Here is a 54,917-nt window from a genome sequence, read left to right as displayed (position 1 = left end):
AGGTCGAGCTCCTCGATCTGGACCTCGCGAGTTACGTCTTGGAATGGCATGCCCGCGTGCCGGATTGGCGAGACTATTACCTCGCGCTCGACCAAACCCGGCATTACGCATATCTGAAGAAGGTCCTGCAGGCGCTGACGTTTCTGCGCGGCCCGCAGACCTGGATCCTCAAGAGCCCGCAGCATTGCGAGCAGCTGGGCCCGCTGATGGCGACCTTTCCCGATGCGACGGTCGCGTTCACGCATCGCGATCCGGTCGCGGTCGTGCAGTCCGCGATCACGATGATGGCCTACTCGGATCGGCTGCGCCGCAGGAGTATCGATCCGGGCTGGCTTCTCGAGTACTGGACGGATCGGGTGCATCGACTGCTGAGCGCGTGTGTCCGCGACCGCGACCTGGTGCCGTCCGACCGCAGCATCGACGTCAACTTCCACCAGCTCAACGGCAATGAAATGCCGGTGCTCGACGAGCTTTACCGCCGTGGTGGCGTCGAACTGACACCGAAGGTGCGCAACCGATTCCGGCAGTATCTCGACGGCAATCCGCGCGGCAAGCACGGGCGAATCCGTTACGACCTACCACGACACTTCGGCGTCTCGGCCGACGAGCTGCGTGGGCGGTTCGACTTCTACTTCGACCGGTTCGACGTCCGTCCCGAATGAGGAGCATCGATGAGCGCCCCGGACTTTGAACCGGTCTACCGCAGCAGGCCCGGTGCCGACGGCCTGCGGCCCGCGTCCGCCGAACAGGCCGAGCAGATCGCCGAGGGACTGTGGTGCTCGCCCGGACTGTCGAACGCGTACCTACTGACCACCGGCGACGGTCGGGTGATCGTCAACACCGGCATGGGCTTCGAGGGGCCGGTGCATCGGGCCAACTTCGACGCTGTCGACTCCTCACCGGTGCGCTACATCATCTTCACCCAGGGCCACGTGGACCACGTCGGCGGCCTGGACAGCGTTCGTGATCCCGACACAACCGTTGTTGCTCAGGCGAACTGGACCCAATGGCGAGACGACAACGAGCGCCTCATCCCGTATCGTGCCAGCCGCAGCGCGTTCGCCTTCTCCGATACGCTGGCGACGGGAATCCAGGACATCCAGCGCCGTCTCGGTACCACGCGGCTACCCACCCAGAGCATCCCCTGCGTCGACCTCGACTTCGAAGACGCGCTCACCCTCGACGTCGGCGGACGCCGACTGGAGCTTATCTCCGTCCCCGGCGGCGAGACCACCGACTCTTTGGTCATCTGGCTGCCCGATGAGCGAATATGTCTGTGCGGAAACACTTTCGGCCCGATATTCGGCCACATTCCCAATCTGGTCACGATCCGTGGCGATCGCTACCGTGACGCCCTGGCCGCGATCGCGTCGGTCGAGCGGGTGCGCGACCTGCAGCCAGAACTTCTGGTGACCGGCCACTTCGAACCGATCGCCGGAGCGGACCGCATCCACCAGGAGCTTACTCGGCTGCGCAATGCCATCGAATACGTCCACGACCAGACGGTGGCCGGAATGAACGCCGGAAAAGATGTCCTGACCCTGATGCGCGAGATCACGTTGCCCGCGGAATGCGAAGTGGGCCAAGGCTATGGGAAAGTCTCCTGGGATGTGCGGGCGGTGTGGGAGAACTACTCCGGGTGGTTCCATCACCGGTCGACCACCGAGCTGTATCCCGTCGGTTTCGACGCCGTCGGCACCGACGTGGTGGAACTCGCCGGCGCCGATGCTCTTGTCAACCGAGCACGAGCACACCTCGCCGAAAACCGTCCCGTGCACGCCGTCCACCTCGCCGAGCTCGTCACCACCGCGGAGCCCGACCACGCGGGGGCGCGCGAAGTGCTGCGGGATGCACATGAAAGTCTGCTGAGCAGCACAACGAATTTCTGGGAACGGGCCTGGCTCTCGCGACAAATAGCGAGCTACTCGTGACGGCACGGGAAGGGACATCACGATGACATTTGTGCTGCAGCCCAAGGACTTCTATCACACCGGTATCGTGGTGCCCGACCTCAACACCGCCATGGCCCGCCTCACCGCCCTGGCCGGCTACCGGTGGATCACCGCACTGCGCTATACGCTGCCGTTTCGCACCGCGGCCGGAGTGCGCGAGCTGACCTCGACGATCGTCTACTCCGTGCAGAGTCCGCACATCGAACTGGTCCAGGAGGTTCCGGGAACTCCGTGGACCGCCGCAGCGGGCAACTCGGTGCACCACATCGGCTATTTCACCGACAACCTCACCGAGAGCGCACGCGCGTTGGAGCGCAACGGCTTCACCTTCGAAATGACCGGAGCACTACCGGACGCCGAGTTCGGGATGTTCGCCTACTACCTCGATGCGTTCGGCACCCGCATCGAGATCGTCGACCGCGCGCTGTTCCCCGACTTCGCCGCGTTCGTGGAGTCCATCGCCGCGCCGGCCGCAGACGGAGCCTGACATGGTCTTGACGGTGTTGCGCTTCAATTTCGCTTCACCACAAGGAGATCCGCGCACCCAGAGTAAACTCTTGTCCGCCGCGCTCGAATTGGCGCAATGGGGTGAGTCCCACGGCATCACGTCGGTCAGCGTCGACGAGCACCACGCCACCGGTCACGGCTGGAGCTGCAATCCGATTATGGCCGCCGCCATGTTTCTGGCGCGCACCTCGACGGTGATTGCCAGCGTGGACTGCGCGCTGGGGCCGTTGTGGAACCCGGTCCGGCTCGCCGAAGACATCGCGCTTGTCGACAACATGAGCCGTGGCCGGCTGCACACCACGGTGGGCCTGGGCTACCGTACCATCGAATACCACTCACTCGGAATGGATTTCAGCCGGCGGGGCGCGCTGATGGACAGCCTGGTCGAACGGATGCTGGAGGTCTGGTCGGGTGCCGGGGCAGACACGGGGATTTGCACCGGCACCTGGAGTCGGCCGCATCCGCCGCTGTACGTCGGCGGCGGTGCCCGCGCCACCGCGCGGCGGGCCGCGCGATTCGGGCTTCCGCTCAGCCTGGCCGACCATCTGCCCGACATCGCCACCTACTACCGCGAACTGTGCGCCGCAGCGGGCATCAAGCCGGTGATCCTGATGCCCGGGCCGATCAATCGCGGAATGATCTACCTGCACGAGGATCCCGAACGGGCGTGGGCCGAGCTCGGCGAACACATCCTGTGGGAAGCAGTCACTTACGGGGAGTGGTCCACTGACCAACGATCCCTGATGCACCTGCCCGGCGTCCGGACCTTGGACGAGGTCCGGGCCTCCGGCCGATACCGCTTCCTGACACCCGACCAGCTGATCGCCGAAATCCGCGACAGCGACGATTACGGGCCGCTGGTGTTGCATCCACTGGTCGGCGGCATGCCCGTCGACGAGGCGTGGAAGTCGGTTCAGTTACTGACCGACACCGTGCTGCCCGCGCTCGGCTGACCCATGATTGGGCCCGCCGATGATCGGGTATCGCAGCTGAATCAGATAGCAGACACATCGGGTACCTCTGCTACGCAGACGGCAGGATAGAAGGGGTCGATGATGAAATCTGCTGCGGTTAAAAGGGTCTGTGCGCTTACCGGTGGTGCGGCATTGACCGCTCTCGCGGTCACCTGCGGGAGCGGTGTCGACACGTCGATCGGCGCGCCGCCCACGCCTCCACCAGGTCCCAACACTTCGTCCGGCCAGGTCGCACCAACTGCGGCGCCACCCGGTCCGGGGATGCCCGGGTGGGCTCAAAGCGCGCCCGGTGGAGCCGCGGGCGGAGCAGCCGGTGGATCAGCTGGCGCCGGGGGAGCCGGCGGAGCAGCCGGGGGAGTCGGCGGAGCAGCAGGCGGCGCGGGAGGCGTCATCGCCGGGGTCGGTTAGTGGGAACGATTGAGTTCGCCGCCAACGGGTATCGCCGCACAATGACCAATATTCGTGCGCTGAAAAAGGGGCTAGCCCTGCTCGGTGGTATGGGCTTGCTCGTGCTGGCGGTTGCCTGCGGGGGTGGCACCGCGGGCCGGGTGGGCGCGCCGCCGACGACGTCACCACCGACGTCCTCCGAGACGGTGGGGCCGACGGTGCTTCCATCGACATCTGTACCCGCGCGACCCAACGGTGGCTAGAAATTGGGTGAAATCGTGGTTGCGCTCGATATCAACGGGTACCGCCACCTAGGCATGACACGAGATCCGACAATTGAGTGGAGGGTGACATGACATCTCATGTAGTGAAAAAAGGGTTGGCGCTTCTTGGTGGTGCCGCCGCGATCGGCTTGGGGATCGCCTGCGGTGGCGGCGTGACTCAGTCGGTCGCCGCGCCGGCAGCGCCGACACCGTCGCCGACGTCGTCAAGCCAGCCCGCACCGGCGCCGATGCAGCCGGGGACGGGCTCCGGCGGCCAGAATATGCCCGGTAGCGGGGGAACCGGTAGCGGACAAGCCGGTGGCACGGGTGGCGGCGGCGCGGCCGGCGGCGGAGGCTAATCCTCGCGCTTAGATCGTCACGGCACTGCCGTCGAATACAGCCACGCCTCCCACAGCGGCCGCAGCGACTCGTCCGAGTAGTTGGCGGCCAGGCCGGTGAAATCGTCGGTGGCGGCAGTGCCGTGGCGATGCCGCGATGTCCAATCCTGAAGCAGCGCAAAGAATTTATCGCTACCCAGCTGGCCGCGCAGCGCGTGTAAAGTCAGCGCGCCGCGTTTGTATACACGGTCGTCGAACATGTCGCGTGCTCCCGGATCGGCCAGAAGCAGGTCCTGCGGCTTCGTCCGCAGCTGCGCGTGATGCAGACCAGCGAGCTCGTCGGCGCTGGGTCCGCCGCTGCGTTCCGACCATAACCATTCCGCGTAACACGCGAATCCTTCGTGCAGCCAGATATCGCGCCACTGGCCCGCGGTCACCGAATTGCCGAACCACTGATGCGCCAGCTCATGGGCGATCAGCCGCTCGCTGGACCGCGTACCGTCGCAATGGTTGGCACCAAAGATCGAAATGCCTTGCGCTTCAAGGGGTATCTCCAGCGGATCGTCGGTCACCACGACCGTGTACCCGGTGGCCAGCGGATATGGTCCGAACAGCTCGACGAACAACGTCATCATCTCGGGCTGACGCGCGAAGTCGTGATCGAAGTCGCGGCGCAGCCGCTGCGGCAGTGCGGCCTGTATGGGCACCGGCGTACGCGCCAGCCGTCGGACCTCGTAGTCGCCGATCTGCAGCGTGATCAGGTAGGTCGACGTCGGCTCCCGCTGCTCGTAGGTCCATACCGTCCGCGAGGCGCGGGCCCGGCGCGAGAGCAGCTGCCCGTTGGCGATCACCCGGTACCGGCTTTCGGTGCTGATCTGGAGATGAAACGCGGCTTTGGCGCTGGGGTGGTCGTTACAGGGAAACCACGACGCGGCGCCGTTCGGCTGGGATGCGACGAGCACGCCGTCGGTCAGCTCTTCGAATCCGACGTTGCCCCACAGCGAACGAATTGGGCGCGGCGAGCCGCCGTATCGCACCACGATCGACATCGCGGCACCGGTCGGCAGCTTCGAGCCCAGCCGGATGCGCAATTTGCCGGCACGGCAGGAGAATTGGTCAACACGCTTGCCGTTCACCGACACCTTCGACACCGTCAAGGCGGCCGACAGGTCGAGCGTCAGTTGCTGCAATTCGGTCAGCGTGACGGCGGTGATGGTGGCCGAGCCGGACAGCCGGTTCAGCGCGACCTTGTAGTCCAGATCCAGCTCATAGCGCGACACCTGGTAAGCGGAGCTGCCGTTGTTCGGCAGGTACTCGTCGACGGCATCGGGCGCCAGCGCCTTCTTCGCGGAGGCTTTCACGCCGCGGTGTCCTGGGCGCCGCGCCCGGCCGCGGCCTTACGCGCCTTCTTACGGCCCGGATTCCACGGTCTGATTGGATTACCTTGCCAGCGTGTCGATCCCGGCACCTCGTCACCACGCACCACCAGAGACGCCGGTCCGACGGTCGCGCCCGCGCCGAGCCGGGCGGCGGGCAACGCCACACAGTGCGGACCCAACGTCGCACCGGGTTCGAGCACCACACGGTCCATTCGCATGATCCGGTCGTGGAAAAGATGTGTCTGCACCACGCAGCCGCGATTGACGGTGGCCCCGTCCCCCAGCGTGACGAGATCCGCCTCAGGGAGCCAATAGGATTCACACCAGACGCCGCGCCCGATCCGGGCGCCCAACGCCCGCAGCCACAGATTCAGGACCGGTGTGCCGCTGGCGGCGCGGGCGAACCACGGCGCGGCCACGGTTTCGACGAACGTATCGGCGACTTCGTTGCGCCACACGAACGACGACCACAGCGGGTATTCGCTCGCTTTGATGCGGCCGACCAGAAGCCATTTCGCGACGATCGTGATGCCACCGGCGATCGCACCCGCCGCCAGTAACACCAGTCCGGAGCCCAGCGCCGCCCACCAGATGCCGAATATCCTTGCCAGCGCCTGTAATCCGCCCAGCACGGCCAGCCCGATCGCCACCGACACGATCACCGGCAGCAACCGCAACGTCTCCACCAACGCGCGCATCGCCTTCAATCGTTGCGGCGGGTCGTATGTGGTCGCCGCGTCGGCCTCGGCCGGACGACGGCGCAACCGCATCGGCGGGCTGCCCAGCCAGGACGACCCGCGCTTGGCCTTGGGGGGCGCGGCGGACAGCACCGCCACCAGGCCGTCGTCGGGAACACGGCGACCGGGCTGGGTGATGCCGGAATTTCCGAGGAACGCCCGCCGGCCGACGGTCGTCGTCGCCGCGTAGATCCAGCCGCCGCCCAGCTCGTACGACGCCACCATCGTGTCGTCGGCCAAAAACGCGCCGTCCTCGATCACGGTAAACTTCGGTGTCAGCAACACCGTCGAGATCTCAGTCCCCTGGCCGACTTTCGCGCCCAGCAGCCGTAGCCACATGGGTGTCAGCAGGCTGGCGTACAGCGGGAACAGGTAGTTGCGCGCGGCGTCCATCAGGCGTTCGGTGGCCCACAGCTGCCATCCGGCGCGGCTGCGCACCGGGTGATAGCCCTCGTGCAGCCCGAGCGACAACACCCGCACCCCGAGCACCGTCAGCAACGCGTACACCGCAAGCGCGGTCAGCGTCGCGACCGGTGTCCACAGCAGCGCCGGCACCACGGCCTGCGACAGGCGATCGGTGTGGCGCACGGCCAGCCCGATGACCGCGAGCCCGCTCGCCACCGCGACCAGCGGCAGTGCCCCCAGCAGAACCGACGTCAGCCCGTACATCGCCACCCAATGGGTGCGGCGCGACGGCCGTTCGTCCGGCCACGGGTGGTTGACCCGGCCGGATTTCACCGCCGGTGAGCCCTTCCAGTACTGGCCGTTCTTGATCTTGTCCAGCACGCCCGCGCCCGGTGCCACGTCGGCGTTCTTACCGACGACCGCACCGGGCAGCAACGTGCTGCGGGCGCCGATGGTCGCGTCGTCACCGATCGTGATTTCGCCGACATGGAATGCGTCCCCGTCGATCCAGTGACCACACAGGTCGACTTCGGGTTCGACCGCGCTGCGGTGACCAAGGGTGAGCAACCCGGTGACCGGTGGCAGCGAATGCAGGTCGACACCCTCACCAATGTCGGACCCGAGCGCGCGGGCGTAGTACACCAGCCACGGCGCCCCGGACAGATTGTGTGCGCCGCTGGCCTCGGCGAGCCGTTCGGTGAACCAGATCCGCAGGTGCACCGACCCGCCGCGACGATAAGTACCCGGGCGCACCTTCGACAGCAAGACCCGCGCGCACAACACCGCGATGCCCATGCGGCCCACCGGGGTAACGAACGCGACGAATGCCACCGCGATCAGCCACCAGTTCACCGCCACCGTCCATGGCACCACGTGCCAGGCGCGGGCGACGTTGTTGCCCAGCGCCAGCCAGGTCAACCACGGCAGCGCCGCCAGCGTCGCCAGCGGTACGGCGAGCACGGTCTGCGTGAGTCGCGTCAGCCACGGCGTCGGCCGGACCTCGCGCTCGGCAACCTGCGGCGGCGCCTCGAGTTCGTCGAGGAACCCGGCGATTGAGCCCAGCCGGGGGTGGTCGTACAGATCGGCAACGGTCACCTGCGGGTACTGCTGGCGCAGCACGGCGACGAGTTGTGCGGCCGACAGCGAGCCGCCGCCGAGCGCGAAGAAGTCCGCCTCGACAGAGTCGACCGCCGCACCCAGCAAGTCGCGCCACAGTCCGGCGAGCCAGCCTGTCGTGCCGCCCAGATCGATCGCTTCGTCCGACTCGCCACCCGGCGGCGGCCAGGGCAGCGCGTCGCGGTCGACCTTGCCCGACGTGCGGGTGGGCAGCTCGTCGACCCGGACCAGCCGCGGCACCAGCGAGGCGGGCAGCTGCGCGGCGAGCCGGGCGCGCGCCTCGCCCAGTTCGAACGCCGGATCCGCGCTGACCAGATAGCCGACCAACACCGGCGTGCCGGTTGCGGTGTGGCGCACCGCGGCCGCGCCGCCGCTGACGCCGGGCAGGTGCACCAACGCCGAGTCGACCTCGCCCAGTTCGATGCGCCGGCCCCCGACCTTGACCTGGTCGTCGCTGCGGCCACAGAAGTACAGCCCGTCGGGTTCCAGCCGAACCAGGTCGCCGCTGCGGTAGGCGCGCGCCCAGCCCAGCGACGGCATAGCCGCGTACTTTTCGGCGTCCTTGTCCTTGTCCAGATAGCGGGCCAGCCCGACGCCACCGATCACCAGCTCGCCGACGTCGCCGTAGGCGACCGGCAGGCAGTCGGCGTCGACGACCGCCAGGTCCCAGCCGGGCAGTGGCAGCCCGATGCTGATCGGCCCGGGGCCACCGAGTTTCGCCGCGCACGCCACCACCGTGGCCTCGGTCGGCCCGTAGGTGTTCCATACTTCGCGACCGTCGACGGCGAGGCGCTCGACCAGCTCCGGCGGGCAGGCCTCGCCGCCAAAGATCAACAGCCGCACAGCTTCCAGCGCCTCGCTGGGCCACAGCGCGGCCAGTGCGGGCACCGTCGAGACCACGGTCACGTCCCGGGTGACCAGCCACGGACCGAGGTCCATCCCGCTGCGCACCAGCGACCGCGGCGCGGGAACCAGGCAAGCACCGTGGCGCCACGCCAGCCACATTTCCTCGCATGATGCGTCGAAAGCGACTGACAGCCCAGCCAATACGCGATCGCCGGGTCCAATCGGGTTGTCTTGCAAGAACATCTGTGCCTCGGCGTCGACGAATGCGGCAGCGCTGCGGTGGGTCACCGCGACACCTTTCGGCGTGCCGGTCGATCCGGACGTGAAGATGATCCAGGCGTCGTCGCGAGCCAGCGGCGCGGTGGCCCGCCAGCCCCGCGACAAGCCGACGCCCCGGAGCAAGCCCGCCTCGGTGATGACGCCCACCACGCCGGCCTCGCCGAACACCAATTCGGCGCGTTCGTCGGGATCGTCGGCGTCGACGGGCACGTAGGCCGCGCCGGTCGCCAGCGTCGCCAGGATGGCGACGTACAACGCGTAGCTGCCCGACGGCATCCGGATGCCGATCCGGTCGCCGCGCCCGATGCCCCGGGCGGCCAGCCATTGCACGCTGGCCTCGATGTCGCCGATCAGTTCGCTGTAGGTGAGCTGGACGGTGCCGTCGTCGATGGCCGCCGCGTCCGGGTAACGCGCGGCGGTCGCATACAGGATGTCGATCAGCGTGCGCGGGCTCGGAGCGGCAGGCGACAGCGTGTACTGCGCTGGGACTCGTGCGGGGACAGGAGGCCCAGAAGTCGATGGCACCCCACGAAAATACTCAAATCCCGGCGCCGCGCCGGCAAGCGCTCGCGGCGTGTGACGCCCCGGTTGGGTCTCACGCGGTGCGGCGCTGCTCGAGCCAGTCGGCCAGCGAGCGCCCCGCGTCCAGCACATGGCGTTCGGCGATCCTGCGGGACCGTTCGACGTCCTTTTCACCGAGTGCGTCGAGCAGCTCCTGGTGCTCGTCGAGCGAATGTTTCTCATGGTCGGGGAACAGGGTGAGGAAGTTGCTCGGCACGACCCGCGCGGCCTGTTTGATCTGCGTCATCAGCCGCGGGGAGTGCGCGGCCCGGTGGATTTTCTGGTGGAAGTGCCAGTTGGCTTCCCCGATGCTGTCGTCACCGGAGCGCGCCACCACATCCGCAGCGAGCTCGCGCAGCATCTCGAGCTCGTCCGCTTCGATGCGCTGGGCAGCCCACGCGGCGGCCTGTCCGGTGAGAACGCCCAGGATGGTGAAGCTGTCCATGACGTCGGTGGGGCTGATGCCGATCACGGTGATGCCACTGCGCGGCGCGATCTGGACCAGACCTTCGAAGGACAGTTCCAGTAACGCCTCGCGAACCGGGGTCCGGCTGGTCGCGAACTCCTCGGTGATGGCGTCCAGATCGACTCGCGTGCCGGCGGACAAGGCGCCGGTCAGGATGCGGTCCCTGAGTTCGCGGGCGGCCCGTTCGCGCACGGTGCCGGAGATGTCGATCTTCGAGATCGTAGCCATCCCGGAATGATACCAAATGGCACATCTCACATTTGATACCTGAAATATCAGATGTTACGTTTCGGACATGGTTGATCGACGACAGGACAAGATGGCCCTGGTTGCTTTCATGCAGGCGGGTAGCACGTCGGTGTACTCGGGATCGTGGCGACACCCGGCGACCGAACACGGTTACCTCGACGCTTCGTACTACGCCAAGATTGCCCGTCAGCTCGAAGAAGGCTGCTTCGACCTGATGTTCTTCGACGACCGCCTGGCGATGCCGGGGGTCTACGGGGGTTCGGTGGCCGAGGCGGTGTCCTATGGCGCGCGCCCGGTGAAGCTAGACCTCAGCATCGTGCTTGGTGTGCTGGCCCAGGCCACGTCGCGCATCGGACTCGGCGCGACCTACTCGACCACCTACTACCAGCCGTTCCACGTCGCGCGAACCTTCGCCACGCTGGATCACCTGTCCGGCGGTCGGGCCGCCTGGAACGTGGTCACCTCCGTCAACGACAGCGAGGCGCAGAACTTCGGAGTCGATGCCCATCTGGGCCACGACGAACGCTACGACCGCGCCGACGAGTTCATGGACGTCGTCGCCGGGCTCTGGGACACCTGGGAGGACGACGCGATCCTGCACGACCGGGCGTCCGGGCGCTACGGCGATCCGGGCAAGGTGCACGAGCTTGGGCATGTCGGGCAGTACTTCTCGTCGCGTGGACCGCTGACCGTGCCGCGCACTCCGCAGGGGCGACCGGTCATCATTCAGGCCGGATCATCGGGACGCGGACGCGAATTCGCTTCGCGCTGGGCGGAATTGATCTTCACCGGCGATCCGGGTATCGAGGTCGCGCGCAGTCACTACGCGGACCAGAAGGAGCGGATCGCCGACGCCGGGCGCAATCCTGCCGCGGTACGGATCTGCCCGATGGCCTACGCTGTGGTGGGCGAATCCGAGGCCCACGCCAAGGAGCGCGAAGCTCTGTTCCTCAACGAACTGGTTCATCCGATGGCATCACTGACACTGTTGTCGGAGTTGATGAATTACGACTTCGCGCAACACGATCTGGACGATCCCGTCACCGATGAGCTGATCGCATCGTCCTCCGGAATTCGCGGACTGGTGCAGAACCTGCGCTCCCACATCGGTGGTGACACGGTGACCGTGCGCGATCTGGCCGGCCACCGCGCGACGCTGCTGCAGGGACCGCGCTTCGTCGGCACCGGCGCGCAGGTCGCCGATCAGATGGCGGACTGGTTCGAAAGCGGAGCGTGCGACGGCTTCGTCCTGGCCGCAACGCATCTGCCCGGGGCATTCGAAGATGTTGTGCGGATGGTGGTTCCGGAGCTGCAGCGGCGTGGCCTGTTCCGCAGCGAGTACGAGTCCTCGACATTACGGGGACACCTTGGGCTGCAACGGCCTTCGAACTCACACGTGGGCGCCTGTGCGAATGCTTGAGGGTATGCGAGTGCTCGACCTCGCGACGTTGGCGGCCGCACCGCTGGTTGCGACGTACCTGGGCGAATTCGGCGCCGATGTGATCAAGGTTGAAGACCCGCGGCATGGCGACCCGATCCGTCGGTGGGGCAATCAGCGCGAGGACGTCGGGCTGATGTGGAAGTCCTTATCGCGCAACAAGCGAGCGATCACCCTGGATCTGCGGTGTGCCGAGGGTCAGGCGATGGTGCGCCGGCTCGTCGAGCATGCCGACGTCGCCATCGTCAACACCCGGCCGCAGACGTTGCGCAAATGGGGGCTGGACTACGAGAACCTGCGCGCGGTCAACGACCGGATCGTGATGCTGCACATCACCGGTTACGGATTGACCGGGCCGAAGAGTGAGCGGCCGGGCTTCGGCACGCTCGGCGAGGCGATGAGCGGGTTCGCGCACATCACCGGACAAGCCGGCGGACCGCCCACCCTGCCGCCGTTCATGTTGGCCGACGGCGTCGCCTCACTCAACGCCACTTACGCGGTCATGATGGCGTTGTATCACCGCGACGTGCATGGTGCGCCGGGTCAGCTGATCGACGTCAACCTGATCGACCCGCTGGCTCGCCTGCTGGAGCAGACGCTGCTGGGCTACGACCAACTGGGTTTGGTGCCCGAGCGCGCCGGTAATCGCTGGGATATTTCGGCTCCGCGCAATACCTACCGAACCGCCGACGGGCGCTGGCTGGCCATGTCCGGCAGTTCACCGGCCTTGGCGTTAAGGGTGTTTCGCGCCATCGGCCGCGATGACCTGCTGTCCGACCCGGACTTCTCCGACCCCCAGCGGCGGCTGGCCCGGGCCCGCGAGGTGGATACCGTGGTAGCGGATTGGGTCGCCACCAAGACTCTTTCGGAAGCGATGCAGACTTTCGAAGCCCACGAGGTCGCCGCGGCGCCGGTCTACGACATACGGGATCTGGTCGCCGACGAGCAGCTGACTCATCGGGGGGTGTTCATCTCGGTCTCCGACGAGCAACTCGGTTCGATGATGGTGCAGGCCCCGGTTCCGCGCTTCTCGTCAGCGTCTGCAACGGTGGGCCATCTTGGACCTGGCCTCGGTGAACACAATGACGAAGTTTATGGCGAGCTACTCGGCTTGACTCCCGACGAGATCAACGATCTGCGTACCCGCGGCGTGTTGTGACAGAAGGAAATCGATGACTGATCTTCTCCGTCGTTCCGAACTCGCGGTACCCGCGTGCAACGACAACATGTTCGAGAAGGGCGCCAAGTGTGGGGCGGACCTGGTGTTCCTCGATCTCGAGGATGCGACCCCGGTCGGCGCCAAAGTGCAGTCGCGGGCCAAAGTTATTGCGGCGCTCAACGATATCGACTGGGGGCGCACCGCGCGGGCCATCCGAATCAACGGTCTGGACACTCAGTGGTGCCACGATGACGTGATCGACGTCGTCACCCGGGCGGGCGAGAATCTCGATACGATCATCATCCCGAAAGCCCGCAGCGCCCGCGATGTCTGGTGGGTTGACGTGCTGCTCACTCAGTTGGAGTCGAAACTTGGCCTGAGCAGCAGAATTCGGCTCGAGGTTCTGATCGAGGAGGTGCAGGGCCTGGCTAACGCCGAGGAGATCGCCGCGGCCAGCCCTCGCCTGGATGCCCTGATCTTCGGGGTCGGTGACTTCTCGTTGTCGCAGGGTGCCCGGGTGGACACCAACTTCGTCCCGCTCGGCGAATACCCCGGCGAATTCTGGGCTTATGCGCGTAATAAGGTCATCGTCGCGGCGCGCATCGCCGGCATAGACGCCATCGACGCGCCTTATCCCGACTACCGAGACCTGGCCGGATACGAGCGTGATGCGCGGCGCGCGTCGCTGCTCGGTTACACGGGCAAGTGGGCCATCCATCCCGACCAGGTGCCCGTCGCCAATGGTGTGTACGCACCGACCGCCGACGAGATCGCCCGCGCCGAAGCCAATGTGTCCGCCTACCGGGAGGCCGAGGCCGAGGGCCGCGGGGCGGTCGGAGTCAACGGCGTGCTGGTCGATGCCGCCCACGTGAAGCAGGCGCAGCAGACGCTGGCCCGCGCCGAGCTGGTCAAAGCGCGCAGCCAGGAAACGAATCGGCGGATGTCTGATTGAACGGATTCGTGCCGGGGTAGTCCGTTGGGGATCAATTCGACTGACGCCCAATAGAAAGGGGCACGACGTGATTATCCTCGGCATCATTCTTGTTGTCATCGGGTATTTCGCCGCCATCCCGATTCTGGAAACCATCGGTGGCATCCTGGTGCTGATCGGTGTGGTCTTGTGGATCTTGGGAGCGGTCGGACGTCCGGTTGCCGGCCGAAAAGTCTGGTTCTAGGGTTAACTTCGCTTGACTGCCTGCGGGACCCACACCGAATACCCGCGTGCGGGGCTGCTCTGACAAGGGAAGTGACCGTCTGATGGCAAAAGTTCTGTTCGTCGTCACCGCATCGAGTTACTGGACACTGAACGACGGCGCCCGCCATCCGACCGGCTACTGGGCCGAGGAATTCGCGGCCCCGTACGACGCGCTCAGCCGGGCTGGCCACCAGATCGTGGTGGCCACGCCCGGCGGCACCGTCCCGTACGTAGACGTGATGAGCCTGCGGCCGTCGATGGCCGGCAGCGTCGAGATCGCCGAAAAGCTGGAAGGAATCCTGCGTTCCGCCGAACAGCTGCGTGCCCCGATCCAGCTTGCCAACGCGCGCCTGGACGATTACGACGCCATCTATTACCCCGGTGGGCACGGCCCGATGGAAGACCTATGGCGAGATGCCGATTCCGGCCGCCTGCTCATTGCCGCGCTTGCCTCAGGTAAGCCGTTGGCGATCGTCTGCCACGCGCCGGCCGCCATCCTGGCCACTCGCCACGAGGGCACCTCGCCCTTCGTGGGCTACCGGGTCACTGCCTTCACCAACGAAGAAGAGGACGGTGTCGGACTCCGCGAAAAGGCGCCCTGGACGGTCGAGGACGAACTGGTCAAGATGGGCATCGACTTCGTCAAAGGTGAAATGTGGAAGCCGTTTACGGTGACGGACCGCAATCTTTACACCGGGCAAAACCCCGCCTCGGCCGGACCGCTGGCGGAAAAGGTGCTCGAAGTACTGAAGTAGCTAACTTTCAACTGCGGTCTGCCGCCGAGCTGTGGAACGCGCGGTAGCGGTCCGGCCTGCTTAATCTGGCGCAGACCCCTGCTCGGAGCTCGTAGACCGGTGCCGGCGACGTCCGACGATGTCGATGCGGGAACCCCTCGACGCGGGAATATCAACTACTTGTGATTAACGGTTCGAGGATATACCGTCGGCCCGACGGAGTTCTGCGGGCTAGCCCGAGGAATCCGACATCGGAACCGACAGGAGAGCGGTCATGCCTCGATTTCCCAAGCCGTCGGAGGGGAGCTGGACGCAGCATTACCCCGAACTGGGCACCGCGCCGGTGTCCTATGAGGACTCGATCAGCCCGCAGATCCACGACCTGGAGCGGGATGCGATCTTCAAGCGGGCCTGGCTGAATGTCGGTCGCGTTGACCAGATTCCACGCAAGGGCAGCTACTTTACCAAGGAGCTTAAGGTCGTCAACACCTCAATCATCTTGGTGCGTACAGGATCTGGCGAGGTAAAGGCGTATCACAACATCTGCCGGCATCGTGGCAACAAGCTGGTGTGGAACGACATGCCTCTCGAGGAGACTAGCGGAGTATGCAGGCAGTTCACCTGCAAGTACCACGCGTGGCGTTACGACCTGGACGGCAACCTCACCTTCGTCCAGCAGGAGGAGGAGTTCTTCGATCTCGACAAGAGCCGATACGGGCTGGTGTCGGTGCACTGCGAGGTCTGGGAAGGCTTCATCTTCGTCAACTTCGCGAAGAAGCCCGAGCAGTCGTTGCGAAATTTCCTAGGGCCGATGGTGACCGGGTTGGAGGGCTACCCCTTCGGTCAGATGACGTCGCGGTGGGCTTACCGCTCGCAGGTGAAGGCGAACTGGAAGCTATACATGGATGCGTTCCAGGAGTTCTATCACGCGCCGGTACTGCACGCGAACCAGTCGCCGACCGCGTATTCAAAAGCCGCTGCCGAGGCGGGTTTTGAAGCGCCGCACTATCGCCTGGACGGCCCGCACCGGCTGGTGAGCACCTCGGGTGTCCGGGCCTGGGAGATGGCCGCGGACATGCGCAAGCCGATCGAGGACATCTGTCAGAGCGGTTTGTTCGGGCCCTGGGACAAGCCCGATCTGGGCGAAATGCCGCCCGGACTGAATCCCGCGAAATGTGAACCGTGGGGCCTGGATTCGTTTCAAATCTTCCCCAACTTCGTCATTCTCATCTGGGGGCAGGGCTGGTATCTGACCTACCACTACTGGCCGACCTCTTACAACAGCCACATCTTCGAGGGCACCCTGTATTTCCCGCGGCCGCGCACCCCGCGGGAACGAGTCGCTCAGGAACTGGCCGCGGTGTCGTTCAAGGAATATGGCCTGCAGGACGCCAATACCTTGGAAGCGACCCAGTCGATGATCGAGTCTGAGGTGCTGGACCGGTTCCTGCTCTGCGACCAGGAGATCCTGATCCGGCACCTGCACAAGGAGACAGCGGCATGGATCGAGGAGTATCGGCGCACCGCCGCGGCATCGAAGGCGGGGGTGTGACCGCGATGTCTGGGTTGCTGCCAACCGAATTCGCCGACCTCGAGGCCTTTGCGCAATGGTGTCTGCCGACCGAGCCGGAGCGCTACGCCAAGCGGTTGGCCAGTTCGATGACCGAGATGAAGGCCTTTTACGACGCGATCACTCCGCGCGCGGAGGAGGCCCTCTCCTACTGCGACAAGTTCCCGCTCGACGACCTGCCCGAAGATGTCCTCAATCTGATGCACTTGCTGTATTCGATGATCATGGTGTCGTTTCCGGTGGAGTGCTGGAAACAGCCGCGCGTTCCCGACTCCGGTGCGGCGTCGCTTGATTGCGTGTCCGAGCCCGTTCCATGACCACTGTCCTGCGGGCCGCCCGCTGGGCCGACGTCGACTCCGGCCAGGTCAATTCGCCGGCGGTGGTGGTGGTCGAGGGTGACCGCATCACCGCGATAAATCCCCAAGGGCCAGTTGCGGATTCGGCGACGATCATCGACCTCGGGGACGTCACGCTGCTGCCGGGCCTGATGGACATGGAACTCAACCTGCTCATCGGCGGCCCCGGTGGTCCCGACGGCTTGCCGGCCCCGATGCACGGCGTTCAGGACGATCCCGCGTATCGGACACTGCGGGGCGCGGTGAATGCGCGTACGACGCTGGAGGCCGGGTTCACCACCGTGCGCAACCTCGGCCTGATGGTCAAGACCGGCGGGTATCTGCTCGACGTCGCACTACAGCGGGCGATCGACCAGGGCTGGCACGCCGGTCCGCGCATCTATCCCGCCGGCCATGCGGTGACTCCCTACGGCGGGCACCTGGATCCCACGGTATTCCAACGGCTGGCCCCCGGGGTGATGCCGTTGTCGGTCGCCGAGGGCATCGCCAACGGAGTGCCCGACGTTATCGCCTGTGTTCGCTACCAGATTCGCCACGGCGCCAAGCTGATCAAGGTATCGGCGTCCGGCGGCGTCATGTCGCACAGCACTGCCCCGGGCGCCCAGCAGTATTCGGACGCGGAATTCGCCGCCATCGCCGACGAGGCGCACCGCGCTGGGGTCCGAGTGGCCGCGCATGCCGTCGGCGACTCCGCGATCCGCGCGTGCATACGGGCCGGAATCGACTGCATCGAACACGGATTCCTGGCCACCGACGACACGATTCAGATGATGGTCGACCACGGCACCTTCCTAGTTTCCACCACGTATCTGACCGAGGCGATGGCGATCGACCGGATCGCGCCGGAACTCCGCAAGAAGGCGCAGGAGGTATTCCCCCGCGCAAAAGCCATGCTGCCCAAGGCGATTGCCGCTGGCGTTCGCATCGCCTGCGGCTCGGACGCGCCGGCGATTCCGCACGGCCAGAACGCCAAGGAGATCCGCGCGCTGGTGGACCGGGGCATGACGCCGATGCAAGCGATCCGTGCGGCCACGGTGGTGGCCGCCGAACTCGTGGAGGCCGACCACGAGCTGGGCCGCCTCGCGCCCGGCTATCTCGCCGACATCATCGCCGTTGCGGGTGATCCCTGCGTTGACATTGCCGCCACACTCGACGTCTCGTTTGTGATGAAGAACGGCCACATCTACAAGACGACGGCGCCGTGACGGAGGAGACAGCTATGGAACTCACCGAGAACATCCTGTGGCTGCTCAAGCAGGCGTTCTACTTCTCGCTGACCACCGTTAACGACGCGATCAGCGCCCACGGCGTGAGCACCGCACAAATCGGTGTGCTGCGCCAGCTCTCCAATGAACCCGGCCTCTCGGGTGCCGAACTGGCCCGGCGCCTGTTGATCAGCCCACAAGGCCTGCAACTGGCACTCACCGCACTCGAACGGCGCGGCTTGGTGGAACGCAAGCAAGATCCGCAGCACAAGCGCATCCTGCGCGCCTATCTGACCGACCAGGGCCGAGACGTCGTCACCGAGGTCCTCAGTGACGCCATCGCCGCACACGAACAGGTATTCGGCGTGCTCAGTGCCGAGGAGCAAGAGACGCTGCGCGAATTGCTGGGCCGCGTCGTGGAAAAGGGCACCGGGAACGAGCTCACCCAGCGGGATATAACCAGTACTTGAGATGAATAACAAGTACTTGATACTCTGCCTTCATGCAGGAGTCCCGTGCGCCCGCGTATGCCGGACCTGCCGGTGTCGCCACCGAAAAGGTGACTATCGAGCTGGATCGAACCACCACCACGGTGGCCTACTCGGCAGGCGACACCTTGCTGCAGACCGCACGGATGGCCGGCCTTGCTCCGCCGTCGTCGTGTGAAGTCGGCTCGTGCGGAACATGTATGGCGCGGCTGACCGAGGGATGTGCCCGGATGCTCAATAACGACGCGCTCGAGGTCGATGAAGTGGCCGAAGGCTGGGTGCTGACGTGTCAGGCCCTGCCGACGAGCGCCACGGTGCGGGTGGTTTACGAGTGAGCAAGGTTGCGGTGGTGACCGGCGGCGCTTCCGGCATGGGTGAGGCGACCTGTCACGAGCTCGCCCGACGTGGGCTCGACGTCGCCGTCCTCGACATCAATGAGCATGCAGCACAACGGGTTACCGAAGATCTACGCGCGGCCGGAACCGCGGCGACCGGCGTCGGCGTCGATGTCACCGACCGGGCCGGCGTCGAGCAGGCATTCGCCAAACTTCGCAGCGAGTTGGGCCCGGTGTCGGTGTTGGTGACCAGCGCCGGGATGTTCGGCTTTTCGCCGTTCTCCGAGATCACCCCCGAGTCCTGGGCGAAGATCATCGATGTCAACCTGACCGGGACGTTTCACAGTTGCCAGCTCGCGCTGCCGGACATGGTCGCCGCGAAATGGGGCAGGATCGTTATGATTTCGTCGTCCAGCGCTCAGCGGGGGTCACCGTTCGCCGCACATTATGCGGCGTCGAAGGGTGCGGTCATCACGCTTACCAAGTCGCTGGCCCGTGAGTACGCCCCATACGGGATCACCGTGAACAACATTCCGCCCTCGGGCATCGAAACCCCGATGCAGCACCAGGCGCAGGCCTCGGGATACCTCAAGTCCAACGCGGAGATCGCCAGCAATATCCCGTTGGGCCATCTGGGCACCGGGGCCGATATCGCCGCTGCGGTGGGGTTTCTGGTCTCCGAAGAAGCCGGTTTCATCACCGGGCAGGTGCTCGGGGTTAACGGCGGAGCGGTGATGTGACAGTCGCACAGGGAGGTTCAGATGTTGCGAGCGGGTAGGCCCCCGGAGGGCTCCTGGACCGAGCACTATCCCGAGTTGGGCACCGGCGACGTCTCCTTCGCCGACTCCACCTCGGAAGAGTTCTTCGAGGCCGAACGTGAAGCGGTCTTCAAACGTGCTTGGCTCAATGTCGCCCGCGTCGACGAGCTGCCGCGCGTCGGCAGCTACGTCACCAAGGAAATAGAGGTCGCCCGAACCTCGGTCGTTCTGGTCAAGGGGCGCGACGAACAAATCCGGGCCTTCTACAACGTCTGTCGTCACCGCGGAAACAAACTGGTGTGGAACGACTTTCCCAACGAACAGACCCGCGGCACGTGCCGTCAGTTCACCTGCAAGTACCACGGCTGGCGCTACGACCTCGACGGCACGTTGAAGTTCGTGCAGCAGGAATCGGAGTTCTTCGATCTCGACACCGCCGACTATGGCCTGAAGCCGGTGCACTGCGACATCTGGAATGGCTTCATTTTCATCAACTTTGACGCGGAACCCCGACAGAGTCTGCGTGAGTTCCTGGGTCCGATGATCACCGGTCTGGATGGCTACCCCTTCGACAAACTGACCGAGCGCTACGAATGGGTCGCTCACAACAACAGCAACTGGAAGATCTTCGCCGACGCGTTCCAGGAGTACTACCACGTGCCGTCCCTGCACTCGCAGCAGGTACCCCCGGAGGTACGTGACCCCAAGGCCGGATTCACCTGCGGCCATTTCCAACTCGACGGTCCACACCGGTTGGTGTCGACGGCGGGACGGCGCCGCTGGCTGCTGCCCGACGAGTACATGTATCCGATCGAGCGGGTAACCAAGAGTGGGCTCGTCGGGCCCTGGCGCACCCCGGACATCGGCGAGTTGCCGACCGGACTGAACCCCGGTGGCATCGAGCCGTGGGGCATCAGCAACTTCCAGATCTTCCCCAACCTCGAGATATTGATCTACGGCGGTTGGTATCTGCTGTACCGGTACTGGCCGACCTCCCACAACACACACCGGTTCGAGGCCTACACGTACTTCAGCCCGGCGCGCAGCGTGCGCGAGCGCATCGAACATGAAGTCGCCGCCGTGGTTCTCAAGGAGTTCGCGCTGCAGGACGCCGGCATGCTCGGTGGTACCCAGGCCGCGTTGGAGTACGGCATTGTCGACAGGTTTCCGCTCAACGACCAGGAGATCCTGGTACGCCATCTGCACAAGACCGTCGTGGCCTGGGTTGAGGCCTACCGCCGCGAAAAGACGCCCGCAGGAGTGTGACCATGCCGGACACCTTGCTGCCCACCGGATTCGCAGAGCTGGAAACCTACGCCCGAGTTTGGTGCCTGGCCACCGAAACCGAACGCTGGAACGCGCGGATGGCCAGCACCATGGCCGACATGCACGCGTTCTACGACGCATTCTTCCCACGGCTCGAAGAGGCCATCGACTATTGCGATAAGTTCCCGCTGGACGACTTGCCCGACGATGCCCTGAACCTGCTGCACCTGATCTACGCCCTGATCATGGTCGCCATGGCCGTCGAGGTCATGCATCAACCCGCTCCGACCGACGCCGCGGACGCGGTGATGATCCGCACCGGCGAACCCATTCCTTAACCGCGGCAGACACTTTGGATCGTCACTGCCAGAAAGGACAGGCCATGAGTCTGCTCACCGTCACCAAGCTCAGCGACTCCGTCGGCGCCGAAGTCGCCGGCCTGGATCCCGCCCACCTCGCCGCCGACGACCCGGTCGGTCAAACCATCTTGGATGCCTTGGAGGACAACGGTGTTCTGGTCTTCCGCGGGCTGCACCTGGAGCCGGAAGCCCAGGTCGCGTTCTGCCACCGACTCGGTGCCATCGACTACTCCTCGGACGGTCATCACCCGGTCGCCGGCATCTACCCCGTCACGCTGGACAAGTCAAAGAACTCCTCGGCGGCCTATCTCAAAGCGACGTTCGACTGGCATATCGACGGCTGCACGCCGACCGGTGACGACTACCCGCAAAAAGCCACCGTCCTCTCCGCTAAGCAGGTCGCCCAGCGGGGCGGCGAAACCGAATTCGCCTCGTCCTACGCGGCTTACGATGCGTTGACCGACGACGAGAAAGAGCGGTGCGGCGCGTTGCGGGTGGTGCACTCGCTGGAAGCCTCCCAACGACGCGTCACGCCCGACCCCACTCCGAAGCAGTTGCAACAGTGGCGGTCGCGGCGCACCCACGAACACCCCCTGGTGTGGACACATCGCAGCGGCCGAAAGTCGTTGGTGCTGGGGGCTTCCGCCGACTACGTGGTCGGCATGGATCTGGAGGAAGGCCGCGCCCTGCTGGAGCAGCTGCTGGTACGCGCCACCACCCCGGACAAGGTCTACAGCCACAACTGGTCGATCGGCGACACCGTCATCTGGGACAACCGCGGCGTGCTGCACCGCGCGGCGCCGTATGACCCCGACTCGCAGCGCGAAATGCTGCGTACCACCGTGCTGGGTGACGAGCCGATCCAGTAGGCCCACATGACCGACCGACACCCGCCGCGGCTAACCCCGCTGCCGGCCGACGAATGGGACGAGCGCAGCCGGCGCGCCATCGCGTCGCTGATCCCCGCCGAGCGGGCCCACCCCGAAGGCGCCGGCAATATCTTGTCGACGCTGGTGCGCCATCCCGATCTGACGCGGGCGTATCTGCCGTTCAACGCCTACCTGCTCAACGGCTCCACGCTGTCGCCACGGGTACGGGAGATCGCGCTGCTTCGGGCAGTGCACCGGCGCAACTGCCCCTACCTGTGGTCGCATCACCTCCCGATCGCGCGCCGGGCAGGGTTGAGCGCCGACGAGATCGACGCCATTCGTGACGGGCAACTCGCCGGCGACACCGACCGGTCGGTACTGGCCGCGGCGGACGATCTGGTCGATACCGGGACCATTTCTGCAGCCACCTGGGATCAGTTGGGCCGCCACTTCACCGACCCCGAACGCATGGACCTGGTGTTCACCATCGGGGGCTACTGCCTACTGGCCATGGCGGTCAACGCGTTTGGCATACAGGACGAGCAAGCGTGAGACGCGGTCGGCGCTAGGAGGCCGTGCAGCAGGCTTCGTCTGTCCCGGGACCGAAGGTATCCGAGTCGGCTAAGACGGTGTAGACCTCCCACCGCTCGCCGTCGGGGCCGGTGACCCAAACCTTGTCCTGGGCTGCGAAGCAGCAGGTGCTGTTGAGTTCCTCCTCGGTGAACAGGCCTTCGTTGGTAAGCCGGCCGATCTCGGCGTGCACCGTGTCGCTGTCGCCAACTTCAACGCCGAGGTGGTTGAGGGTACCGCCGTGGTCCGGGTTTTCAATCAGGACCAGCTTGAGCGGGGGCGAGGTGATGGCGAAATTGGCGTAGCCGGGTTTGACCTTGGCGGGCGCGGTGTCAAAAAGCTTGGAGTAAAAGGTAATTGCCTCGTCGAGATTGTCGACGTTGAGGGCTAGTTGCACTCGCGACATGGCGGTTCCTTTCTTCGGCTGCGGTTATGTGCTCGAGGTGGTGGGCAGGAGTTCGGCGATCAGCGCCCTGACGCGGCGGGCGATGTCATCGCGGATGGCGCGCACGGCTTCCAGGGTTTGGCCGGCGGGATCCGGCAGCTGCCAGTCGCGGTAGGAGACGCCGGGAAAGTACGGGCACCTGTCACCGCAGCCCATGGTGATCACGACGTCGCTGGACTGTACGGCCTCGCCGGTCAGAAGCCGAGGCGTCCGGCCGGCGAGGTCGATTCCGAGTTCGGACATCGCCGTGATCACCACGGGGTTCAGGCGATCGGCGGGTTCAGTTCCCGCCGAACGAACTTCGATACGGTCTCCGGCCAGATGCATCAGCAGCGCCGCGGCCATTTGGGAGCGGCCGGCATTGTGCACACACACGAATAGGACACTTGGATCGTCAGCCATCGCCCTCCCTCCTGTCCGCGTCTGACGTCTTACGAAAGAGCCGACCCCGAAGCGCCAGGGAGACGTAGACGAGCCCGACGAGGACGGGGACCTCGATCAAGGGTCCGACCACTCCGGCGAGAGCCTGCCCGGACGCGACGCCGTAGGTGCCAATCGCCACCGCGATCGCCAGTTCGAAGTTGTTGCCGGCAGCGGTGAACGCCAACGTGGTGGTCCGGGCATAACCGAGCCGCAGTGCCAATCCAAGGGCATATCCGCCAGCCCACATGATCGCGAAGTAGACCAGTAGCGGGATCGCGATTCGCGCGACATCCAAAGGCCGGGAGGTGATTTGGTGACCTTGCAACGCGAACAGGATGACGATGGTGAACAGCAGTCCGTACAAGGCCCACGGTCCGACACGGGGAAGGAACTGGGTCTCATACCAATGACGGCCCTTGGTTCGTTCGCCTAGCCAGCGGGACAGGTACCCGGCTAGCAGCGGAATGCCGAGAAAGACGAGCACGGATTTGGCGATATCCCAGGGGGAAACGTTGATACCGGTTTGCGGCAAGCCCAGCCAGCCGGGCAGCACCGAAAGATAGAACCAGCCCAGGACGGCGAACATCGCCACCTGGAAGAGTGAATTGAGCGCGACCAGAACGGCGGCGGCTTCGCGATCGCCGCACGCCAAGTCATTCCAAATGATCACCATCGCGATGCAGCGAGCCAGCCCGACGATGATCAGCCCGGTGCGGTACGCGGGCAGGTCGGCGAGCAGCAGCCATGCCAACGCGAACATCACTGCCGGGCCGATCAACCAGTTGAGTACCAGCGAGGACACCAGCAGTTTGCGGTCACTGGTGATCTCGCCGAGCTGGTTATAACGAACCTTGGCCAGTACCGGATACATCATGACCAGCAGACCGGCCGCAATCGGCAGCGAAACGCCGTCGACTTCGACGGTGCTCAGCGCCGATCCCAAACCGGGCACCGCCCGGCCGATCAGCAGACCGGCCGCCATGGCCACTCCGATCCACACCGGAAGCATCCGGTCCAGGAGCGAAAGCCGGGCGACGGTGTCCGCTGCGACCGCCTGTGTTCCCGGCCTCGTCACGGGTGGCACTCCACTCTCGCGTCGGCTACGCCGTCGACCTTCAATGCCGACGAAAGTTGCTGCAATGCGGTGGGAATCACCCAGTAGTACACCCAGGTGCCGCGTCGCTCGCAGTTGATCAGACCCGCTGAGCGCAACAATTTGAGGTGGTGAGAAATCGTCGGTTGGGAGACATCGAACGTTGCGGAGATTTCGCACACACAAGCCTCGCCGCCGGGATGGCTGGCGATCAGGCTCAGCAACCGCAGACGTACCGGGTCGCTCAGCGCTTTGAACATCGTCGCCAAGGTTGCGGCCTGCGAGTCGTCCAGCGGCGCCACCCCGAGACTCGCGCAACACGCCGCCGTAGTCTGATTCGACATACATCTATATAAACAGATATCGAATCAGACCGCCAGTGGTGTGTGAGGATGAATCTCCGACGACCTAGTTCGTGGAGCGTCTTCGCTTCCAGTAGCTGCTCTTGACCGCCTCGAGAGCCTCGATCACATAGCGGTCCAGCGGCTGTCGGTTGGCCGACCGCAGTACCCACTGCTGGAACGCGAAATCGGCAGCACCGAAGGCGAGCTGGATCAGCAGCCCGGGCCGCATATCGGCTTCGGGGTCGGTGCCCATGCGTTCGGCGACGAGTTTCATCGCCCGCTCCTTGTCGGCGGGAGTGTGGATCGTTGCCTTGTCGAGCAGGCCCGGAGCAACCAGCAAGGCGGCGCGCCACTCCTCGCAGTCGGACTGGTCGAACGACTGGGTCCGCGTGATGATGGCGTTGATCAGAGCAACGTCGGGCGCCTCGGTGGCGGGGCGCTTTTCGAGGTGATTGACGATCGCGGCGCCGCCGTGGCGGACCGGCGCCAGCAGCAACTCCTCCTTGGTCGGCACATGCCGGAAGAAGGTTCGTGGCGAAACGCCTGCGGCAGTTGCGATCTCCTCGGTGGTTACCGCGTCGTATCCGCGTTCGACAAACAGCCGGAACGCCGCGCGCCGGATATCGGCGCGGATCTGAGCCCGCTGGCGATCCCGCAGCGACTCGCCGGTCACCGGAAGCAGCCGATCCCACCGTCGACGTGAATGGTCTGACCGGTGATGAACGTGGCGTCACTGCCCAGCAGGAACGCCACCAGCGCTCCCACATCGGTGCGGACGTCGCCGATGCGCTTCATCGGAACACGCGCTACGGCCTTGTCATATTCCTTGGGCGCAAACGACTTCCAGAACTTGACGCCGTCGGATTCGGCGAACGGGCAGATGACGTTGACGCGGATGTTGTCGCGTCCCCATTCCAGCGCCGCGACCTTGGACAAGCCGCGGATGCCTTCCTTGGCGGTGGCGTAACCGCCCCACTTGGGTTCGCCGCCGGTTCCGGTGCCGGAGCCGAGGTTGACGATCGACCCGCCGCCGGCCTTGACCATCAACGGGTGCACGGCCTGCATCAGCAGGAAGGTCGCGCGGGGGCCGACGTCATGGCCGAGCGCGAAGTCCTCGAGGGTGATGTCGACGAATGCCTTGGGCTCGTTGGTGGCAATGGCATTGTTGACCAGCCCGTGCACGGTCCCGAATGCATCGACCGCGGCCGCGGTGATCCGCTGCGCGCTCTCTGGGTCGCGCAGGTCGGCGACGACGCTTGCGACCGGACCCAAGTCCTTGAGCTCGTTGGCCGTCGCGTCCAAGACGTCGGCCTGTATGTCGGCCAGCACCACCGATGCGCCGCGTTCCAGCAGCGCCGTCGCGGTGCCCTTGCCCACGCCTTGAGCCGCACCGGTAATGATGGCGACGTGGCCGCGCATCGAATCGGGATGGGTGTAGCTCATCTGGCGGGTCCCATCTGTAGCCGTACGCCGCGGTACATTTCGTAGGTGCTACGCACCCCGTCGGGCAGTTCGATGAATTCCACCGGTGTGCCGTCCGGGTCTTTCACGAAAAACATTCGGACTCCGCCGATCTCGAATGGCTCCTGATCGGGCGGGTAACCGGCGGCGATGACGCGTCGGTGGGTGTCGTCGAGATCGGTGACCGACAACGACACGTTGTGAATGCCGGTGATGCCCCGCCGAGCTACCCGATCGGTGGCCGGCCTGCTGCCCAGAGACAGCAGCTCGATCATCAACCCGCCCAGCAGGCCACCGACCACCCGGCCCTCTTGTTTGCGGTTGGCGTGCAGCACCGCGTCGAAAGGCTCGCCGGATATCAGGGATTCGAAGACGATCTCCATTCCGAGCACGCCCCGGTAGAACGCCAGCGCGCGGTCCATGTCGGTAACACCGACGACGAGGTGGCAGAACGACACGTCGTCGAGCACGCTTTCGCCGGTCACGATGGCTTCGCGAGATTGGGCGCCGGACGCCCGGCGAACAGCGGCAGATCCAGGTAGGTCTTGATACCCGGCTCTGCCAGGCAAACGTCCGGGATGGCGTTGATGCAATGGTTGGCGGTGACCACCACGCCCGGATTCTTGATCAGCCCCTCTTCGATCGTCTCCGGTTGCAGGCCTTTGAAAGTGAGTTTCACGTCCGGGTCGCCGGTGATCTCCACCTCGAATCGCTCGCCGATTCCTCCGAAATCCCATGCGGGATCCAGGTTTTCCTCACCCATCAGCCAGTTGACGGCAGCCGTGATGACGGGTTCGCCGTCGACCAGAGCCTGCCAGCGGAACCGGCGCGCGGCAACCGAGCCCTTGGTGATCGGGAATGGGGCGTAGTCGATTTCGGCTGTCGCCACCGCGACGTCTTGTATGGTCCTGATATTGGGGTCGATGCGGAATCCCATGTGATCGGCAATCATTCGCACCGACTGCTTGAATCCGGCCTCGAGCAGGCTGGCCATGGGTCCCCCCATGGCCTCTTCGGGAGTACCGCCGAAACCCATGATGTGGCGCACCACATCCGGTGCGTTGTAGGTGCGGATGTCGGAGAACTCCTCGGCGCGCACGTGGGTGACCGCGGAGGAGAGCGACGAGATCATCAGCGGGAACCGCTCCGTGATGCCGCCAGGGTGAATACCCGAACCATGCAGGGTCACACCGCTTTCCACTGCGGCATCGGCGACGGCTTGGTGACGCTTGTTGCCCGGATCCGGGTAGACCCAGCCAACCGGGGTGACCACGTTCTTGCCGGACCGCAGGATGGCGATGACCTCGTCGTCGTTAGGCACCAACGGGCTGTACATCACGCAGTCCGCGTCCATCGCCAGAATCTCGTCGATGCTCGACGTGGCGGTCACGCCAAGGTCCTGCGTTCCGATGATCCGGCCGACGTCGACTCCGTTCTTCTCTGCGCTGTGCACCCAACAGCCGGCGAGTTCGAGCTGCGGGTGGTTGAGCACGCACGCGATGGCGGCCTTGCCCACACCGCCCGTCGCCCATTGAATGACGCGAAGCTTGGCCGAACTACTCATCGGTGTCCTTTCGATTGCACGCCTTTACATGCCAACGACCGAAATGGCACAGTATGACCCGCTGACAGTCACTGTCAATCATGGCTTCGGGTAGGAAGGGCTGTTCATGAGCGTCCTCGAGGGCAAGATCGCAATCGTCACCGGAACCAGCCGGGGCGTGGGCGTCGGCATCGCACATGAACTGCTGCGTGCCGGCGCCACCGTCATCGGCTGTTCACGCGGGCCGTTGGACACCATCCCGGGCGTCGACGCCGACTCCGAATGGGCGCCACGGGCCTCGCAGCGCGTCTGCGATCAGGGCGACTGCGGCTCGATCGATTCCTTCGTCGAAGACGTGGTCGCCACTCACGGCCGGGTCGACATCCTGGTCAACAACGCCGGCGGCACCGTTCCCGCGCCACATGTGGAGAGCATTCCCGAACTCGTGCAACGGATTCAGGGCGCGCCGCCGAGCGACGACGAGTACGAACGCACTGCGCTCTTCCACGCGTTCGCCGTCCAGATGAACCTGATCAGCCCGCTCTGGTTCGCCATCCGGGCCTATCGGCAAATGGCGACCCAGGACGGCGTCGGATGCATCATCAATATCTCCAGCGGCGCCGGGCACCCGGCGGGCTCGCCGACCCTGGTCTCCTACGGGGCGGCCAAGAGTGGCCTCAACCACCTCACCCGATCACTGGCCGAGGAGTGGGGGCCGAAGGTGCGCGTCAACTGCGTGGCCCTGGGTCCCACGATGACCGAGAACTTCCGCTCGTTCGTGTTGCCCAAAGACGATCCGACCGGGGAGAAATACTTCGCCGCCGTTCCGATGCGCCGCGCCGGTGAGCCCGAAGAGGTCGGACGCGTCTGCGTTTTCCTGGCCGGCGGGCAGGCCGACTTCGTCAACGGCACCACGATCGAATGCGACGGCGGCATGATGCCCGGCGTGCTCTACGAGGCGGGTCTGAAGACCATCACCGATCTGCTCTAAGTAGTGACCGTGCTCGCGGGAAGGCCGTGGGCGCTTTCGCGCCGCAGCGGTGAGGGAGTCGAGGTACTTTCGTCTCGCATGTGATCGCACGACGGCAGGGAGATTCAGATGAGCGAGCTGCAACCCACCCCCGAGCAATTCGCGGCGCTCGCCGCGCGGCCGGCCGACGCGCCGGTGGTGATGATCAACCTCCTGAAGTTCAAGGCCGAGGGCGGCCTGGAGCGCTACGCCCAGTACGGGCGCGAGGTCACACCGCATCTCGAACGTGCCGGTGCCGTGGTCCGCTATATGGGCGGATCACCTGCGGCAGTGATCGGTGAGGGTGAAAAGCCTTGGTGGGATGCGATTCTCGTCGTTGAATACCCGTCGCCGCAGGCCTTCATCGACATGGTGACGAATCAGGACTATCTCAAGGTCCACGAACATCGCGCCGCCGCCCTGGACCGCGGAGACCTTATCGCCACCTCGGTGTGGTCGATCGGCGAAAGCTGAACCCTATGAGTCCATCGGCCCTCGAGGCCGGGACCTATGGCCACTGGAACCGCGCGGTCAGTGCGGTTAGCGTCGGGCCAGGAATAGCTACAGCCAGGAGGTGGGTCTCGTGGATACCCACTGTCTTCGAGAGTCGTCTGATCATGCGTGAATTCAGCGTTCCCGCGAACTTCAGCATCGACGAGCGTGACAGCATCGTCGCCAGTGTGTATGCGCATGAGCGGGACGACCCCGATCATGTGATCTTTCAGCGTCTGGTCAACGACGTGTGGCGGGATGTGACCTGCGCGCAAGCCGCTCAGCAGATCAGGGAAACCGCGCTCGGCCTGATCGCGGAGGGGGTGAACGCCGGAGACCGCGTGGCGATCTTGGCGGCCACCTGCTACGAGTGGGTGATTCTCGACTACGCGATCCTCTCGGTCGGAGCGGTCACCGTCCCCATCTACGACACCTCGTCGGCCGAGCAGGTCCGCTGGGTGCTGGAGGATTCGGGCGCGGTGTTGGTGATCACCCAAAGCGATGCTCACGGCCAATTGGTCAAGGAACTGAGCACCGAACTGCCCGCACTGCGCAAGATCCTGCACCTCGAGACGGGCGGGCTATCCGCGCTCGAGGAGCTGGCCACGTCCGGGAAATCGGTCGAAGCGGGCGAACTGACCAAGCGGCTGGCGGCACTGCGGGCCGCGGACCCCGCGACGCTGATCTATACCTCGGGTACAACGGGCCGGCCTAAGGGCTGCCAGTTGACGCATTCCAATCTGCTCTACGAGACACGTGGTGCGGCAATGTATTTCCCGACTTTGCTGTGCAAGGGCCAACGGCTGCTGGTGTTCTTGCCGCTGGCTCACGTATTGGCCCGCGCATTGTCGATGTCGGCCTTTGCCACCAAAGTCACCATCGGCTACACCGGCGACATCAAACACCTGATTCCGACCTTGGCCGCGTTCAAGCCCACTGTCGTCGTGTCAGTTCCGCGTGTCTTCGAAAAGGTCTACAACACAGCAGAATTGAAAGCCCACGACAGCGGGAGGCGGGGGATCTTCGAGGCGGCCGTGCGGGCGGCGATCGAGTGGAGCATGGCGCTGGATGCCGGTGGTCCGGGGCCGCTATTGCGAGCCAGGCACGCTCTGTTCGATCGGCTGGTCTACCACAAATTGCGCACTGCGCTGGGCGGCGACTGCCACGCGGCGGTTTCCGGTGGGGCCCCGCTGGGCAAGCGCTTGTGCCACTTCTACCGGGGCGCGGGCCTGACCATTTATGAGGGCTACGGCCTCACTGAGACCAGCGCCGCGATCACGGTGAACCTGATCGGCGAGGAGCGTCTTGGCACGGTGGGAAAGCTGTTGCCCGGCAACAGCATGGCGATCGCCAACGACGGCGAGGTGCTGGTGCGCGGCGGCGTCGTGTTCAGCGCGTACTGGCACAACGACAAGGCCACCCGAGAGGCGATCACCAACGGGTGGTTCCACACCGGCGATCTCGGCACGATGGACGACGACGGCTACTTGTCGATCATCGGCCGCAAAAAGGAAATCATCGTCACCGCGGGCGGCAAAAACGTTGCCCCGGCCGTCCTCGAAGATCAGCTGCGGGCACACCCGCTGATCAGTCAGGCGATGGTGGTCGGCGACAACAGGCCCTTCGTGGCCGCGCTCATCGCGATCGACCCTGAGGGCTTCGAGGTGTGGAAGCAGCACCACGGTAAGGGCGCGACCGACTCTGTCGCAGATCTGACCGACGACCCCGAATTGGTCAGCGAGATCGGCGGAGCGGTCGAACAAGCCAATCGTGCGGTGTCGCATGCCGAATCGATCCGCAAATTCCGGATCTTGCCGGTCGACTTCACCGTGCTCACCGGTGAACTGACTCCCACTCTGAAGGTGAAGAGAAACATCGTCAGGATGCGGTTCGCCAACGAGATCGAGGCGATGTACGCAAAGGCGTGACCGCCGGCGTCTGGTCAGCCGCCGGTGCGCCCAGGCGCAACGCGACGCTGTCCCGGCATGGTTGCGCAGGATTGCGCCTTCGCTTCCCACCTCGATCGCGGTCTAATTGGGTGATGGAACTGATGAACCCCGCCGACGGGATCTTTCTGCTGGGCGAATCCCGTGAACACCCCATGCACGTCGGTGGCCTGCAGCTGTACGAACCCCCGGGCGGCGCCGGTCCGGAGTTTGTGCGGGAGTTCTACGACAGCTTGGTGGTCCAGCGTGATTTCCAGCCCACCTTTCTCAAGCGTCCGGCGACCTTCTTGGGCGGCATCGCCAACCTCGGGTGGTCCTACGACAAGGACCTCGATATCGACTATCACGTCCGGCGCTCCGCGCTGCCCTCGCCTGGGCGGGTCCGCGATCTGCTCGAGCTGACCTCGCTGCTGCACAGCGCCCTGCTCGATCGCCACCGCCCGCTATGGGAGGCGTACGTGATCGAGGGACTCAAGGACGGCCGGTTCGCGATCTACACCAAGATGCATCACTCGCTGATCGACGGCGTCTCGGCGCTGAAGCTGATGCAACGCGCACTGTCCGCCGATCCCGAGGACACCGAGATCCGGGCACCCTGGAGCCTACCTAAATCCAAGCGCAAATCCGCGCCGACGTCGCGGTTGAGTGCGTTGATGCATGCGGCGGGATCCCTTGCCGCACTTGCCCCGTCGACGTTGTCATTGGCCCGTGCGGCGCTGTTCGAACAGCAACTCACGCTGCCGTTCGGCGCCCCGCGCACGATGCTCAACGTCAAGATCGGCGGCGCCCGCCGGTGTGCCGCGCAGTCATGGTCGGTGGACCGCATCAAGAACGTCAAAAACGCGGCGGGCGTCACGCTCAACGACGTCGTCCTGGCGATGTGTTCGGGTGCGTTGCGTTACTACCTCCTCGAGCGGGATGCACTGCCGGAAACGCCGCTCTTGTCGATGGTCCCGGTGAGCCTGCGCCGTGAGGACGAGGCCGATGCCGGCGGAAACCTGGTCGGCGCCATCCTGTGCAACCTGGCCACCGACATCGAGGATCCCGCCAACCGGCTGGAGACGATCAGCGAGTCGATGTACAAGAACAAGACGGTGTTCTCCCAGCTGCCGCGAGCACAGGCGTTGGCGCTTTCCGCGGTGAACATGAGCGCGCTGGCGATGTCGGTGGTTCCCGGATGGGTGAATTCGACGTCACCGCCGTTCAACATCATCATCTCCAACGTTCCGGGACCCCGTGAGCAGATGTACTACGGCGGCGCCCGCCTGGACGGCAGCTACCCGCTGTCGGCGATTCTCGACGGCCAGGCGTTGAACATCACGCTGGTGAGCAATGCCGACAAGCTCGACTTCGGGCTGGTCGGGTGCCGGCGTAGCGTCCCGCATTTGCAGCGGCTGCTCGCGCATCTGGAGGAGTCGCTGAAAGACCTGGAACGCGCCGTCGGAGTCTGAGCCCGTTGCCGAAATTCAGTGCGGGAGTGCTGCTGTACCGGGCCCGCGACGGTGTTGTGGAAGTCCTGATCGCACACCCGGGTGGTCCGTTTTGGGTTCGCAAAGACGACGCGGCGTGGTCGATTCCGAAAGGCGAGTATTGCGGCGGCGAGGATGCCTGGGCCGCCGCGCAGCGCGAGTTTTCCGAGGAGCTCGGCTTACCGGTCCCGGCCGGACCGCGCCTCGACCTCGGTGCGCTGAAGCAGCCCAGCGGCAAAGTGGTCACCGCCTTCGCCGTCCGGGGCGACCTGGACGTCCGGAGCACGCGTAGCAACACCTTCGAGTTGGAGTGGCCGAAGGGCTCGGGCAACGTGCGCGAGTTCCCCGAAGTCGATCGGGTCGGGTGGTTCCCGGTGGCGCAGGCGCGCGTCAAATTGCTTAAGGGACAACGACCTTATCTCGACTTGTTGATGGCGCAGCCGGAGCTGACGGGCCTCACCGAAGGGTGTTAGTCCGCTGCCTTCGCCGGCGGACGGCGAAGAAGACCACCGGCACCGCGATCGCGAGCACGACGAACACGAATACCACAAATACGATCAGCTCGACCGGGATGACCGTGTTGTGGTCGACGTAAATCACCTGCCGGTACGCGTCATCGCTGGCCGCGTTGGCGAAGGTGAAGTCCGACGAGATCTGTTCCGGCTTGGGGATACTGACCTGAAGCTTGGTCAGATAGCCGCCGTGGTCGGCGGACAATTCGCGCAGCAGCGGGTTACGTACCTCGGCCGCGACATTGCCCGCGAATTGGACTTGCACCGTCTGGCCGGCCGCATCGGCGTCGGTGCGCTGCTGACGATGATCGGACAGGGTGAAGACCGTGACTTGTTGGGGACCTGCTGCCGCGACCGACAATCGCATGGGATAGACCAGTTTCGTCGACGGGAAGGTCATCCGCACCGGGTTCAGGCCACCCACGATGGGGTCCGAACTGGTCAGCCGGATCGCGACGAACGACCATCCGTCACGCACATACGGACCCAGCGCGTCCGACACCGCCGGGCGAACGGCATAACCGTTGTCGTCCAACCACTTTTGCAATCCGCTCAGATCACCGCCGGCCAGCGTGGTGGCCTCCAGCGGCCCGAGCTGAACCTGGTTGACGACCGTCGGTCCGCGGGGGGCCGCTGCGGCGTCGAGTGGCGCGGGCGCGCTGGCACCCAGCCCGCCCAGGACCCAGTGCCGGCGCTGCTGTACTCGGGGGGCGGTGAGTGTGTCCAGCTCGGCGAAGGTCTCCTTGTCGCCCTCGGTGACGATCGCCGGGGTCGGCGTGGGCACCACCAGGGCGACGTTGTTCGTGTCGGCATTCAGGGCCAGCTGCATCACGATGGTTTCGCTGGATCCGTTCCAATGCAGCAGCGCGACTTCGTGGTTCATGGCGGCCTGGCCGCCGGTGGGAGGGACGATCGCGCCGCACGCGCAGGCATACCCCGGGGCAGCCATGGCCACATTGGCCAGGGTAGCCAGCAGAACCGCGACCAGACCCAACCCGCAAGTGCGGGGTATCTTCATGCCGCACATGCTAGTTGCTGACGAGCGCGCGGTCACCCACTTCTCAGGGCTACTTAAGGTGGGATATGCACAATGTGGCCATGACGACTGTGCCGATTCAGCCGCCCGCCGAACCCGACGACCAGGCCGAATCGCAGAAGTTGCTGTTCGCATTCCTCGATCCGGCTACTCGAGCCAACCCGTATCCGCTGTGCGCGGAGTTTCGCGGTCGCGGACCGATCCTGTTGCCCGACGCGCACCTCGCCGTCTTCTCGACCTACCGGGACTGTGACGACGCGCTGCGGCACCCGGCGTCAAGCAGCGACCGGATGAAGTCGACGCGCGCTCAAGAGCAGGTCGAAGCGCAGATCCGGGAGCTCACCGCGGCGGGTGCGCCACCACCCGCGCAACCCCCGCCGGGATTTCTGTTCCTCGATCCTCCCGACCACACGCGCCTGCGCAGGCTGGTCAGCAAGGCGTTCGCGCCGAAGGTGGTCAATGCGCTGCGGCCCGACATCAGCGTCCTGGTGGGCGGATTGCTCGACGCGATCGCGGAGAAGGGCTGCTTCGACGTCATCGACAATTTCGCGTACCCGCTGCCGGTCGCGGTCATCTGCCGACTGCTCGGCGTACCGCTGGAAGACGAGCCGAAATTCAGCCACGCCTCGGGACTGCTTGCGCAAGCACTGGATCCGTTCGTCACGTTCACCGGTTCGGCCTCCGATGGTTTGCAGGAACGCCTCGACGCCGGAGCGTGGCTGCGGGAGTACCTGCACGGCCTGATCGACCGGCGTCGTTCGCGGCCCGGCGAGGACCTGATGTCGGGTCTGGTCGCGGTGGAGGAGTCCGGTGATCAGCTCACGGAGGAGGAGATCGTCTCGACTTGCCTGCTGCTGCTGGTCGCGGGTCACGAGACCACGGTCAACCTGATCGGCAACGCCGTCTTGGCCATGCTGCGAGAGCCGGCGCACTGGACGGCGTTGGGCGCCGACGCGAACCGTGTCTCGGCGGTGATCGAGGAGACCCTGCGCTACGACCCGCCCGTGCAAATGGTTGGCCGAATTGCGCTCGAGGACATGAAGATCGGGCAAGTCGAGGTGCCTGCGGGTGATGTGATGATGTTGCTGCTGGCCGCGGCACACCGCGACCCCGCCGAATTCGATCGGCCCGATACGTTCGATCCCGATCGGGGAACGTTGCGGCACTTGGGCTTCGGTCGCGGCCTGCACTACTGTCTGGGCGCACCGCTGGCGCGAATGGAAGCCGGCATCGCCCTGTCGGAGGTGGCTGCGCGTTTCCCGACCGCGCGACTGGACAGCGAACCGCAGTACAAGGCGAACGTCACGCTGCGGGGGTTATCCGAGCTGACCGTCGCGGTGTGAGTTCGTCGGCCGGGTTAGCTGCTCGGCAGTCCCATTCTGGGGGCGTACTGCGGGCAGAAGTTTGCGACCGATGCGGCGATGAACAGCGCGGACTGATTGCGGTCGAGCCCGGAGTGCTGATTGAGGTATTGGTAGGCAGCCTCTTGGTAGTCGAGCATCGCGCAGACTTCCTGGGCGTCCTCAATCAGCGCGCCATCCGTTGCGTTGGTCCCGATCCCGGCCGCGCGCACCTGTTGGAGGAAATCGGCCGTCGTTGCATGTGCGATCGGCGGTGCGCTCCCGATTAGCGCGATGGCCGCCAGGATTCCTATGGCCATGGGCTTCTTCACGGCCGCAGCAGCGTTCATTCGTTCCCTTCCTTCGAAGTTTGCACACTAAGGATCCGCTTCCGCCGCCAGTCCTGCAACGGAACTTTTTGCGAACGCTCACTCAACTCCGCCGGATTCGCTGGAACCAATCAGCCGGTGCTCTTTCAGCCCAGGCCGGGCACGATGTCGCCCAGGCTGAAAGTGACTGGCTGTTCGAGTTGTTCGTAGGTACACGAGCGGGGATCGCGATCGGTACGCCACCGGCTGAACTGGGCGGTGTGACGGAACCGCCGGCCTTCCATGTGGTCGTAGCGGACCTCGACTACCCGCTCGGGTCGCAGCGGGACGAACGACAGATCCTTACCGGCGTTCCACCGCGACGTTTCGTTCTTGCGCGGGGTGCGCTCGCCGGCCTCGTGCGCGGCCCAGTTCCACGGGTGGTCATCGAAACTGGTTATCAGCGGCTGTAATTCGGTAAAGAGGCGCCGTCGTTCGGCCATCGGAAACGCGCCGATGACGCCAACCGACGCCAGCGCTCCATCGTCTTGATAGAGCCCGAGCAGCAGCGACCCGATCGCTTGAACTTCTGGGCCGCCGGACTTGTGCACCCGATAGCCGGCGACCACACAGTCGGCGGTCCGCTCGTGCTTGATCTTGAACATGACGCGCTTGTCCGGCTGGTATGTGATGGTCAGTGGCTTGGCGATGACGCCGTCGAGACCGGCTCCCTCGAACTCGTCGAACCAGCGCTGCGCCGTCTCGAGATCGGTGGTCGCCGGCGTGACGTGGAACGCCGCGGCCGATCCGGCCGCGGAAACAGGCACCGCGTCGACCAGGGCGGCGCGCCGGTCGCTGAACGTGCGCCGGGTGAAATCCTCGTCGCCGAGGGCCAGCAGATCGAATGCGATGAATGCCGCCGGGGTCTGCTCGGCCAGCATCCGCACCCGCGAGTCCGCCGGGTGAATGCGCTGTTGCAGTGCCTCGAAGTCCAGGCCGTGGTCGGTGGCGATGACGATCTCCCCATCGATCACGCAGCGCCGTGGCAGCTCGGCCTGGGCCGCGGCGATCAGCTCGGGGAAGTAGCGGGTCATCGGGCGCTCGTTGCGGCTACCCAGCTCGACCTGATCGCCGTCCCGGAAGCAGATGGATCGGAAGCCGTCCCATTTGGGCTCGTAGGAGGCTTCCGGGGGTATCGCTTTGACCGACTTGGCCAGCATCGGCGAAACCGGCGGCATGACGGGCAAGTCCATTGGTCCATTCTGACGCGGGGCGTGCTGGAATCGAGAGATGGCTGCGGCATCCGAAGAGCTCGACGTCGACGGCGTATCGGTTCGTCTATCCAGCCCGGACAAGGTGTACTTCCCGAAGCTCGGGTCGAACGGCACCAAGCGGCGGCTCGTCGAGTACTACCGTGCCGTGGCAGGCGGCCCGATGCTGGACGCGCTGCGCAACCGGCCGACGCATCTGCAGCGCTTTCCGGACGGCATCGACGGCGAGGAGATCTATCAGAAGCGGATACCGCAGCATCATCCCGAGTACTTGGAGACCTGCCGGATCACTTTTCCGTCGGGGCGGACCGCCGATGCGCTGATGGTGACGCATCCCGCCGCGATCGTGTGGGCGGCGCAGATGGGCACGATCACGCTACATCCCTGGCAGGTGCGGTGCCCCGACACCGAGCATCCCGACGAGCTGCGCATCGATCTTGATCCCCAGCCCGGTGTCGGTTTCGAGCAGGCGCGCTCGGTCGCGGTAGACGTGTTGCGTCCGTTGCTCGACGAGCTTGGCCTCGTCGGCTATCCCAAGACGTCCGGGGGCCGCGGGATCCACGTTTTTATCCGGATCGCCACCGACTGGGATTTCATCGCCGTGCGCCGAGCCGGCATCGCACTGGCGCGTGAAGTCGAACGCCGCGCCCCGGACGCGGTGACAACGTCCTGGTGGAAGGAGGAACGCGGCCAGCGCATCTTCATCGACTTCAACCAAAACGCCCGCGACCGCACGATGGCCTCGCCCTATTCGGTGCGACCGACGCCGATCGCGACCGTGTCGATGCCGTTGAGCTGGGGCGAGTTGGCCGACGCGGAGCCGGACGATTACACGATGGCGACCGTGCCGGACCTGATGCAGGACCGCGACGACCCATGGGCCGGCATGGACGAGGACGCTCAATCGCTGGCCCCGTTATTGGACATGGTCGAGGCGGACGAGGAGCGGGGAATCGGTGATATGCCCTATCCGCCGAATTATCCCAAAATGCCCGGTGAGCCCAAACGTGTGCAGCCGAGTCGGGATACGGATCTGACCAGGAAAAACAGGCCGAATTGAATGACAGTTTTTGCTGGTCGCACTTCTGGAGGGCGATCAATTTCTGCATTCAGCAGCCCCGTTCGGGGCATATTCTGGCATTCTGACAGGTAGATCATCGCGTTTCGCCGCGGAGGGGAATTACTGCGAGCGGGCCGACAACGGCTGGGGGCCTGAAGGACGGAGTGGCCATGCCTGGCCTGAGGAGCAAGCTCATTGTCGCGGCGATTCTCGCGGCCGCCGCCACCGCGACTGCCGGATGCACAACGCCGGTCACGATCGACTGCAGTCCCTACACCTGCTCTGCCTAATTCCTGACGGGCGAGGCACCGGTCGGCAGGAACAGCATCGTCAGCGGGAACTTCAGCGCTGCGCCGCCGCCGGAGATCGTGCAGTAGACGATTTCCATTTCCAGCGGCAATCGCCCGATCGGCCGGGTCTGCATATCCAGGTGCGGCTCGAGGTGATGGGGAGTGGCCAGCCAGTTGAGGCCGCGCTGGATCGACTCGACTAAGCTCATGTTTTGACTGTACGCCTGCGGTTAAAGATATTGTCGCACAGGAATTTTCGAGCCTTTGCCAGCCAGTCGACTAGGGCTGTGCCGGCTGCGGCACAAAACTCGGCTGGCCCGCCAACGCGCGCGGTGCGCCGTCGCGGGACCGCAACATCCAGGTGGCGACGAATGCGATCAGGGCGCCCGCGACACCGGCGGTTGGTGCCGGCCCGGCCGGTCCACAGAGCACCATGTAGCCGAACGCGGAGCCGACCACGAGCAACGCCGAGTGCACAAAAGTCCAGCTGGTGATGGAGCGCAGTCGGAAGGACACCGCGATACCCAACAACAACGCAACAACGTGACCAACCGCGGTGAAATCTGCGCTCAAGGCCGCCGCGATGGCGTTGCCCATCCACCACCCGACCCACACCGGCCGCCAGCGCGACGGTATCGATGCCGTGAGCGCCCCCAGAACGGACACGGCGCCGTAGCTCATCCCCACATCGGTGGCGCGTGCCAAGGACATCGGCAGCCAGCCTGCGGTCAGCGCTGTGGTGAGCCAGACGGCTACCACGAGCGTGGCACCGATATGGCCGACTGCGAATGCGATGACCAAACCCTTACTGCGCCAGATCAGTTCGCCCAGCGCCAGCAGACACACCAGGCCCGGTAGCCAAAACAGCACGTGGCCGCCGTCGCTGACGAACGCGCTGCCGACCAACGTGACGATTTGGCCGTGCGCCAGATTGTGCAAATTGGTGCTCATCTCCCGCACCGCGACGTCGTGCACATGCGGACCGAGCGCCGTCAGCAGGAATGACACCCCGAGCAGCATGGTGGCGTACACGATGGTGGCCGGCAACCACGCCACCACGGACAGCACCCGCGAGCTCCACGCTGTCCGGCGGTTCTCAATGCGAAGCACGGCGGTTGTACCTTCGTGAGTCCGGTCGACTATTGGCGGCCAATGGTCACCGTTTGGGTCAACAGCCATGTCCGACATGCCTATTCCCCCTCACAGTGTTGACAACCATTCTGACGGAACCGGGGCGGTGCGGCCGGTGAGACCAATCACAGTCGCGGGCCAGCAGGTCAGCGATGATTTCTCGGTCGACGGCCCGATGGCGCGATCGAGGCGCGGGCTCGATCCGTGCCGGAGCGACGGATGCAGCTCGAACAGCGTCATGCTTCTAAATTTGAGGTCTGCCGCACTGGGGTGCCACGTTCTTAACGGATTCTTCACACCGGGGTGCTCAATCTTCATGGTTGTGGCAACGATTGCGCCGGAAGACAGCCACGCCGACAGCACTTCGCCGAATCCTTGACGCCGTCGTCCCGCGGCTGTTAGACATGGCCTGCGTGACCCATTTGGGCGATCGCTCAAACGCGACCCGGTGGAGGTCGCCGTGGGTAAGGGAAAGCATCGATGACTGTCGCGGAGGACACCGAGGTCTACTACGACCCCTATGACGTCGCCATCAACTCCGACCCATACCCGACGTACGCGCGGCTGCGCGAAGAGGCTCCGCTCTACTACAACGAGCAATACGACTTCTGGTCGTTGTCAAGGCATTCGGATGTCGAGCACGGGTTGGCCAATTGGCAGACGTTCTCGAACCGTCGCAGCGACATTCTCGAGCTGGTGCAATCGAAGTTCGATATGCCCCGCGGCGTGATGATGTTTCAAGACCCACCCGAACACACGAGGCTGCGCGGACTGATGTCGCGGGTGTTCACGCCGCGCCGGATGGCCGAAATCGAGGACCAGATCCGGCGCTATTGCGTGCGCTGCCTGGACCCGCTCGTCGGGTCGTCGGGATTCGACATCATTGCCGAGCTCGCGTCGATGATGCCCATGCGAGTGATCGGCATGCTGTTGGGAATTCCTGAATCCGAGCAGGTTTCGGTTCGCGACGCCAACGACGCCAACCTGCGCACCAAGCCGGGGGCGCCGCTGAAGGTCGCCAACGCCGATTCCATCGCCGATGGCCGCATCTACGCCGACTATGTCGAATGGCGGTCGAAGAACCCGTCCGACGACCTGATGACCACGCTGCTCAACGTCGAATTCGACGACGAAGACGGGGTGCATCGAAAACTGACTCGCAAGGAGGTCCTGCACTACACCCAGGTGGTGGCCGGTGCGGGCAACGAGACCACGGGACGACTGATCGGATGGCTGGCCAAAGTGCTCGCCGAAAACCCGGAACAGCGCCGGGAAATCCACCAGGACCGCTCACTGCTGAACCGCACTGTCGATGAGACACTGCGCTTCGAACCCACCGGGCCGCACGTAGCTCGCTGGATGGCAGAGGATTTCGAGTGTTACGGGAGGACCGTGCCGGCGGGCAGCGCGATGTTGCTGCTGTTCGGCTCCGCTAACCGTGACCCCCGCCGTTACACCGACCCGGACACCTTCAACATCCATCGCGACAACATCTCGCACATCACCTTCGGAAAAGGTGTGCACTACTGCCTGGGGGCGAACCTGGCCCGGCTGGAGGGCCGTGTCGCGCTCGACGAGATTCTCAACCGCTGGCCGGAATGGGATATCGACTACGACACAGCACAACTCGCCTCGACCTCGACCGTGCGCGGCTGGGAGAGACTGCGGGTCGTGCTGCCGTAGCCCGACAGTCGCGGGAGCGACTCAGTCCGGCATGTCACGATCCCGGCGGGTTTTCGGCTCCGGCATCTCGAATCGGTCCAGCAGTCGGTTCACCAGTGCGATGGCCGCGTCGTGGCCCCCGGAGGTACCCAGCCCTTCTTCCAGGATCAGGGTGCGGCCGATTGAGGCGATGAAGACCGCGATGGCCGCCGGCGGGAACTCGTCGGTGTCGATGTCGTGCCGGCGAATGATGAAGTTCAGCGCGGTGATCTGTTGCTCGCGCCACCGCTCCGACCATGCCGCGATCTCCGCGCGAATCTCCTTGCGGTGGTTGGCAAGTCCCATGAACTCCAGCAGTAGTCGGGTGTCCTTGGGCGCGATCAGCGTTTCCCAGAAGGCGTGCAGCGGGCGATCGGATGACAATGCCGTCTGCTGCCGCTCCAGGTAGACGGCGGCGCCGCTGCGGAAGACGGCCAGATACAGCTCGTCCATCGTGGGGAAGTAGTAGTGCACCAAGGCCGGTTTGACGCCGGCCTTGGCGGCCACCCGACGCGACGTCGCCGCGGCGTAACCCTCCTCGACCATGATCTGACTCGTCGCGGCCACCAGCATGTCGCGCGTCGTGGAGTCGCGCGGCTTCGGTCGCTCGGATGCAGTCACAGTCCGGTCATATCACACAGCAGGTTCGGCGACCATGTCGAAGAATGCGGCACTGGAGCTCGGGTACCCCGCTGCGCGGGGCCTGGGCCGAGACAGTGATCGGCGAGGAAAAGCGTTGAATATCCCAAATATTCGGCTTTGTGCACGGTGTCGCACCAATCGGGCCCGCCCGCGGTGTTGGTCGCGTGCACCCCGAAGCGAAAGGGAGGCCGGTTCATCGGCTTGACCGTAATCGATACCGGGTGATAGGCATGTGAAGCTGACCGTTGAGCGATCGCTCAGGAAAGGTGGATGACGCTTGAGCGCGAAGACAGCGGTTGTGACCGGCGGTGCCTCGGGGATTGGCCGGGCCTGCGCCGAAAGGTTGCGCAAAGACGGATTTCGAGTGGCGGTCATCGATCTCTCTCCCACCGACGACGGGTTCGGCCACGTCGCCGACGTCACCGACCGGACGCAGGTCGACGCCGCGATGTCGGCCATCCGCGACGCGCTCGGCCCGATCCAGGTGCTGGTCAACGCCGCCGGGGTGGAGGGTTTCAAGAAGTTCTTGAGCATGTCGTTCGAGGAATGGTCCAAGGTGATCGACGTCAACCTCAACGGCGTGTTCAACACCGTCCAGTCCGCACTGCCCGACATGGTCGAGACGGGCTGGGGACGCATCATCAACATCTCGTCGTCCAGCACGCATTCCGGTCAACCGTTCATGGCCCACTACGTGGCGGCGAAGTCCGCGGTCAACGGGCTGACCAAGTCGCTGGCTCTCGAGTACGGGCCGAGCGGGATCACCGTCAACGCGGTGCCACCGGGATTCGTGGACACCCCAATGCTGCGCAGCGCCGAGAGTCGGCATCTACTCGGCGGAACCGTGGAGGACCACATCGCCCGCACCCCGGTTCGACGAGTAGGCAGACCCGAAGATATCGCCGCCGCGTGCGCCTTCTTCGCTTCCGAGGAAGCCGGCTACATCACCGGACAGATCCTCGGCGTCAATGGCGGTCGCAATACCTGACGGGCCAGATCCCAAGACATTCAAGGAGTTTCATGTACGACAGGGACCAGCTCTTCATCAACGGAAAGTGGGCCGCGCCGGTTGACGGCCGCGATTGCATCTCGGTGGTGTCCCCGCACAGTGAGGCCGTCATCGGCCACGCCGTCAGTGCCGGACCTGCGGACGTGAACCGCGCGGTCGACGCGGCCCGCGCGGCCTTCGACGCCGGGCCGTGGCCGCGGATGCAACCGGCCGAGCGCATCGAGGCAATCACCCGGCTGGCCGGCATCTACAACGAACGGCGAGCCGATATGGCCACGCTGATCTCGGCCGAGATCGGAGCTCCGATCACCTTCGCCAAGAGGGCGCAGGTTCGGCTGCCGCTCACCATGATGTCGGCGTTCTGCAATTTAGCGGCCGGTTACCAGTGGTGCCAAGATCGTCCCGGGCTGTACGGCAAGAACATCCGGATCCGCAAGCAGCCGGTAGGCGTCGTCGCCGCGGTGGTGCCGTGGAACATGCCGCAGTTCCTCACTGTCACGAAGGTGGTGCCGGCGTTGCTGGCCGGCTGCACGGTGGTGCTCAAGCCCGCGCCCGAGTCGGTGCTCGATGCGCAGCTGCTCGCGGATCTTGTTGCGGCAGCTGACCTTCCGCCCGGTGCGCTCAACGTGGTGCCAGGGGGGCGTGAGGTCGGCGAGCTGCTGGTGCGGCATCCGGGCGTCGACAAGGTGTCGTTCACCGGCTCTACCGCGGCCGGCCGACAAGTGGCCCTGGCGTGTGCCCAAGGGCTCAAGCAGGTCAGCCTCGAATTGGGCGGCAAGTCGGCGGCCGTCGTGCTCGACGACGCTGACCCTTCGGCCGTCGCGACCGGCATCCAAATGGCCAGCCTGGCCAACAGCGGGCAGGTCTGCAACGCGCTGAGCCGGATCCTGGTCCCGCACCAGCGCAAGGACGAATTCGTCGACGCGCTGGCCGCCGGAATGGCCTCGATGACCGTCGGTGACCCGGCCGATCCGGCCACCCAAATCGGTCCGCTGGCGGCCCAGCGCCAGCAGGAGCGGGTCCGCGGCTACATCGAGTCGGGCAAAAGCGAAGGGGCACGGGTGGTTACCGGCGGCAGTCAGATGCCCGATGGCCTCGACGCCGGTTGGTATGTGCGCCCGACGCTGTTCAGCGACGCGACCAACGACATGCGGATTGCGCGCGAGGAGATCTTCGGCCCGGTGCTGACGGTCATCTCCTACCGAGACGAGGATGAGGCGATCAGCATCGCCAACGACTCTGAATACGGGCTCGCCGGATCGGTGTTCACCGGTGACGTCGAACGCGGGTACGGCGTCGCGGCCCGGGTCAGGTCCGGAACCTTCGGCGTCAACGAGGGTTACATCATGGATCCGGCCGCCCCGTTCGGTGGCGTAAAGAACAGCGGATACGGCCGCGAGCTCGGCACCGAGGGAATCGACAGTTACACGGTGAGCCAGTCGATTTCGACGGCCGGCTGATCAAAGCTTTTTGAGGCCGCTGACGACCTTCCTGAACGGCATGACCGATGCCAGGCCTTTGCGCAGACTGCGCTGCAGCAGGCTCACATTGCTCATCACTAGGTAGCGCACTCCTGCGTCACGCCAGTGCGCGACCGTCTCGATGATCTCGTCGGGCGTTCCGTTGAGCAGGAACTCCCGCAGCACCGGCGGTGGAATCTTGGCTTGATGGGACAGGGCGGTTTGCTCGTCCCAGCCGTGCGGCACCAGATCCTGAGCGCCGGCGAAGCCCGCCCCGAGCGGGTGCTGCGCGCCGTGGCGAACGAAGACGTCGTCCGGTGCGTTGAGCCCGAATGCCCGCACTACTTCGGAGTCGAGGGCCTCGTCGACGTCGTCTCGGCTGCGGCCGGTCACGACGAACACCTGAAGCGCCGGGAGGATCGACAGGGGATCGCGACCGGCGTCGGACGCGGCCGAGCGGACCACGTCGAGTCGTTGCGTGTAGTCCTCCGGCAGGTGCGCAAAGCTCGGATAGTAGGCATCGGCGTAGCGTCCGGCGGCACGCAGCATCCGCGGACCATGCGCACCGATCCAGATCTCGGGCCACTTGCCGCGATACGGCGGCAGCTCGAACAGGGCATCCCGCAGGGGGAAGAACGGCGAATCCCGGTTGACCAGCTCGCCGCCCGAATTCCACAGTGCGCGGATGGTGGCCATCGCCTCCTCGAACCGGGCGACGGGCTTAGACCAGTCCACACCGTACGGCTCGTTTCCCTCGCGTTCGCCCGGGCCGATGCCCAGGATTGCCCTGCCCCGGCTGATCAGGTGCAGCGTCGCAGCGGCCTGCGCGGTCACCGCGGGGTTGCGCCGGCCGCTGTCGGTCACTCCTACGCCTAAGCGGAGGCGGCCGATCCGGTTGCGCGCCGCGATGTGCCCGAGCATCGTCCACGGCTCCATGGCCGCATCGATCTTGGGTATGAGTCTGGTTGCACCGCAATACTTTTGCTGCCAGAGCGAGCGCGGAAACAACTGATTGAGGTGATCAGGTACCCAGAAAGAGTCGACCCGGTCGGCGACTGCGCCGAGGTAATTGGCCCGGGTGAAGGCGGCTGCCGCAGACCTGGCCGCGAGGATCGGGTCCCCAACACCTACACGAAATCCAGTCATCGTCGGCCCTTCCGGCAACGTCGTCGAAGACGATTGGAGTATCGCCTGAATCGGTGGCATTTGCTCGATGAATACGGCCAGCCACCCTGATGATCGTCATGATTAGGGAATTAGGGATCGGGGAATGGTGTGAAAAACCATTCACTTACTTAAGGAACACCCGTGGCTCTGACATTTCAGGACGTCATTCAGTCCAAGTACCTGCTGTTGACCACATTCACCAAGGATGGTCGTCCGAAGCCCACGGCGATCTGGGGTGTTCCCGACGGCGACAAGCTTCTCGTCATCACCGACGACGGCTCCTGGAAAACCAAGCGGATCAACAACACGCCACGTGTGACGGTCGCCAAGAGTGGGGCGCTGGGCAAACCCAAGAGCGAAGAGGTCGAGGGGGTCGCCCGCGTGCTGCCGAAGTCCGAGACGCAGCGGGTCTACAACGCCGTGCTGAAGCGGTACTGGTATCACGCCCCGTGGTTCTACGTGCACTCGATTGTGCGCGGCGGCATCGATAAGGTCCACGTCGGCCTCGAGATCAAACCCGCCGAATAGCAACACTTCCCGGCGTGCAGCGCCGCGGTTAGGGTTGACCGGTGGCACCGGATTCGACCCGAACGTCGTCGCCGGTTCTGGCACTGGTCGCGGCGGCCCGCGTCGGTGTGGGAGCCGCGATGTTGCTGGCGCCCGATCGATTCTTCAAACCGGATTCGGGGACAGAGACGCTGCTGATGCAAACGATCGGGATTCGGGACCTGGTCATCGGGTCGGGTGCCTGCGCCGCGTTGTTGCGCGGTGGCGACGGTGACTTCCGGCGCTGGGCGGCCTTCGGCTTGATCAGCGACAGCGCCGACCTGCTGCTCGGGCTGCGCAGCCGGCCCATCGTCGGAACCAAGAGCGCGATGATCGCCACGCTGGCACCCGTGCCGTTCGTCGGCGCCGGTGTGCGCGGCTTCGTCCGCAGCTTCGGAAAGGGCCGGCAGCCTTAGCTGTCGGCGCGGCGCAGCGCATCGATGGTGTCGGCCACCGTTTCGCGCGGATCCCGGTAGGTGATGCCGAGCTCCTTTTCGCTTGGCGAATCGTCCGACGCCGGCATCTGCGTGTAGTACTGCATCCCCGCCGCGGTGAACGGCGTGTTGAACGGCAGGTAGGGCGTCGCGATATCGAGAACCGCCCCCGCCGCGCGAATTATGGTGTCGGGAACCGGCACCGCGACCATCGGAGTGTCAGCCACTTCGCCGAACATGCTGGCCAGCTCGCTGACAGCGACACGGTGACCGCCGGCCATGTAGCGTCGCGGCCCGCGCCCGGGTTCCAGCAGCGCCACGTGCAGCGCGGCCACGTCGCGGGCATCGACGATCAGCCAAGCCGCTCCCCGCCCGGGTACCACATGCAGGTCCAGCAGCGACTTCACGCCTTGGCCGGCTTCGCCGTACTGATTGCCGACCGGCGGCCCAAGCACCATCCCGGGATAGGTGATGTTCACCGGCGCGCCGGCGTCCTGCAGGCCGCGGGCGTAGATCTCGACCTGGGCCTTGGACTTTCCGTAGCCGTCGGCCCCGCCGACCACCGGCAAGTCTGCCGACAGTGTCTCCAAGTGGGGGTGAAACAGCGCGGTGAAGCTGGACACGTGCACGATCGGGTCCAGGCCGAGTTCGACCGCCTGGCCGAGCACGTTCTGCGCGCCCTGCATGTTGGTGGTCAGCATCTCGTTGGTCTGCCGGGGATCGGTTGCCACCAGGGCGGCGCTGTGCACGACGGCGTCGCATCCCTGAAACGCTTCGCGCACCGAGACGCGATCGGTGATGTCCCCGACGGCAAAGTCCGACACGTCGACGCCGAGCTTCGCGACCGAGGTGTGTAGCCGATCCGGGTTGCGTACCAGGAACCGCACCGAGTGCCCCGCGTCCGCGATGGCCTTGGCGGTCCACCCACCCACAAATCCAGTACCGCCGGTTATCAGAATTCGCACGCAGCGATTCTGCAAGGCTGGCCGGCCGCGGGGCAACCGGCAGTGCGTTAACTACAGGTGGCTGGCCACGAAGCTCGCGGCTTGGCCCGTCATGCCGTTCACGACATACGACGCGTGCGCCGCGCCGTCGCTGCCGCCGCCGCAGATCGGATCGCCGGGAGCGCACAGCTGCAGTGTCTTGGGCTGGTAGAGCGGGCCGATCGCGATGTCCGGCGCGCCGTAGTGCTCCAGGAATTGATTCGACGGCGTGCCGAAGAGCGTGACGGCGGCGACGTGGTTGGCGATGTCCGACGGCATCGGCGCTGGGACCGAAGCGGCGGGTACGCCCTTCGGCACGGCCGACGACGTGACGAACCCGGCCACGGCAGCGCCCTGCGAGAAACCCCCGAGCACCTCCTTGGTCTTCGGGCAGCTGGCCGCCATCGACTCGATGTGCGAGCTGGCGTCACGAATGCCGTCGATGAATGTCGCCGGGAAGTCTGGGCTGCCGAAGTCGCTGCTGGCGGGGTAGTTCACCGGGTACACCGTCATGCTGCGTCCACCGAGCTGCCCGCGCAGCGCGTCGACGAAGCCGGACCCGATGCCACCGACACCCGGCGGCTCGCTGGTGCCCCGGGCAAAGACCAGTTCGACGTCAGGACAGTCGGCGTTGGCCGTGGGCGCGTAGCCACTGACCAGCACGGCCGTCGCCAGCAGCGCGGCCGCCGCACCGGCCGCCGCGAGCCTGCGTATCCGGCCATCGATCACGTTCAAGAAATTCATGCGTATCCCACCGTGGTTGTCCTGACTTTGCTTTACCTGTATTCGATGCAGGTAGCGGTAAGGATTGCCCAAAGCGCCATCTCTCAATCGCCACGGGGGCGCAGGCGCAATACCGGGATGTGGCGGCCGATTGCCGCGGTCGCGGCGCGGTAGTCGCTGTAGCCCGGGTAGGAGCGTTCGGCGAGACCATAGAGCCGCTCGTACTCCGCGGGATCGGTGACCTCGGTGGCCAGGAAGCGCTCGCCGCCCAGTTCGCACTCGGGGTGGGCTTTGAGGTTGTAATACCAATTCGGGTGCGTGGTCCCGCCGAAGTTGGAGGCGACCGCGATCACGTCACGACCGTCGTGGAAATAGGAGATTTGAGCCTGCCGCGGCTGCCCGGTCTTAGCGCCCGTCATGTGCAGTGTCGCCGATGGCACAGCAAACATTCCCCATGACACCTTGTCGTGGGACACCCGCATCAGCCACGGATCTGTCCTCGCCGCGATCCGTTGTGCCAGAAACTTTCCCGCACCGCTACGGGCAAACTTCGTCATCGCGCGAGTGAACGCCGTGGTCCGGCGCTGTGGGTCGACAATCGGTAGCGGCATCAATCGACGATAATCCGGTCTGCCGGGATGTGGGCGTCTTCTGGGCGACCCCGGGTGCCAATCGGACGACCGGATGCTCGGACGCGCGCGAATGTCCCCAGAAAAAGACCAGCAGGTTTACCGGCGTCTTCAGTAAACCTGCTGGTCGAGAATCGTAACTACTTCTTGAAGGCGTCCTTGACCTTCTCGCCCGCGTCCTTGAGGCTGGACTTCGCCTGGTCCGCGCGACCCTCGTTCTTGGTGCTGTCGTCCCCGGTGACCTTGCCAAGGGCTTCCTTGGCCTGGCCGCCGAGATCCTCGATTTTGTTCTTGATCTTGTCTTCGGCACTCATTCGCTTGCGCTCCCTTTCTCGCACGACGTGGTTCTCGTGCTGGCTACCCCCCAATGGTTGATTCCAAAACCCGGTAGCCGGGTTCGAGTCGTGTTTTGAGTCGGCGGCGGTTCACGCGACGCCGTGTCATGGCTGGCAAACAGCCAGCCGGCCCGGCGGCCGTGGCATGGATCACAATGGTCCGATGAGCACCGCAACGGTGGTGGCGATAGTCGTAGTGCTGATGCTGCTGGGCCTGGGCATCGTGATCAATCAGCTGCTGCGGCTGAGGAAGTATTTGGGGCAGCCGCCCCCCGACCATTTGCCCGATGTGGACGGCCGTGAGCCCCCCGAGCGCGAGCCGACCGGGTGATTTTCAGGCCTCTGCTCGACTGATAGCTTCAATCCCGTAATCGCACCTCATCGGGGAGGGGCCGCCGCGGCGGTAGCTGCCCGATGCGCACCAGGCTCGGGGGCACCATGACTCTGCTGGTAACTGACGACGGTCTGCCCCGTGGCGTGTCCGGGGCTGCCGATCCGCATTTCGCGAACGTCATCAAGAAGTTCGCGCAGCAATTTCCGGGACGGCGGCTCGGCGGGGGAGCACTGTCGGTGTACATCGACGGCGTTCCCGTCGTCGACGTCTGGATGGGGTGGTCGGACCGCGCCGGTACGCAGCCCTGGACCGCCGACACGGGAGCGATGGTGTTCTCGGCGACCAAGGGCGTCGCGTCGACGGTGATCCATCGGCTGGCCGATCGGGGCTTGTTGTCCTACGACGACCCCGTCGCCGAGCACTGGCCGGAGTTCGGCGCCAACGGAAAGGCCGACATCACGGTGCGCGACGTCTTGCGCCATCGCGCCGGGCTGTCGCATCTGCGGGGTGTCACCAAGGCGGAGTTGATGGACCACTTGGCCATGGAGGCTCGGCTGGCCGCCGCGCCGGTGGATCACCTGCGGGGCGTGCAGGCCTATCACGCGCTGACCTACGGCTGGCTGTTGTCCGGGCTGGCCCGTGCGGTCACGGGCAAAGGCATGCGGGAGCTGATCCGTCAGGAGGTTGCCCGCCCGCTGAACACCGACGGCCTGCATCTGGGCCGGCCGCCGCAGGGATCGCCGACGCAGCCGGCGCAGATCCTGATGCCACAGAAGCTCGTCGTGCGGACCCCGGTGCTCAACTTCATCGCCCCTCGGGTGGCCAATATGCGCTACTCCGGAGCGCTGGGCGCGATGTACTTCCCCGGAATCATGTCGTTGATGCAGGGCGACACCCCGTTTCTGGACGGCGAGATCCCCGCGGCCAACGGTGTGGTGACCGGCCGCGCGCTGGCCAAGGTGTACGCCGTGCTGGCCAACGACGGCCGCATCGACGGCAAGAAGTACCTGTCCAAGGAATTGGCACGCGGGCTGACCGGGCGAGCACGCATCAAGTGGCCGGACGCAAACATGGTGGTGCCCATGCCTTTTCACCTCGGTTATCACGAGTCGCCGGTGCCCGGTCTGTTGCACGGGTTTGGGCACGTGGGTCTGGGCGGGACACTCGGCTGGGCCGACCCCGAGGTGGGCGGGTCGTTCGGCTACGTACACAACCGGTTGTTGACGTCACGGGTGTTCGACATGGGATCGTTCGCCGGGCTGGCCGGGCCGCTGCGCGCCGCGATGGAGGCCGCCCGGCACCAAGGACCGATGGAGGTGCCCCAGTTGGGCGCGACCTACCCCAGGCCCGGCCGGCGGCGGGCGGCCGCGCCGGCCCGGGCCGCGTCCGGCGAGGGTTAGACCTTCGCGAAGCCGCGGGGCAGCGTCAGCGGCAGATCGGCGTACGTGGCGATACCGGGCGCGGCGGCGACCACGGCGGGAATCGCGTTGATCGCGGGTACCGCGGTCATGATGTGGCCGAGGTCCATGAACTCCTCGAGCGTCGTCGCCTCGAAGTACGGCGGCGGCAGGAAGCCGACCTTGGTCGTCACCGTCGGCTGACCGTCGATCTGGATCACCCAGCCGTCCTGCTCGATCTTCCAGTCGGGTTCCAGTGTCTGGCCCTTGCGCCACCGGACGTTCAGGTCGATCAAGGTCTTGCCGTTGACGACGCCCTGCCAGCTGATGTAGGTACCCGCGACGTGTCCGGCCGGGATGGTCCACGACGCCATCTCGAGATCGGCTGTGGTTTGGGCGAATTCGGCGACGCACGTGATCTCGTCGAGCTCGACGCCGAGCGCGTCGGCCACCAGCCGGACGGCCTCGCCGAAGATGGCGGTGCCCTTGGCCGCCATCGCCTGCAGGTCCGGGTGGTCGATCGGCTGCCCGAAGCCCACCGGCTTCTCGGTCTCCGGGGAGTCGTAGAACGTGGTGTCGGCGGCCTCGTTGACGGTGACCTTGTCGACGCGGTTGCACACCATCGCCGAGACGATGGCGAGCAGCTCGGCGAAGCCCGGGCTGACCCCGGACCCGAAGATCGTGGCGCCGCCCTTTTCGCAGGCCTCGAGGAGCCGGTCGCGGCCGTCGCCCAGGTTGTGGCCGGTGATGAATGACGCCGTGGTCACCACGTTGACGCCGGCCGACAGGATCGCGACCAGCTCGTCGACGTTGATCCACATCGGGTTGTAGACCACGCAGTCCGGTTTGAGGGCGAGCAGCGCGTCGACGTCATTGGTCGCCGCGACCCCCAGCGGGGGGATGCCGACCAATTCGCCGGCGTCCTTGCCCACCTTGTCCGGCGACCAGGCGAAGCACCCGACCAGTTCCAGGATGGGGTTGTCGGCGATCGACTTGAGCGAGCTCTTGCCCACGTTTCCGGTGTTCCACTGAACGACTCGATAGTTGTTTGGCACTCGCTCAGCATAGGGAATTGTTCGCACGCTTAATAGGCGGACTCCGACGCCAGAATCTCGGCCAGATACGCGTCCGCCGGCGGCCGGTCCAGCCGGGCGTGCGCCCAACGGCGGATCCGGTCCCGGGTCTCGCGGGTCTCGTTCGTGTCGCCCCCGACGATCACCTCGGTCGCCGTCCAATCGTGATCCCAGGCGGCGGACTCGGTGATCGGCTGGCCCCGCGCGCCGAGCAGGGGGAGGATCGCGCGGCCCTCGCCGTCCAGGGCCCCGGTGCCGCTTATCGCGCCGGACCGCAATCGCACCGCGACGCCCGACGGCAGGTCCGGCCCGACGATCGCCGCGCGCACCACCGCCCCCGCGGTCTCGACGCTCCAGTCGACGGTGTTCTCGCCGGCGTCGAAGATGGCCGGGGGTACCGCGGTCCAGTTGATGGACGCGACGCCCCGGGCGATCGATGTGCCGCGCGGACCCGCGTCGGCCCCCGCGGCCAGCGCGTAGTCGTCGCGGCGGCCGCTCGGGATCGCTGACAACGTACTCGAATCATCAAGGGCGGCAATCAGTTCCGCCCAGGCATCGTCGTCCACCCCGACCTCGTCGGCCAGCTCGGCGCCCGCGCGCACCAGGTTCACGATCCGGGCATCGTCACTGCGGATATGGGTGAACAACGCCGCGGCGTGCGGCGTCAGCAGGCCGGTGACGTCCGAGTCCAGCGTGTCGTCGGCGAAGAAGTCCTGCGCGCCGGCGGTCAGCAGGGCGACCTCGACGTCGAGCAGCGCGCGGTCCAGGCCCGCGATGCCGTCCCGCTGGCTCGCCGGCCACCAGCGCCGCAGCCAATGCCCGACGGCCAGCCGGCGCAGCGGGTCGACCGAACCGGGCACGATGTCGACGCCGGCGAGCTCGGTCATGCCGTCCGTCGCGTCCGCGGCAGCGGCCAGCGCGACATGGCCGGCCTCGCCGAACACGCGCCACAGCCAGTCCGCGCGCGACAGATCGGTGAAGGTGATCTGGGTTCGCTCGTCGCCGGGGGGATCGTCGATCGTCCAGGACAGCACGGCGCCGCTGACTTCCAGCACCGCGGCCAGCGGTGTCGGGGCGCTGGCGGGCCCGACGGTCCAAAGGCCGGACTCGGCAACCAACTTCATCCGGCCACCTGCAATTCCAGCATCGACTTGATTCGCTGGCGGTGATCCAGGCTCACCGATCGCGCGACGCCCTCCAGCAGCGACCGCATCTCGTCGACGTCCTCGCAGGACTCCTGCCAGACGTCACGCCCGTGCAGTCGAGCCCACAGCCGACTCAGGTACGGCGGCGCATACGCCGCGAGGTCGTCGACCACCTGGCGTTGCCGCGGATGCATCGGGCCGCCCTCGGCGAGGTAGCGCCGGGCGTGCAGCACGTACGCTTCCTTACGGAGCCGCGCCTGGATCTGCGCCGCCAGCGCATAGCGGCTCGTGACGGATCGGTCCAGCGGCGCCAGCTCGACCGCGACCTCGATGCCGGCCACCAGGGTGGCCTGCTTGTCCTCCGAGAGCAGCCCCCACGGAGCACAGGCGCGGTCGACCTCTTCTTCACATAGCAACGGGATGTCGGGCAGTGCGTCGCGGTCCAGGGCGCGGCGCAGCGTCGCGCGCACCCGGTCCACCACGCTGCGATCCAGCGGACGATCGCCGTCGGCGCCGCCCGCGATGCACGGGGGACGTTGCGGTGCAACCGAACTCAAGCCCAGCTTGACGATCGACCAGGGCAGGTCGGCCGATTCGACACGGACCAGAGCGCCCAGGTTGTACGGGGTGGTGTCGCTGATCATGGCCGACCAGACGCGCTGGCGTGCGGTCGCGGCGCGGTGGCCGTGGGCCGGCCCGAGTACCGTACCCAGCTCAGCCAGGAACGGACCCGTTACGATCTCGGACGCCTGCACGTCACGCCAGCTGTGTTCGAGCTGATCGGCAAGCGTGGCAACGACATCCTGGGCGGCCACGTATTGATGCAAGACTTCGATCGCGGTGCGGTCGCGGCCCTGGTGAATCTCGCCGAGCACGGTGGCCGCGGTCTCGCGATCCTCCGGCGCCGGTGCGCCTTTGGTGACCGCCAGCTCGTAGCAGACCGGGAAATAGAGCTCCTGGGCGTTCCCGGAACGGATCCGCTGCCTGCGGCGCTCGAGTTTGAGGACCTCGAACCACGCTGCGGCCGAGCGCAATTCGGATGCGCTGCCCACGATCAGTTCGTGCATTGCCGCGGCGGTGTCGGGGGCGACCACCGGGGCGGAATACTGCGGATTGGACCGCAGCCGCAGCACCAGCGGGTCGATGATGCGTTTGACGGTTCGGGTCAATGGTCCGCCGTCGTCGCTGCTGAGCACCTCGACTCCGAGTCCGATCGCCCGCCACGCCTGGTCGATCACCGACCGGCGTGGATGACCTGCGGCCACGGTGGTGGCCAGCTGCGGGTCCGCGCTCATCAGCACAGGATAGGGGCATTTCACAGATACCCCTAGCCAAAAAGTTGGGTTCGGTAGCCGCCCGGCACCCCGACGCTGGATGCATGAAGAAGCTGATGACATCGCCTTAC

59 protein-coding genes and 2 pseudogenes (2 of these 61 cut by a window edge) are annotated in these 54,917 nt (G+C 65.5%); 36 read left to right on the top strand and 25 right to left on the bottom strand.

Translation table 11 applies throughout. The annotated features are described in order from the left end of the window. The 6 genes from MAAFP003_RS26235 to MAAFP003_RS26215 form a co-directional block, all read left to right on the top strand. Positions 1 to 662 carry the 3' portion of a sulfotransferase family protein gene (locus MAAFP003_RS26235; RefSeq protein WP_096290516.1) on the top strand. The gene continues 607 nt to the left of window position 1, outside the view, so the window shows 662 of its 1,269 coding nt (coding positions 608-1,269); its start codon lies beyond the left edge, outside the window; it ends in the stop codon at positions 660 to 662. A gap of 9 nt (positions 663 to 671) precedes the next feature. Beyond that, a complete protein-coding gene (locus MAAFP003_RS26230; RefSeq protein WP_096290515.1) occupies positions 672 to 1,931 on the top strand; it encodes an alkyl sulfatase dimerization domain-containing protein in 1,260 nt (419 codons plus the stop codon). Between the two features lie 22 nt (positions 1,932 to 1,953). After that, on the top strand, positions 1,954 to 2,439 hold the full coding sequence (locus MAAFP003_RS26225) for a VOC family protein (protein WP_096290514.1): 486 nt from the start codon (positions 1,954 to 1,956) through the stop codon (positions 2,437 to 2,439). A 1-nt stretch (position 2,440) separates the two neighbouring features. Then, a complete protein-coding gene (locus MAAFP003_RS26220; RefSeq protein WP_096290513.1) occupies positions 2,441 to 3,412 on the top strand; it encodes an LLM class flavin-dependent oxidoreductase in 972 nt (323 codons plus the stop codon). Between the two features lie 470 nt (positions 3,413 to 3,882). Next, positions 3,883 to 4,083, top strand: coding sequence for a hypothetical protein (locus tag MAAFP003_RS28990; protein ID WP_165796496.1), 201 nt, complete (start codon positions 3,883 to 3,885; stop codon positions 4,081 to 4,083). Positions 4,084 to 4,172: 89 nt separating this feature from the next. Further along, a complete protein-coding gene (locus MAAFP003_RS26215; protein ID WP_096290512.1) occupies positions 4,173 to 4,442 on the top strand; it encodes a hypothetical protein in 270 nt (89 codons plus the stop codon). Positions 4,443 to 4,459: 17 nt separating this feature from the next. Here MAAFP003_RS26215 and MAAFP003_RS26210 read toward each other — a convergent pair whose 3' ends face one another. From MAAFP003_RS26210 to MAAFP003_RS26200, 3 genes are all read right to left on the bottom strand, one after another. After that, positions 4,460 to 5,782, bottom strand: coding sequence for a M1 family metallopeptidase (locus MAAFP003_RS26210; RefSeq protein WP_096290511.1), 1,323 nt, complete (start codon positions 5,780 to 5,782; stop codon positions 4,460 to 4,462). Next, positions 5,779 to 9,708 carry a Pls/PosA family non-ribosomal peptide synthetase gene (locus tag MAAFP003_RS26205; RefSeq protein ID WP_243394205.1) on the bottom strand — a complete coding sequence of 1,310 codons (3,930 nt, stop codon included), beginning with the start codon at positions 9,706 to 9,708 and terminating at the stop codon, positions 5,779 to 5,781. The genes MAAFP003_RS26210 and MAAFP003_RS26205 overlap by 4 nt, the downstream gene beginning before the upstream one ends. Positions 9,709 to 9,778: 70 nt before the next feature. Beyond that, the gene (locus tag MAAFP003_RS26200) at positions 9,779 to 10,438 is read right to left on the bottom strand and encodes a GntR family transcriptional regulator (protein WP_165796495.1); all 660 of its coding nucleotides are present in this window, start codon (positions 10,436 to 10,438) and stop codon (positions 9,779 to 9,781) included. A 67-nt stretch (positions 10,439 to 10,505) separates the two neighbouring features. Between MAAFP003_RS26200 and MAAFP003_RS26195 the strand changes: the two genes are divergently transcribed. From MAAFP003_RS26195 to MAAFP003_RS26125, 15 genes and pseudogenes are all read left to right on the top strand, one after another. Beyond that, positions 10,506 to 11,879, top strand: coding sequence for an LLM class flavin-dependent oxidoreductase (locus MAAFP003_RS26195; protein ID WP_096290509.1), 1,374 nt, complete (start codon positions 10,506 to 10,508; stop codon positions 11,877 to 11,879). Beyond that, entirely contained in the window at positions 11,872 to 13,056 is a 1,185-nt protein-coding gene (locus tag MAAFP003_RS26190; protein ID WP_096290508.1) for a CaiB/BaiF CoA transferase family protein, read from the top strand. The genes MAAFP003_RS26195 and MAAFP003_RS26190 overlap by 8 nt, the downstream gene beginning before the upstream one ends. A 13-nt stretch (positions 13,057 to 13,069) precedes the next feature. Then, entirely contained in the window at positions 13,070 to 14,008 is a 939-nt protein-coding gene (locus MAAFP003_RS26185) for an HpcH/HpaI aldolase/citrate lyase family protein (protein WP_096290507.1), read from the top strand. Between the two features lie 67 nt (positions 14,009 to 14,075). Next, positions 14,076 to 14,231, top strand: coding sequence for a hypothetical protein (locus tag MAAFP003_RS26180; RefSeq protein WP_096290506.1), 156 nt, complete (start codon positions 14,076 to 14,078; stop codon positions 14,229 to 14,231). An 82-nt stretch (positions 14,232 to 14,313) separates the two neighbouring features. Then, complete coding sequence (locus MAAFP003_RS26175; protein WP_207768615.1) at positions 14,314 to 15,006, top strand: type 1 glutamine amidotransferase domain-containing protein; 693 nt, start codon at positions 14,314 to 14,316, stop codon at positions 15,004 to 15,006. A 253-nt stretch (positions 15,007 to 15,259) separates the two neighbouring features. Beyond that, a complete protein-coding gene (locus MAAFP003_RS26170) occupies positions 15,260 to 16,537 on the top strand; it encodes an aromatic ring-hydroxylating oxygenase subunit alpha (protein ID WP_096290505.1) in 1,278 nt (425 codons plus the stop codon). Between the two features lie 5 nt (positions 16,538 to 16,542). Then, positions 16,543 to 16,872, top strand: coding sequence for a hypothetical protein (locus MAAFP003_RS26165; RefSeq protein WP_096291435.1), 330 nt, complete (start codon positions 16,543 to 16,545; stop codon positions 16,870 to 16,872). After that, positions 16,869 to 18,116, top strand: coding sequence for a metal-dependent hydrolase family protein (locus tag MAAFP003_RS26160; protein ID WP_096290504.1), 1,248 nt, complete (start codon positions 16,869 to 16,871; stop codon positions 18,114 to 18,116). The genes MAAFP003_RS26165 and MAAFP003_RS26160 overlap by 4 nt, the downstream gene beginning before the upstream one ends. A gap of 14 nt (positions 18,117 to 18,130) precedes the next feature. Then, positions 18,131 to 18,586 (top strand): MarR family winged helix-turn-helix transcriptional regulator, encoded by a 456-nt coding sequence (locus MAAFP003_RS26155; RefSeq protein ID WP_096290503.1) that lies wholly within the window; start codon positions 18,131 to 18,133, stop codon positions 18,584 to 18,586. A gap of 86 nt (positions 18,587 to 18,672) precedes the next feature. Then, positions 18,673 to 18,939: pseudogene (locus MAAFP003_RS26150) on the top strand (2Fe-2S iron-sulfur cluster-binding protein); the annotation flags it as partial. Then, positions 18,936 to 19,679, top strand: a complete 744-nt coding sequence (locus MAAFP003_RS26145) for an SDR family NAD(P)-dependent oxidoreductase (RefSeq protein ID WP_096290501.1) — start codon at positions 18,936 to 18,938, stop codon at positions 19,677 to 19,679. The pseudogene MAAFP003_RS26150 and the gene MAAFP003_RS26145, both read left to right, overlap by 4 nt. A 21-nt stretch (positions 19,680 to 19,700) precedes the next feature. Continuing rightward, complete coding sequence (locus tag MAAFP003_RS26140) at positions 19,701 to 20,963, top strand: aromatic ring-hydroxylating oxygenase subunit alpha (RefSeq protein WP_096290500.1); 1,263 nt, start codon at positions 19,701 to 19,703, stop codon at positions 20,961 to 20,963. Between the two features lie 2 nt (positions 20,964 to 20,965). Next, complete coding sequence (locus tag MAAFP003_RS26135; RefSeq protein WP_096291434.1) at positions 20,966 to 21,301, top strand: hypothetical protein; 336 nt, start codon at positions 20,966 to 20,968, stop codon at positions 21,299 to 21,301. A 44-nt stretch (positions 21,302 to 21,345) separates the two neighbouring features. Beyond that, positions 21,346 to 22,191 carry a TauD/TfdA dioxygenase family protein gene (locus MAAFP003_RS26130; RefSeq protein WP_096290499.1) on the top strand — a complete coding sequence of 282 codons (846 nt, stop codon included), beginning with the start codon at positions 21,346 to 21,348 and terminating at the stop codon, positions 22,189 to 22,191. Positions 22,192 to 22,197: 6 nt separating this feature from the next. After that, a complete protein-coding gene (locus MAAFP003_RS26125) occupies positions 22,198 to 22,743 on the top strand; it encodes a carboxymuconolactone decarboxylase family protein (protein ID WP_096290498.1) in 546 nt (181 codons plus the stop codon). Between the two features lie 13 nt (positions 22,744 to 22,756). Here MAAFP003_RS26125 and MAAFP003_RS26120 read toward each other — a convergent pair whose 3' ends face one another. The 7 genes and pseudogenes from MAAFP003_RS26120 to MAAFP003_RS26085 all read right to left on the bottom strand — a co-directional run bounded on the left by MAAFP003_RS26120 (position 22,757) and on the right by MAAFP003_RS26085 (position 28,091). Next, the gene (locus MAAFP003_RS26120; protein ID WP_096290497.1) at positions 22,757 to 23,167 is read right to left on the bottom strand and encodes an ArsI/CadI family heavy metal resistance metalloenzyme; all 411 of its coding nucleotides are present in this window, start codon (positions 23,165 to 23,167) and stop codon (positions 22,757 to 22,759) included. A gap of 24 nt (positions 23,168 to 23,191) precedes the next feature. Next, positions 23,192 to 24,638: pseudogene (gene arsB, locus MAAFP003_RS26110) on the bottom strand (ACR3 family arsenite efflux transporter). A gap of 62 nt (positions 24,639 to 24,700) precedes the next feature. Continuing rightward, the gene (locus tag MAAFP003_RS26105; protein WP_096290495.1) at positions 24,701 to 25,066 is read right to left on the bottom strand and encodes an ArsR/SmtB family transcription factor; all 366 of its coding nucleotides are present in this window, start codon (positions 25,064 to 25,066) and stop codon (positions 24,701 to 24,703) included. Positions 25,067 to 25,130: 64 nt separating this feature from the next. Continuing rightward, a complete protein-coding gene (locus MAAFP003_RS26100) occupies positions 25,131 to 25,739 on the bottom strand; it encodes a TetR/AcrR family transcriptional regulator (RefSeq protein WP_096290494.1) in 609 nt (202 codons plus the stop codon). Then, positions 25,736 to 26,509, bottom strand: coding sequence for an SDR family NAD(P)-dependent oxidoreductase (locus MAAFP003_RS26095; RefSeq protein ID WP_096290493.1), 774 nt, complete (start codon positions 26,507 to 26,509; stop codon positions 25,736 to 25,738). Before MAAFP003_RS26095 ends, MAAFP003_RS26100 begins: the two co-directional genes overlap by 4 nt. Then, positions 26,506 to 27,012 carry a VOC family protein gene (locus MAAFP003_RS26090; protein ID WP_096290492.1) on the bottom strand — a complete coding sequence of 169 codons (507 nt, stop codon included), beginning with the start codon at positions 27,010 to 27,012 and terminating at the stop codon, positions 26,506 to 26,508. The genes MAAFP003_RS26095 and MAAFP003_RS26090 overlap by 4 nt, the downstream gene beginning before the upstream one ends. Further along, entirely contained in the window at positions 27,009 to 28,091 is a 1,083-nt protein-coding gene (locus MAAFP003_RS26085) for an NAD(P)H-dependent amine dehydrogenase family protein (RefSeq protein WP_096290491.1), read from the bottom strand. The genes MAAFP003_RS26090 and MAAFP003_RS26085 overlap by 4 nt, the downstream gene beginning before the upstream one ends. A gap of 106 nt (positions 28,092 to 28,197) precedes the next feature. On the opposite strand from MAAFP003_RS26085, the gene MAAFP003_RS26080 reads away from it, so the two are divergent. The 5 genes from MAAFP003_RS26080 to MAAFP003_RS26060 all read left to right on the top strand — a co-directional run bounded on the left by MAAFP003_RS26080 (position 28,198) and on the right by MAAFP003_RS26060 (position 33,459). Then, positions 28,198 to 29,061 (top strand): SDR family NAD(P)-dependent oxidoreductase, encoded by an 864-nt coding sequence (locus MAAFP003_RS26080; RefSeq protein ID WP_096290490.1) that lies wholly within the window; start codon positions 28,198 to 28,200, stop codon positions 29,059 to 29,061. Between the two features lie 108 nt (positions 29,062 to 29,169). Beyond that, positions 29,170 to 29,553, top strand: coding sequence for a DUF1330 domain-containing protein (locus MAAFP003_RS26075; RefSeq protein WP_096290489.1), 384 nt, complete (start codon positions 29,170 to 29,172; stop codon positions 29,551 to 29,553). Positions 29,554 to 29,696: 143 nt separating this feature from the next. After that, complete coding sequence (locus MAAFP003_RS26070; RefSeq protein WP_096290488.1) at positions 29,697 to 31,499, top strand: AMP-dependent synthetase/ligase; 1,803 nt, start codon at positions 29,697 to 29,699, stop codon at positions 31,497 to 31,499. Between the two features lie 113 nt (positions 31,500 to 31,612). Continuing rightward, on the top strand, positions 31,613 to 32,968 hold the full coding sequence (locus MAAFP003_RS26065) for a WS/DGAT/MGAT family O-acyltransferase (RefSeq protein ID WP_096290487.1): 1,356 nt from the start codon (positions 31,613 to 31,615) through the stop codon (positions 32,966 to 32,968). A gap of 5 nt (positions 32,969 to 32,973) precedes the next feature. After that, a complete protein-coding gene (locus MAAFP003_RS26060; RefSeq protein ID WP_096290486.1) occupies positions 32,974 to 33,459 on the top strand; it encodes an NUDIX hydrolase in 486 nt (161 codons plus the stop codon). Here MAAFP003_RS26060 and MAAFP003_RS26055 read toward each other — a convergent pair. Continuing rightward, on the bottom strand, positions 33,443 to 34,516 hold the full coding sequence (locus MAAFP003_RS26055) for a DUF2330 domain-containing protein (RefSeq protein ID WP_096290485.1): 1,074 nt from the start codon (positions 34,514 to 34,516) through the stop codon (positions 33,443 to 33,445). The genes MAAFP003_RS26060 and MAAFP003_RS26055 overlap by 17 nt on opposite strands. Positions 34,517 to 34,596: 80 nt before the next feature. Between MAAFP003_RS26055 and MAAFP003_RS26050 the strand changes: the two genes are divergently transcribed. Beyond that, on the top strand, positions 34,597 to 35,877 hold the full coding sequence (locus tag MAAFP003_RS26050) for a cytochrome P450 (protein ID WP_096291432.1): 1,281 nt from the start codon (positions 34,597 to 34,599) through the stop codon (positions 35,875 to 35,877). A 14-nt stretch (positions 35,878 to 35,891) separates the two neighbouring features. Here MAAFP003_RS26050 and MAAFP003_RS26045 read toward each other — a convergent pair whose 3' ends face one another. Further along, on the bottom strand, positions 35,892 to 36,224 hold the full coding sequence (locus MAAFP003_RS26045; protein WP_096290484.1) for a DUF732 domain-containing protein: 333 nt from the start codon (positions 36,222 to 36,224) through the stop codon (positions 35,892 to 35,894). Between the two features lie 125 nt (positions 36,225 to 36,349). Then, positions 36,350 to 37,435 carry an ATP-dependent DNA ligase gene (locus MAAFP003_RS26040; protein ID WP_096290483.1) on the bottom strand — a complete coding sequence of 362 codons (1,086 nt, stop codon included), beginning with the start codon at positions 37,433 to 37,435 and terminating at the stop codon, positions 36,350 to 36,352. Between the two features lie 37 nt (positions 37,436 to 37,472). Between MAAFP003_RS26040 and ligD the strand changes: the two genes are divergently transcribed. Further along, the gene (ligD, locus tag MAAFP003_RS26035) at positions 37,473 to 38,513 is read left to right on the top strand and encodes a non-homologous end-joining DNA ligase (RefSeq protein ID WP_096290482.1); all 1,041 of its coding nucleotides are present in this window, start codon (positions 37,473 to 37,475) and stop codon (positions 38,511 to 38,513) included. A gap of 286 nt (positions 38,514 to 38,799) precedes the next feature. Here ligD and MAAFP003_RS26030 read toward each other — a convergent pair whose 3' ends face one another. From MAAFP003_RS26030 to MAAFP003_RS29310, 3 genes are all read right to left on the bottom strand, one after another. Further along, the gene (locus tag MAAFP003_RS26030; RefSeq protein ID WP_096290481.1) at positions 38,800 to 39,012 is read right to left on the bottom strand and encodes a hypothetical protein; all 213 of its coding nucleotides are present in this window, start codon (positions 39,010 to 39,012) and stop codon (positions 38,800 to 38,802) included. A gap of 70 nt (positions 39,013 to 39,082) precedes the next feature. Then, positions 39,083 to 39,823, bottom strand: coding sequence for a rhomboid-like protein (locus MAAFP003_RS26025; RefSeq protein ID WP_423790957.1), 741 nt, complete (start codon positions 39,821 to 39,823; stop codon positions 39,083 to 39,085). A 180-nt stretch (positions 39,824 to 40,003) separates the two neighbouring features. After that, entirely contained in the window at positions 40,004 to 40,174 is a 171-nt protein-coding gene (locus MAAFP003_RS29310; RefSeq protein WP_165796493.1) for a hypothetical protein, read from the bottom strand. A gap of 240 nt (positions 40,175 to 40,414) precedes the next feature. Between MAAFP003_RS29310 and MAAFP003_RS26020 the strand changes: the two genes are divergently transcribed. Continuing rightward, complete coding sequence (locus tag MAAFP003_RS26020; RefSeq protein WP_096290479.1) at positions 40,415 to 41,617, top strand: cytochrome P450; 1,203 nt, start codon at positions 40,415 to 40,417, stop codon at positions 41,615 to 41,617. A 21-nt stretch (positions 41,618 to 41,638) separates the two neighbouring features. Here the strand turns inward: MAAFP003_RS26020 and MAAFP003_RS26015 are convergent, their stop codons facing one another. Continuing rightward, complete coding sequence (locus tag MAAFP003_RS26015) at positions 41,639 to 42,208, bottom strand: TetR/AcrR family transcriptional regulator (RefSeq protein ID WP_096291431.1); 570 nt, start codon at positions 42,206 to 42,208, stop codon at positions 41,639 to 41,641. 346 nt (positions 42,209 to 42,554) lie between these two features. Here MAAFP003_RS26015 and MAAFP003_RS26005 point away from each other — a divergent pair, with 346 nt between their 5' ends. After that, a complete protein-coding gene (locus tag MAAFP003_RS26005; RefSeq protein WP_096290478.1) occupies positions 42,555 to 43,265 on the top strand; it encodes an SDR family NAD(P)-dependent oxidoreductase in 711 nt (236 codons plus the stop codon). Positions 43,266 to 43,297: 32 nt separating this feature from the next. After that, a complete protein-coding gene (locus MAAFP003_RS26000) occupies positions 43,298 to 44,746 on the top strand; it encodes an aldehyde dehydrogenase (protein ID WP_096290477.1) in 1,449 nt (482 codons plus the stop codon). Here MAAFP003_RS26000 and MAAFP003_RS25995 read toward each other — a convergent pair whose 3' ends face one another. Next, positions 44,747 to 45,892 carry an LLM class flavin-dependent oxidoreductase gene (locus MAAFP003_RS25995; RefSeq protein WP_096290476.1) on the bottom strand — a complete coding sequence of 382 codons (1,146 nt, stop codon included), beginning with the start codon at positions 45,890 to 45,892 and terminating at the stop codon, positions 44,747 to 44,749. Positions 45,893 to 46,054: 162 nt separating this feature from the next. On the opposite strand from MAAFP003_RS25995, the gene MAAFP003_RS25990 reads away from it, so the two are divergent. Together MAAFP003_RS25990 and MAAFP003_RS25985 are read left to right on the top strand one after the other, a co-directional pair. After that, positions 46,055 to 46,441, top strand: a complete 387-nt coding sequence (locus MAAFP003_RS25990) for a PPOX class F420-dependent oxidoreductase (RefSeq protein ID WP_096290475.1) — start codon at positions 46,055 to 46,057, stop codon at positions 46,439 to 46,441. 41 nt (positions 46,442 to 46,482) lie between these two features. Then, positions 46,483 to 46,875 carry a hypothetical protein gene (locus MAAFP003_RS25985; protein ID WP_096290474.1) on the top strand — a complete coding sequence of 131 codons (393 nt, stop codon included), beginning with the start codon at positions 46,483 to 46,485 and terminating at the stop codon, positions 46,873 to 46,875. On the opposite strand, the gene MAAFP003_RS25980 is transcribed toward MAAFP003_RS25985, so the two are convergent. The 4 genes from MAAFP003_RS25980 to MAAFP003_RS25965 all read right to left on the bottom strand — a co-directional run bounded on the left by MAAFP003_RS25980 (position 46,872) and on the right by MAAFP003_RS25965 (position 49,542). Next, positions 46,872 to 47,858 (bottom strand): SDR family NAD(P)-dependent oxidoreductase, encoded by a 987-nt coding sequence (locus MAAFP003_RS25980; RefSeq protein ID WP_165796492.1) that lies wholly within the window; start codon positions 47,856 to 47,858, stop codon positions 46,872 to 46,874. The two genes, MAAFP003_RS25985 and MAAFP003_RS25980, sit on opposite strands and share 4 nt — an antisense overlap. Positions 47,859 to 47,909: 51 nt before the next feature. Then, a complete protein-coding gene (locus MAAFP003_RS25975) occupies positions 47,910 to 48,620 on the bottom strand; it encodes a cutinase family protein (protein WP_096290472.1) in 711 nt (236 codons plus the stop codon). Positions 48,621 to 48,703: 83 nt separating this feature from the next. Continuing rightward, complete coding sequence (locus MAAFP003_RS25970; RefSeq protein WP_096290471.1) at positions 48,704 to 49,210, bottom strand: nitroreductase family deazaflavin-dependent oxidoreductase; 507 nt, start codon at positions 49,208 to 49,210, stop codon at positions 48,704 to 48,706. 158 nt (positions 49,211 to 49,368) lie between these two features. Next, on the bottom strand, positions 49,369 to 49,542 hold the full coding sequence (locus tag MAAFP003_RS25965; protein WP_096290470.1) for a CsbD family protein: 174 nt from the start codon (positions 49,540 to 49,542) through the stop codon (positions 49,369 to 49,371). A gap of 184 nt (positions 49,543 to 49,726) precedes the next feature. Here MAAFP003_RS25965 and MAAFP003_RS25960 point away from each other — a divergent pair, with 184 nt between their 5' ends. Further along, on the top strand, positions 49,727 to 49,894 hold the full coding sequence (locus MAAFP003_RS25960) for a hypothetical protein (RefSeq protein WP_423790946.1): 168 nt from the start codon (positions 49,727 to 49,729) through the stop codon (positions 49,892 to 49,894). Between the two features lie 107 nt (positions 49,895 to 50,001). Continuing rightward, entirely contained in the window at positions 50,002 to 51,297 is a 1,296-nt protein-coding gene (gene lipL / locus MAAFP003_RS25955) for an esterase/beta-lactamase LipL (protein WP_096291430.1), read from the top strand. Here lipL and MAAFP003_RS25950 read toward each other — a convergent pair. Genes MAAFP003_RS25950 through MAAFP003_RS25940 form a run of 3 tightly spaced genes read right to left on the bottom strand, consistent with a single transcriptional unit; the run spans position 51,294 to position 54,807 of the window. Beyond that, complete coding sequence (locus tag MAAFP003_RS25950; RefSeq protein WP_096290468.1) at positions 51,294 to 52,349, bottom strand: NAD(P)H-dependent amine dehydrogenase family protein; 1,056 nt, start codon at positions 52,347 to 52,349, stop codon at positions 51,294 to 51,296. The genes lipL and MAAFP003_RS25950 overlap by 4 nt on opposite strands. 29 nt (positions 52,350 to 52,378) lie before the next feature. Beyond that, entirely contained in the window at positions 52,379 to 53,491 is a 1,113-nt protein-coding gene (locus MAAFP003_RS25945) for a hypothetical protein (protein ID WP_096290467.1), read from the bottom strand. Next, entirely contained in the window at positions 53,488 to 54,807 is a 1,320-nt protein-coding gene (locus MAAFP003_RS25940) for a hypothetical protein (RefSeq protein ID WP_096291429.1), read from the bottom strand. Before MAAFP003_RS25940 ends, MAAFP003_RS25945 begins: the two co-directional genes overlap by 4 nt. A gap of 44 nt (positions 54,808 to 54,851) precedes the next feature. Between MAAFP003_RS25940 and MAAFP003_RS25935 the strand changes: the two genes are divergently transcribed. Beyond that, on the top strand, positions 54,852 to 54,917 hold the 5' portion of the coding sequence (locus MAAFP003_RS25935; RefSeq protein WP_423790945.1) for a hypothetical protein. It continues 279 nt past the right edge of the window; only the first 66 of its 345 coding nucleotides appear in the window; the start codon lies at positions 54,852 to 54,854; the stop codon falls past the right edge of the window.

Source organism: Mycobacterium ahvazicum, from assembly GCF_900176255.2.
Lineage (GTDB): Bacteria > Actinomycetota > Actinomycetes > Mycobacteriales > Mycobacteriaceae > Mycobacterium > Mycobacterium ahvazicum.
This window is presented reverse-complemented; position numbering and strand designations above follow the sequence as displayed.

Bases quoted from the DNA above. Each gene is read 5' to 3' on its own strand.
- MAAFP003_RS26185 (WP_096290507.1), top strand. From the start codon at position 13,070: ATGACTGATCTTCTCCGTCGTTCCGAACTCGCGGTACCCGCGTGCAAC.
- MAAFP003_RS26070 (WP_096290488.1), top strand. From the start codon at position 29,697: ATGCGTGAATTCAGCGTTCCCGCGAACTTCAGCATCGACGAGCGTGAC.
- MAAFP003_RS26170 (WP_096290505.1), top strand. From the start codon at position 15,260: ATGCCTCGATTTCCCAAGCCGTCGGAGGGGAGCTGGACGCAGCATTAC.
- MAAFP003_RS26045 (WP_096290484.1), bottom strand. From the start codon at position 36,224: ATGAACGCTGCTGCGGCCGTGAAGAAGCCCATGGCCATAGGAATCCTG.
- MAAFP003_RS26125 (WP_096290498.1), top strand. From the start codon at position 22,198: ATGACCGACCGACACCCGCCGCGGCTAACCCCGCTGCCGGCCGACGAA.
- MAAFP003_RS26050 (WP_096291432.1), top strand. From the start codon at position 34,597: ATGACGACTGTGCCGATTCAGCCGCCCGCCGAACCCGACGACCAGGCC.
- MAAFP003_RS26065 (WP_096290487.1), top strand. From the start codon at position 31,613: ATGGAACTGATGAACCCCGCCGACGGGATCTTTCTGCTGGGCGAATCC.
- MAAFP003_RS26095 (WP_096290493.1), bottom strand. From the start codon at position 26,509: ATGAGCTACACCCATCCCGATTCGATGCGCGGCCACGTCGCCATCATT.
- MAAFP003_RS26225 (WP_096290514.1), top strand. From the start codon at position 1,954: ATGACATTTGTGCTGCAGCCCAAGGACTTCTATCACACCGGTATCGTG.
- MAAFP003_RS26120 (WP_096290497.1), bottom strand. From the start codon at position 23,167: ATGTCGCGAGTGCAACTAGCCCTCAACGTCGACAATCTCGACGAGGCA.
- MAAFP003_RS28990 (WP_165796496.1), top strand. From the start codon at position 3,883: ATGACCAATATTCGTGCGCTGAAAAAGGGGCTAGCCCTGCTCGGTGGT.
- MAAFP003_RS25940 (WP_096291429.1), bottom strand. From the start codon at position 54,807: ATGAGCGCGGACCCGCAGCTGGCCACCACCGTGGCCGCAGGTCATCCA.
- MAAFP003_RS29310 (WP_165796493.1), bottom strand. From the start codon at position 40,174: ATGACGCTGTTCGAGCTGCATCCGTCGCTCCGGCACGGATCGAGCCCG.
- MAAFP003_RS26085 (WP_096290491.1), bottom strand. From the start codon at position 28,091: ATGAGTAGTTCGGCCAAGCTTCGCGTCATTCAATGGGCGACGGGCGGT.
- MAAFP003_RS26040 (WP_096290483.1), bottom strand. From the start codon at position 37,435: ATGGACTTGCCCGTCATGCCGCCGGTTTCGCCGATGCTGGCCAAGTCG.
- MAAFP003_RS26020 (WP_096290479.1), top strand. From the start codon at position 40,415: ATGACTGTCGCGGAGGACACCGAGGTCTACTACGACCCCTATGACGTC.
- MAAFP003_RS26000 (WP_096290477.1), top strand. From the start codon at position 43,298: ATGTACGACAGGGACCAGCTCTTCATCAACGGAAAGTGGGCCGCGCCG.
- MAAFP003_RS26080 (WP_096290490.1), top strand. From the start codon at position 28,198: ATGAGCGTCCTCGAGGGCAAGATCGCAATCGTCACCGGAACCAGCCGG.
- MAAFP003_RS26215 (WP_096290512.1), top strand. From the start codon at position 4,173: ATGACATCTCATGTAGTGAAAAAAGGGTTGGCGCTTCTTGGTGGTGCC.
- ligD (WP_096290482.1), top strand. From the start codon at position 37,473: ATGGCTGCGGCATCCGAAGAGCTCGACGTCGACGGCGTATCGGTTCGT.
- MAAFP003_RS26220 (WP_096290513.1), top strand. From the start codon at position 2,441: ATGGTCTTGACGGTGTTGCGCTTCAATTTCGCTTCACCACAAGGAGAT.
- MAAFP003_RS26230 (WP_096290515.1), top strand. From the start codon at position 672: ATGAGCGCCCCGGACTTTGAACCGGTCTACCGCAGCAGGCCCGGTGCC.
- MAAFP003_RS26130 (WP_096290499.1), top strand. From the start codon at position 21,346: ATGAGTCTGCTCACCGTCACCAAGCTCAGCGACTCCGTCGGCGCCGAA.
- MAAFP003_RS26105 (WP_096290495.1), bottom strand. From the start codon at position 25,066: ATGTCGAATCAGACTACGGCGGCGTGTTGCGCGAGTCTCGGGGTGGCG.
- MAAFP003_RS26195 (WP_096290509.1), top strand. From the start codon at position 10,506: ATGGTTGATCGACGACAGGACAAGATGGCCCTGGTTGCTTTCATGCAG.
- MAAFP003_RS26135 (WP_096291434.1), top strand. From the start codon at position 20,966: ATGCCGGACACCTTGCTGCCCACCGGATTCGCAGAGCTGGAAACCTAC.
- MAAFP003_RS26030 (WP_096290481.1), bottom strand. From the start codon at position 39,012: ATGAGCTTAGTCGAGTCGATCCAGCGCGGCCTCAACTGGCTGGCCACT.
- lipL (WP_096291430.1), top strand. From the start codon at position 50,002: ATGACTCTGCTGGTAACTGACGACGGTCTGCCCCGTGGCGTGTCCGGG.
- MAAFP003_RS26055 (WP_096290485.1), bottom strand. From the start codon at position 34,516: ATGAAGATACCCCGCACTTGCGGGTTGGGTCTGGTCGCGGTTCTGCTG.
- MAAFP003_RS26155 (WP_096290503.1), top strand. From the start codon at position 18,131: ATGGAACTCACCGAGAACATCCTGTGGCTGCTCAAGCAGGCGTTCTAC.
- MAAFP003_RS25960 (WP_423790946.1), top strand. From the start codon at position 49,727: ATGAGCACCGCAACGGTGGTGGCGATAGTCGTAGTGCTGATGCTGCTG.
- MAAFP003_RS25995 (WP_096290476.1), bottom strand. From the start codon at position 45,892: ATGACTGGATTTCGTGTAGGTGTTGGGGACCCGATCCTCGCGGCCAGG.
- MAAFP003_RS26165 (WP_096291435.1), top strand. From the start codon at position 16,543: ATGTCTGGGTTGCTGCCAACCGAATTCGCCGACCTCGAGGCCTTTGCG.
- MAAFP003_RS25945 (WP_096290467.1), bottom strand. From the start codon at position 53,491: ATGAAGTTGGTTGCCGAGTCCGGCCTTTGGACCGTCGGGCCCGCCAGC.
- MAAFP003_RS26175 (WP_207768615.1), top strand. From the start codon at position 14,314: ATGGCAAAAGTTCTGTTCGTCGTCACCGCATCGAGTTACTGGACACTG.
- MAAFP003_RS26025 (WP_423790957.1), bottom strand. From the start codon at position 39,823: ATGCTGCTCGGGGTGTCATTCCTGCTGACGGCGCTCGGTCCGCATGTG.
- MAAFP003_RS26200 (WP_165796495.1), bottom strand. From the start codon at position 10,438: ATGGCTACGATCTCGAAGATCGACATCTCCGGCACCGTGCGCGAACGG.
- MAAFP003_RS25965 (WP_096290470.1), bottom strand. From the start codon at position 49,542: ATGAGTGCCGAAGACAAGATCAAGAACAAAATCGAGGATCTCGGCGGC.
- MAAFP003_RS26075 (WP_096290489.1), top strand. From the start codon at position 29,170: ATGAGCGAGCTGCAACCCACCCCCGAGCAATTCGCGGCGCTCGCCGCG.
- MAAFP003_RS26190 (WP_096290508.1), top strand. From the start codon at position 11,872: ATGCTTGAGGGTATGCGAGTGCTCGACCTCGCGACGTTGGCGGCCGCA.
- MAAFP003_RS26015 (WP_096291431.1), bottom strand. From the start codon at position 42,208: ATGCTGGTGGCCGCGACGAGTCAGATCATGGTCGAGGAGGGTTACGCC.
- MAAFP003_RS26160 (WP_096290504.1), top strand. From the start codon at position 16,869: ATGACCACTGTCCTGCGGGCCGCCCGCTGGGCCGACGTCGACTCCGGC.
- MAAFP003_RS25970 (WP_096290471.1), bottom strand. From the start codon at position 49,210: ATGCCGCTACCGATTGTCGACCCACAGCGCCGGACCACGGCGTTCACT.
- MAAFP003_RS25975 (WP_096290472.1), bottom strand. From the start codon at position 48,620: ATGAATTTCTTGAACGTGATCGATGGCCGGATACGCAGGCTCGCGGCG.
- MAAFP003_RS26140 (WP_096290500.1), top strand. From the start codon at position 19,701: ATGTTGCGAGCGGGTAGGCCCCCGGAGGGCTCCTGGACCGAGCACTAT.